We start from the raw sequence: 52,906 nt of genomic DNA on the forward strand, positions 1-52,906 counted from the left end.
TGCGTTATTAATAGTTCTGGTAGTATAAGCTTTAATAGGTCCAAAGATAATTCCAATGCCGATCGTTTTCTTGCAAAGATCGGACTCCTATTTCAATTCACACACAACTTTTGGGATTGATCCATATTCAGGGTAAAACCACTAAAAGGGCTCTCCCCTTAACTTTATGAACAAATTTTTAAAGTTAATGCCGGTATCTCAAGGATGTTTACATTGGTTGAATTTGACCGACTCTTTCGAACGGCCCAAACAATAATGTATGTAAATAAAATGATAAAAAGGTTATTTTATGTTAAGCTAATCAGCATTATGCTTCCCCTCGTGCCGGATAACCATTTTTAATAATATAATCGATTCCGGTTAATAACTCATCAAAACCAGGCCTCGCAAAGGGCATGCTTTGAATCGAGGCGCTATACATGGTACCATCCGGTTTAATTAAAAATAGCCCTGGTTCGATGAACTGTTCAGGTTCCGTGTCTTTGATTCCGTTGGAAATATACAGCCCCCATCCCTTAGCTTCTTCAATTGAAAATCCATACCCGATGCGTACATCGGCAACTTTCCATTCGCTATAGGTCGCTTTTGCCTTTTCCTCGGTATCCGAACTAATGGCAATGACGTTCACTCCCAATGCAATGAATTCCGGTAATTTATGTTGTAGTTCATGCAATTGCTTTCTACAAACAGGACAGTGCTTTCCCCTGTAGAATAAGACCATAGTAAAATTTTCGGGCTCTTGTTCACTTAACTTCCATTTAGTGTCGTTTACTAAATCGACAATTATATTGGGAACTTCTTTTCTGGGTTTTAACATTTTTTAATTGAATTTGAATTTGTTGCTTCTTTACATTGCTTTTAAGCCATCTTTTCTTCAGACAGGGCATCCATGGCTTCTGCGATTAATGTCTCCCCACTAATTATTTCAAATGTTTCATTCGCAGAAGCACTATCATGCAAGGCCCTAACCAAGGTTTGGGCTACATCGTCTCTACTGATTTCTCCTTTATTGTTGAGCTTGTGGCTCAATGCTATTTTTCCCGTGCCTGTTTCGTTGTTAAGTGTTCCGGGCCTTATGATGGCATAGTTCAGCTTACTTTTCTTTAAGTATTCATCGGCGTTATGTTTCGCTTTCAGGTATTCTTGAAGCTCGGATGCTATCTCAGGAGCATCGGCACCCATGGAACTTAGCATAACGAACTTTTTAATATTGGCGATTTTCGAAGCACTAATAAGGCGTTTGGCACCTTCTTGATCTACCTCAATAACTTTTTTCCCGCCAGATCCAGCTGCAAAAACCACCTTGTCAATATTCTTGACCGTATGATTGATATTTTTCTCTAAATCACCTAAAACAGTAGTAATTCCATTGTCCGAAAACTGTGCTACTTGTTCTTCCTTGCGCACCATCGCTATGGGATTAAAATCTTGTGACTCCCTTAAAAGTGCAACTATCTTTTTGCCCGTGTGCCCGCTGGCACCGGCTACTAATACATTTTCCATTTCTCTGTTTTATAATTCCGTATAAAGTTCCCACTAATTTAACGGTTGGTATGATGCAGACCCATTTAAAATTGATGCATAACCCAATGCATCCCTAGAATAATCCATTTTGAACCCATACCTAATGTGGACAATAATTCTGTTGTTCAAAACGTACCCCATTTTCTCTGTAACGCATATCCGTCAGAAATAATAAGATTACAGTCAACCTTAATAATTGAAATGTCCTTATTTTGTTACATCTTGAAATTAAAAGCCCAATTCGAATCTTAAACCCATAAAACCAAAAGGTTATACTGATTAAAGATAGAGTAGTAATATTAACGGGGCCCTCAACTGACATCGGCGAAGCCACAGCCATATAGTTGGCAGCGAATGAGGCCAAAGTGTTCCTTCCCGTTAGAAAGGATGATAATTTGAAAACGAGAATAGACCAAGCGCAAGTTTTGAACTGTTAAAACTAGAAGAACTGTTGTCTTGTAAATCGCATCATGAGATTACCATAATTCATAAAGTTGAATTTCGCCCTTTCCTTTTCATAACCCAGGTAGAGGATGCCAACGGTCTATTTTACCAATACCAACTACGAAAAAGAAACCTTACTGACCATTAGAAAACACCAAGTACAAAAGTTAAGTATAAGTCGGAGTTTAGGAAGGTACCAGCTTTTTATTGCCTAGGAATTTATGGAAAGTCAGTTGGGCAAAGGGGTGTTATCCAAATCACATGAATTTCTATTGAATTCCTGACCTCCCCTTAATTAAAGTTGATTGAAACGGAATATGTGGAATTCATTACTATAGTGTGCATTATCAAAAAAGAGTATTATGATCGATATCTCAAATAAATATAAAATGTTGCATAATTAATTTTCCAATAAACCCCCTTTACAATAAATACACTAAAACTAGAACCATGGCAAAAAAGGTAGCAGACCAAATAGTAGAGATGCTGGTCAATAACAACGTAAAAAGAATTTATGCCGTTACTGGCGATAGCTTAAATAATTTGAACGACGCCGTTCGAAGAAGTGGAAAAATTAAATGGATCCATGTGCGACATGAAGAAGTAGGAGCTTATGCCGCTGCTGCCGAAGCAGAACTTGATGGTTTAGCTTGTTGTGCTGGAAGTAGTGGCCCAGGACATGTACATTTGATCAATGCACTTTACGACGCCAATCGTTCGGGCGTTCCAGTTATAGCGATTGCATCTACCATCAATACACCAGAGTTTGGAATAGATTATTTTCAAAGTACCAACACCATTAAATTATTCGACGATTGTAGTGTATACAATGAAGTGGCTACCACCCCTAAACAAATACCTAGAATGTTGCAAGCGGCCATACAACACGCGATTCACAAAAAAGGTGTTGCGGTATTCGGGTTGCCAGGTGATGTCTCTTTCATGCCAGCTGAAGAAAGTGCAACTGCTATGCTTAACTACAATAGTGAAACAGTACTGCGACCAGCTAATTCGGAATTACAAAAAATGGCCGACCTACTGAACAAACATCCTAAAATATCAATTTTTTGTGGTATTGGAGCAAGGGAGGCCCATGATGATATCGTGACATTAGCTGGGTTGCTCAAAGCACCTATCGGTTATTCATTTAGAGGGAAAATGGGTATGCAACATAACAATCCTTATGAAGTAGGAATGACTGGATTGTTGGGAGTTCCATCAGCTTATCATGCGATGCACGAATCCGACGTTGTATTGTTATTGGGTACCGATTTCCCGTACGAACATTTTATGCCCGTCAAAAATAAGATCATTCAAGTGGATGAAAAGCCAGAACGGTTGGGAAGGCGTGCAAAATTAGAAATGGGCCTGACCGGAAAAATAAAGGATACAATGGAAGCTTTACTGCCATTGATCAAAGAAAAAAACGATGATAGCTTTCTAAAGGCACAGTTACATTTGTATGAAAAAGTAAAAGAAAATCTGAATATCTATGTTAAGGATACAGGCACGGAAAACCACATCAGTCCGGAATATGTTGCCAGCACTATCAACTCATTGGCAAAAGACGATTCTATTTTCACCGTAGATACCGGAATGTGTTGTGTGTGGGGAGCCAGATACATACGCGGAACCGGAAAGAGAATAATGCTCGGCTCTTTCAATCACGGCTCGATGGCGAATGCGATGCCTATGGCAATAGGGGCCCAATTGGCATATCCGACCAGAGAAGTTGTTGCATTCTGCGGAGACGGGGGATTATCAATGCTTTTGGGAGATTTGGCAACCATAAAACAATATGACCTTCCCATAAAGTTAGTGGTGTTTAACAACAGGGCCTTAGGAATGGTAGAATTGGAAATGCAAGTACAAGGCTTGCCCGATAATGAAACTGAAATGGTAAATCCAGATTTTACAATGATAGCCCAAGCCATGGGCTTTAAGGGGTTAACGATTAACCGTCCAGAAAATTTGAAACAATCTTTGAAGGAAGCTTTTGCCGAAAAAGGCCCGGTTTTAATCAATATAATGACAAATCCACAAGCACTGGCCATGCCACCAAAATTAGAATTTGAACAAATGAAAGGGTATGCTTTATCTATGAGTAAAATGATATTAGGCGGAAAAATGGATGAAGTATTGGAAATGATAAAAACAAATTACAAACATTTGAAGGAAGTGTAACGCTTTATTTAAAATAAGGGTTCTATCCTTGAATTTTTAAATTACGATGGGAAGAGTAAAAAATATGCTCTGTCCTCTGTCATTGGACAATATTTATATAAATACCCTAATTATTCCATTTTAAACATCAAATTGTAGCAAATATGTTTCAAAGGCTACTCTTTTCAGTATTCAATCCATATTTTTTAAATTTTTCAGTGCCTGTATTGGAGCAAATCATATACACCACTTGCAAAAGGTCTATCTATAAAGGAATAATTAATCTATTTTGAAAACCTCGGCATATCCTACTACCATATTTAGTTCCGTAAAAGGTAAATTAACGGAACTTTAGAGGTTAGTAATTAGTTACCAATTGTGTTTGATAAATTATATCTCTCTCAACCATTTTGATGAATAGGTTATTTCCTTACTCTGTAATGGCTTATTCTAAATCAAAATTCGTTGAGATACCTGTTCAAATTATAATCACTTACCGAGAAATAGGTTGTTCTTTACCATGATTTTACCGGATGTATCGTCATATGAAGTGCTTTAAAGTTCAACCCTCCCTCTCTATATTTGTGTATGTCATAAGCTACTGAAATGAGCTTGTACCCCGCCATTGAACCTTTTTGACCTTGGCTTCTCAGCTGATATGGCCAACAAGGTTGTATTCTTGGGGTCGGGACAGGAAAACATCTTTGTTATTTTGCAGGCAAAACTTGAATAAGTTTACGTTTGATACAGATCGCCTTTGTATCAAATCCTTTTTTTAACCAAGTCCGAAAGCTACTTACAATATTTCTACAAGCCATTATTCTAAAAAAAGCAAGGTCATGTTAAGGTTAAAGTTTAGCCCTTTCACGATAGTGATTATGAAAAAAAATATTTTGATCCAACTTTCAATTACCGATTGAAATATGATCTAATTTTAATCCACAATCTCTATAAAGTATATGGTTAAATTATTCCATTTAAGACGAATATCAATTTTATCTACATTTTGTTTTTTGGGTATTTTGTTCCTTACAAATTGTTCCAAAGAAGAACAGGAGTCAGATCCAAAACCACAAGAACCTATTTTGTCCGATGCCTATACTTACACCGCCCTAAGAAACGACGGAACAATATTTGAAATTGGTGATGAGACGGGGGAAATAAAAAAAGTTGGCGAAATACCTGAAATTACCTTTAACATTGCATTTAATACCGTAACGAGTTCTGAAAATACGACATACATGTACGAACAGATGCCTGAAATTTTTTCCGGTGATGGCACAACAACAGGATTTAGAGGACAATTATGCGAGCTTAATAATAAATCACTTAGCTCTAAATGTACCATTTTAGATTTTTCGAACAACGTTTTTCCAGAGTTTGCTGGTTTAATAGCTTTGGACTGGGATAATGAGAATAAGAGATTGGTAGGCGTCGTTGGTGATGTGGTAAACGTTTCAAAAGAAAACCCTAATTATCTGATTCATATTGACCCCCAAACCTTGTTAATCACCTATACGGGAATTCAATTTGTTCAAGGTTTTATTAACTCTACATGCCTCGTAGGAAATACCTATTACATTTCAAGTAGGTACGACAACTCCAATAATCAGCCTATATTTAGCTCTCTTGACCTCTCCATTGGCTCCCAAAACACCATAAGTACATCCAATTTGGATTCACCTCCCATTATATTGTCAAAAAACAAGGATGCCAAAAAGTTATTCGGCTTGGCCTGGGAGTTCAATACAGGATTTACCAATGCTGCTATTCCAGTTGCATTTGATATTGTTAGCCAAAAATTTGAAAAATTGCCCTTCCCAACTAGAATAAGTTTCAAACAAGATTTTGGCAAAAGCTATTTCAACGCTGATAGCGGTGAACAAATAGCCTTAGTCAATAGCGAAATGGGTGGTCTTTTGCGGTATAATTTCCAGACCAAAATCTTCAAGCTTGTGCATCTGTCACCATCCAATAATGAACTCTCGAGTCTTGTCGCTATTATAAACGTAAAATGAATTGACTAAATACGGCAATTTTTCGACTATCATAGACCACCGTTTCTAAACCAATCCTAAATAAAGGGGGTCATTTATTTGCCGTACAATAAGGGGTTCTAGCAATGGTTAAGTTCTAGTAGAAAGTCCAATTCTATCTAATTTACTACAATAAACGCTCTCTTAATTTAGGGCCGCACTTTAATCTCCAAGCTAGTTGTTAGAATTGAAGTAGCATTTCCTCTTACCGACCCTGAAACGGGCATAGTATTCAAATAGGTAGCGCTTGAGGATACCGGAAAATACATATTGGATGTTCTAATACCGTTACTGGGGTCATAACCTATCCACCCCGCACCTGGCAGGAACACTTCTGTCCAACCATGAAGCTCATATTTAGGATTATCTACCTCAACGTAAAAATACCCGCTTACAAAACGCGCGGCAATGCCTAGGTGACGCAATAGTTGAATTTGCATCCAAGCAAAATCCCTACATGACCCTTTTTTCAACTCAAATGTTTGATCTGGTTGGTGCGGTTCTCCTTCTTCACGTATTTCTAAATCAAAATCTTCATGGATGTGCATGGTCAACTCCCTTAAAAAAGCAAGTGTGTTGCCATTTACTCCCAATAATAGTGCGTCTCCGTACTCTTTTAAGGATGCCCCAATTGAAATTTTTTCTATAAAGGGATATAATAATTTCTTTAAAGCCTCGTCATACGCAAATGGCATTTGATTAATGCTAGATGGATACAAAAGAAAATTAAACGGATTATATGGGATAATGGTCAATATGGAGGTCGACTTGATGCTTAGTTTCGTGTGCATCCCTTCAAACCAACTAAAATGTATGGTATTGTTTTCGGCATCAGTCTGTTGAGAAATTCCGGCTACCTTAGGTGAAACTTGTAATTTGAATTTTTTTAGTTCTGCATATGATGTTTCTCTTGGTTTGAACCTAAAGTAATGCGGTTCCAAGTAGACTTCCGATTGATACTCATATTCAGTTTCGTGTATAATTTCAACTTCCATAAAACCTTATCGTTCAGGTATAGATTTGACATTGGGCATAACTTCTTTTTCGTACGCTATTTTTATTTGCTTTTTAGCCCGCGTATACTCATGGCCCGCGATAATTCCTGTGCCAGTAATACCACCAAAACCCAATTTTAACAAAGTACTAAAGTAGAGAATCATTGGTTTTCCATATTAAAACTTGTCTGTTCGTGTGAGTTTGCAAAAAAGGAGTCGTAAACCGCTGTTGACACCTCATTGAGTCTTTTCTGGAAGGCATCAATATACTCATGCAAACCACTGTCAAAAATGTCATTTACATCTGTAAACTCTAATTGTGATCTAAGTTTACCCAACTGTTTTTCAGCGCTATTGGTAAACCCACCTTCCTTACCGGTAATTGCTTTTAAGGACTTTTCGGCCTCAATTAAACAGAAGTTAATGGAGCGAGGGAAAACCTTATCTAAAATCAAAAATTCCGAAATATTCAAAGCGGTAAGTTTCCCATATTTTTTTCGGTACATATCATAAGCGGATACTGATTTAAGCAAAGCCGCCCATTGAGCTAGGTCGAAGGGAGTGCCTACAGCCTGTGGTGTTGTTAGTAAGATGTGATATTTTACATCTAAAACACGTGACGTTTTGTCGGCACGTTCTATCAATTGACCAATTTTTCCAAAATGCCAACCATCGTTTCGGGATATTGATATGGCCAAAATTCCATATAAGAGCTGACACCCTTCCTTCACTTTTTTAAAAAATAGACGTGGGTCGCTCTCTTTCCAACTCTTTTTTTCCAATCCTTCCTTTACGAAATAATACAAGTAGTTGATTTGTTCCCATACTTCCTTAGTCAATTCTGGCCTAATGGCCCTTGCGTTTTCCCTTGCGTGACAAATAGAGTTGTATACCGAATTCGGGTTTTGAGGGTCGAATCCCAAGAAATATATGACTTTTTCCTTTTCCACAGTCTCATAAAGGGACTCATATAGATCCCAATCCCCTGTAATGACCACCAAAGGTTTCCATTGCTGAATAGCATCAGGTGCCGATTCCAACGAAAGATTGAAATTTACATCCATGAATCTGGCATAATTTTCGGCCCGTTCAACGTACCTATTCATCCAATACATGGTATTTGCGATTCTACTTAGCATAGTTCTGTTTTATTTATTATCCAAGACCCAAGTATCCTTGCTGCCTCCTCCTTGTGAAGAATTTACGACTAACGACCCCTTTTTCAACGCTACCCTGGTCAACGCCCCTGGTATTACCTTGATATCCTTTCCATAGAGAATATAGGGTCTTAAATCTACATGTCGGCCCTCTATACTATTATCACAGAGTGTTGGCACTCGGGAAAGGTTGATCATTGGTTGTGCAATATAATTCCTAGGATTGTTTTTGATTTTCTTTACGAACTCCTCTTGTTCCGCTTTTGTAGCATGTGGACCTATCAACATTCCATATCCTCCAGAACCATCTGTCTGTTTAACCACCAATTCCGCAATGTTTTCTATAACATATTTGCAATCTTGTTCTTCAGCACATATATATGTTTTAATATTTGGTATTAGTGCCTCCTCGCCCAAATAATATTTTATCAACCTTGGAATATAGGCATAAACTGCCTTGTCATCAGCTACACCAGCTCCTGGGGCATTCACCAATACCACATTTCCCTTTAAATAGGCCCCGAACAGCCCGGGAGTTCCTAAAAGCGAATCTTTATTGAATACCAATGGGTCAATAAATTCATCATCCACCCTGCGGTAAATAACATCGACCTTTTGTAGACCATTTGTGGTCATCATATAAACAAAATCGCCTTTGACTACCAAATCTCCTCCTTCCACTAATTCAGCTCCCATTTGTTGTGCCAGATAAGCATGTTCAAAATAAGCTGAATTATAGATCCCAGGTGTTAATACCACAATAGTGGGTTTATTGACTTTCGTTAGGGACTCTAGCATATCCCTTAAATAGTGCGAATAATCGTGGACCGGCCTAACATGTAGTTGCTCAAACATTTCTGGAAAAGTACGTTTCAAGATCTCCCTATTTTCCAGCATATAGGATACTCCGGATGGGCACCTTAAATTATCTTCCAACACATAAAACTTTCCATCTGCTCCTCGGATGAGATCGGTACCGGAGATATGGCTCCAGACCTTTTCCGGTGGTGTAAGCCCAATACATTCTTTAAGATAACTAGCGCTCGAAAGCACCAACTCTTTGAGAATAATCTTATCCTTTAGGACCTTTTGGTCATTATAAATATCATTAATAAATAAATTTAGAGCTACTATTCTTTGTTGGAGTCCCTTTGATAAATAGTCCCAATCTGCACCGCTCACTATTCTTGGAATGATGTCTAAATGGAGAATACGCTCAACCCCTTGATTGTCACTATATACATTAAAAGTCATGCCCAGGGATAACTGTGCACGATCGGTTGAATGCTGAAGGAAATTAAGTTTGTTCCAACTTACTTTCTCTAGGCGTTTTTTAAATAGTTCATAACTTGGTCGCACTTCATGGGCATCGTTGAACATTTCGTCATAAAAACCTTTTATCGTATACTCGTCAAAATTAATTTTAGGCATATTGTTGAAGTGTAGTTGAATAGTGTGTCAGATTTTAAAGAGGAGCTCAATCTAACCTGTTGGAATAGCGTTCCTTTTAAAGATAGTGTAAAAAGTTTATTTAAACTAGAGCCACAGTAATAAAGTCAATAGAATCCAAGGACGATATTATATAAAACCTAATAATCATAACTATTAAAACTTGGCAATGGGTTTGAAGTAAAATATTTGTGGATTAGTGTAATAACCTTAACCACTAATTCAATGTTCCCTGAGGTCCATCACAATACCAATGCAGTTTAGAGAGCAATTATAATCTCAAAAATGAAACTCTTTTCTTGGGATAAAGTTTCATCCCAACTTAACTACACATTCAACTCACTTATTTTAGCCATAGCAAGTGAAGGCAATAGTATAAAGTTTAGGAACTATCGTTTCGGCAATAGCAATTGGTGAATAAACGTCATTTTATTTACTACCCCCGGAGTAATCACAAACGGATATACATCGGGGACACCCATCGCTCGATTGAGGCTATTGACCGCAAATGATAATGGTATACAAGTATTGATAATAGTTTCAAAGTTTTTTACGGAGTAAGGATCAGATGTTGCTTCAATCCGCATGTTTTTTGAAATATCTGTAGAATTAACCTTCAAACCAAAAAAATGTGCCGTCTCTACCATGTCCATAATGTGCAGATAATGAGCCCAGGTCTCGGCCCAATCTTCCCAAGGGTGTGATGTTGCATATTTGCTAATGAATGAGTCTCCCCAATTGGAAGGTGCACCATGTTTGTAGTAGGCTTGTAAAGAACTACTATAACTCACTTCCTCATTTCCAAAGATTGTCCTAAATGACGATAAAATATCCTTGTTTTTTGAAACTAATTGTTCCCAGAAGTAATGACCTACTTCATGTCTCAAGTGGCCGATTAGCGTCCGATAAGGCTCCTGCATCTCCTTTCTTGTTTGCTCCCGAAAAACGGAATCTGCCTCTCGGATCAAGATAGTTATTACACCATTTGCGTGACCGGTCATAATCTTTAAGTTGTTCCTTTTGGCTATAAAGTCAAAACACAACCCTTCATTATTAACCATCTTACTTGGCAAATCCAGACCGATTTTTTGAAGCTGATATATAAGTCGGTGTTTGGCAACTTCCAAGTTTCTCCATTTCGCAAAGTTCTCTATTTCCGACAGATTGGGGATTGTTCTATTGAGCTGGCATGCTGGGCAATAATCATGTTTTTCGTTCTTTTCGAGTAGCCAATTGCAAACTTTATGCTCCTTGTTTTTACAGTACTTGTACTCAATTTTTTCCCGGTCAGAAATCAAAGAAGTGCTCAAGGGGTCAAAGGTGAGCATTTTACGGTCTGCGGCCCGATAACCGCATGAATGTCCGCAATTATCACATTGGTTATTTTCAAAAAATAAGGGATAATTACAATGACCACACTCAAAAACTTTCATAGATATTAAATTAATGTTGAATCACGTGACTACAAATTATGAACATGATCTTCTCTAGGGATCAGGTCTTGGCTTTTCAGTATAAAAATAACAGTCCATAGTACTGAAACAAAGATGATCTATATTTCGCATATGTCTCATTTCAAGAAATAATAAATCGACTCAAAATTAATAGTTGAATGTGGAGTTTGAACATTTCATAAAATATTTATCGGATAAGTTGTCATATTTTTAAAACTCCTGTAACTAAGGTAGTAGAGACAAGTCATAAGAATGGGCAAAGAACTTGAAAACACTTTTCTAGAGGCATTGGAACAGAATCAACAAAAGTTGCTGAGAATTTATTCCGTTTACGCTAAAGATGCCGAAGATACCAAAGACCTCTTCCAAGAAGTATTGATCCATATTTGGCAATCAATGCCCAATTTTAAGTCCAACTCTTTATTGTCCACCTGGATATTTCGCATCACCTTGAATGTTTGTCTACGTTTATCTAAAGAAATCTTAACACTAGTGTACATTATAATTAAAGATAAAAAAAATTGCACGCAATTGATTATATTCATTTGATATCAAATGACACCAAAGTAAGTTTATGTTTCTGAATATAAGCCATATACATATCTATTTGTTATGTTTTGGAGCTACAATCGCAGTTCTGGCAGGCAAGAGGTCACCGGTTCGACTCCAGTATTCTCCACGATCAAGCGCAATTGGTTGTGAGATTTTGGATTTAGGCAGATATAAGTGATAGTCTAAACTGGAATAATTCTATATTCTAACCTCTCTGAACTGCGCCCTAAATGCTTTTATTTTTACGTTGAAGGATTCGGACGAAGCCTTAGTCCAAATCAGTAAAACTCTTCTGGAAATCAAAAAGGTATTGGCATTTATATCGTTACTCCACTCTTTTAATGTCTGTTTTCCTATGTTTACTACTTTTATCTTTTAGAGTAGGTGCCTAAGTCAAAATAATTAATTTATTCCCTTTCAATTTCCGTGTTATAATAAGAAATCGACTACGAATTATGCAATGGACGTTGAATAATAAAAAGCCAACAAGATTTGTATTATTTTAGGTCTTTTTCTATTTAATAGATTTCCGGTTTTCAACATAGAAAAAACTAGAAATAATAATCCTAATGTAAAATAAACAATTATGAGCAGCAATATTTTGAGGAAAATGTTAATTCTATCATTCATTTTTCAGACGTGTTTTCAATATTCGGCTTACTCACAATCCACAGTAACTTTAGATAACGGAGAACTTAAAGCAACTTTTGTAGATAATAGTTCCTATGGAGTGCACAAAGAAGGCTATAATGGTATATCAGAACTTTTTCATAAGGATCAAGATTCTACGCTATTTGTTCCCCATTTCGCTGGGGTTAACTTGGAACATATTTTTGGTGGGGATTCACTAATATCACTTTTTGAGCCTAGACGTGAACCAATGACTATAAAAAGTATTTCTGATAAAAAAGTTATGCTTCATCAGCCAAAAACAAGCATTTCAAAAGTAGAAAGTTGGACAACTTTTCAATTGGTAGACCCTCATTACATAGATGTAGAGTTTAATTTTGTAGTCCATGACAAAAGCATGTTTAAACATGGATACGTTGGATTATTTTGGGCTTCTTATATTAATTTTCCGGAAAAACTGGGAATTAATTTCAAAGGAAAAAAGAAGAATAGTAGTGTTTCAAGCCAATGGATATATGCCCTTTCTGCGAAACACAATGAGAATGGCACCCATATAGGCGACAATGATAATTATAACTTGTATACAGCACCCAATTTTAATGTAGGTCTTACTGTAGAAGTCTCGGAATACATTTTTACCGAGCCATATTATTATGGAAGATTTCACAATATGGTCTTTGCATATTTATTCGATAAGCCCGAGGAAGGAATTATAAGATTTTCCAAGTCTCCTAGTGGAGCTGGAAAAGGTAAGCCAGCGTGGGATTTCCAGTACATTCTGCCAGAATTTGAAGTAGGGAAAGAGTATTCAATCAAATGGAGGGTGGTATATAAAAAATGGAATGGTCAAAAAGATGTAGAAAGGGAGTATAAAAAATGGTCAAAAACGTTTAGAAAATAATTCTTGTAAAATAGGATTTGCTCTAATTAAAGTGTGGGAAGATAGAATTAAAGTATGTTTAATATACGGAGTAAATCTTAATGGAGTGCATTCAATTGTTATTGATGCATTAATGTTTTATAAGTAAATGGACTGACTATTTTAACTTTGAATATAATTGGGAGTGATACATTCGGCAGTCCTCCGCTAATACGGAGTGGATAAAATTTGAGATGTCGAAATTGATGCTAGAGGTACAGTCGAGCTTAGAACGATTCATACATCAATAAAGTATAGGGAGTTAATGGAAATAACCCCTAGATTGGGAAAAATTGACGAACTTATTAAAGTAATGGAGGAATAACAGATGCCAAACACACTAACCTAAAGAAGATGAAAAACATACTACTACTAATCACCTTTGTACTAAGCACAAATTTGTCCGCCCAAGATTTCGACCGGAAAAAAATGGACAGTCTTTTCACGCTTATCGAATCGAACCAAAAGGGAATGGGGAGTATTTACATTTCTGAAGAGGGAAAGGAAGCCTATCACCATGCATTCGGCTTTGCTAGCAAAGAAGACAACATAAAGGCCACCGATAAAACCAAATACCGTATCGGCTCTATTTCCAAGACCTTTACGGCTTCTATTATCTTGAGATTGATCGAGAACGGTAAATTAAGTTTGAGCACCAAACTCTCGGATTTTTATCCGGAAATCAAGAACTCCCAAGAAATAACTATAGCGCAATTATTAAAACATCGTAGCGGCATATTTAATTTTACAAGTGCCGAGGATTTTACCTCTTGGATGGAACAGCCCATATCAAAAGAAGACCTTGTCAAAAAAATCGCAGGAAACGGTAGTGTTTTTGAGCCCAATGCCAAATTTGAATATTCCAACTCCAATTATGTGTTGCTTTCCTTTATTGCGGAAAAAGTAGAAAATAAAGACTTGGCTCAGCTGATAAAGGAGATGGTTTGCAAGCCCTGCGCTTTGGAAAACACCTATTATGGTGCTAAAATAGCAACAAAAAATAATGAAGCCAAGTCCTACACAAAATCCAACGAATGGCAATTGGCCCCTGAATCTGATATGTCCATTCCTCAAGGCGCCGGTGCCATTGTTGCCACCCCCAAGGACCTGAACATATTCTTGAACTGCCTTTTTAACTATAAAATTGTTTCAGAGAAAACGGTGCAGGCAATGATGGAAATTGAGGATGGCTATGGCCTAGGTATGTTTCAAGTCCCATTTTACGATAAAAAAGCATTTGGGCACAATGGAGCAATAGACGGTTTCCAATCCAATGCCTACTATTTTCCAGTAGAAAACGTTTCTATAGCATTTACGGCAAATGGCTTGGCCATGCCCATAAACGATATCATGATCGGGGCATTGAGTATCTATTTTGGAAAAGATTATAGTCTCCCGGAATTTAAAGAAACGAAGGCCTTAAATCTAAAGTCGGAAGACTTGGATAAATATCTCGGTGTGTTTTCAAGTCCAAGTTTTCCTTTAAAAATAACCATAACCAAAAAAGATAATATACTGGTGGGCCAGGCAACCGGTCAACCTTCATTTTCCCTAGAGGCCTATGAAACTGACAAGTTCAAATTTGAGCAGGCTGGATTAAAATTGGAATTTATTCCATTAGGCAATAAAATGATATTGAAACAGGGAGGTGGGGAATATGAACTAACAAAAGAGTAGTTTCTGCCAGTATTAAAATTCTACATACACCGACTATTAAGTGAACTAATTTGTGGAAAAATCCATTATAAACCTGCTAACTACTTTTTTATATACAGATTAGGTCAAGATTAACTTCTAATAAGTTATAGGTGATGTTAAGACACTGCTAAAGGTAAGTCTATAATATTTGTTAATTTAAGGTCCTAAAATAAACGCAATTTATCCAGACCCGAAAATGACTAAATATCACACTAACTACATCGCCGTATTAGTATTAATAATGACTTGTGCAAACATGTTACAAGCTCAGGACCTACCTAATATTCTTTGGATTACGAGCGAGGACAATAGTGCCTTTCTAGGCTGCTATGGTGATGAATTTGCCAATACCCCCAATCTTGACAAATTGGCAAGTGAAGGTTTTTTGTACACTCATGCCTATGCCAATGCCCCCGTTTGTGCACCGGCGCGTAACACCATTATTTCGGGAATATATGCCAATTCTGGAGGCCACTCCAATATGCGAAGTAACTACCCTAGGGGTAAACAAGTAAAATTCCATGTAGAAGCTATGAGGGAATTGGGCTATTATACTACCAATTCTGTTAAAACCGACTACAACACCAATGTAGCTAAAGAAGTATGGGATGAAAGTAGTTCAGATGCCCACTATAAAAATGCACCACAGGGAAAGCCTTGGTTTGCCATTTTTAATACCACCATAACCCATGAAAGTAAAATTCATGAGCAGTTGCCTATAAGTGAGTTGGGTCACGATCCCAAAAAAGTCCCTATAGCTCCTTACCATCCCCGTACCCCAGATATGGAACGCGACTGGGCACAGTATTATGACCGGATTCAACAAATGGATGCTTTTGTAGGCGAACGATTAAAAGAATTGGAGGAATCGGGAATGGCCGATAATACAATCGTCATTTATTACGCAGACCACGGCGGTGTATTGGCTCGCAGCAAGCGATATGTATACGAAACAGGAACTCATGTCCCCTTTATTGTGCGCATCCCTGAAAAATATAAAAAATTCTGGCCTGCCAAGGAGCCCAATTCAAAAGTAGACCGCTTGATCAGCTTTGTTGATCTATATCCTACCTTACTAAGTTTGGTTGGAGCTCAAGTACCGGAACAGTTACAAGGAGAAGCATTCTTAGGTGAAAATATTAGCCCGGATCCAAAATATGCCTATATGTTCCGTGACCGCATGGACGAATGGTATGATATGAGCAGGGCCGTTAGAAGTAAAAAATACCGTTACATCCACAATTACATGCCCCACAGAATTTATGCGCTGCCAATAGAGTATTTGTTCAGGGCCAAGTCCTTGCAATCATGGCAAACAGCCTATGAAAATGGTGATTGCAACAAAATTCAAAGCGCCTATTGGAATACAAAGCCAGTAGAGGAATTGTACGATACAGAAAATGATCCTTGGGAAACAAACAACCTGGCCGATAATGCCGAATACGCAGCTATTTTAAAGGAAATGCGCACGGCCAACCGTAACTGGATAATAAAAATTAAAGATACCGGGTTTATGCCCGAGGATGAGCGCACCATAAGAGCAAAAGATCAGACTATCTTCGATTACTTTCAAAGCGGTGAAGTACCCATTCAGAAAATCATTGAGGCAGCAGAACTTGCCTCATTTGGTAAAGTTGAAAATAAACAAAAGATGTTAGAGTTCCTTAAATCCAATGAATCTGCAATTCGCTATTGGGGCGCAATGGGTCTACTACTTCTCGAGGATAAAGGACAACCTGAAATTTCTGCCTTAAAAAAGGCCATCTACGACCCTTCGGTGAGCGTGGCAGTGGTAGCTGCAGAATCACTTTACATCCTTGGGGAGAAACAAGAAGCTTACAAAGGCTTCTTAAGGGCGTTAAAAACCGACAGGGAATTTGCCCAAACACAGGCGATGAATTCTATTTATTTGATTGATGACAACAGCCAATTATTAAAAGAAGAGGTCTTAAATACACTAAAGCGAATGAAAATTTCAGATCGCAGTAAATACAATTACAGGGCTGCCATGAACTTGGTCAACAAATGGGGACTTAACATTAATTAAAGACAACCGAAAAATATTAGTGAAGCACAACACTATAGATAATGTACTCTTTTCCCATTCTGATTAAAAGGACCATTGGTGCCTTGGAAAAACTATTTTGCCTTGTCCGCCATCTTTTCAAGCACATTGATTATTTCCAATGGAGTCATCCTTTTGGTATAATTTGCCTCCACATGGCCAGCTTCAATTATTTGCTTTCTATTCACTATAAAGGTAGCTGGAACGGGTAGGGTCTTTAAACCTTCCCCATTCAATAAGGTTAAATCGCGACGCTGGTGATAATCCTCCCCTGGATCAAACTGGAGGCGGTATGCTTTTATCACTTCCTGATTTGCATCACTAAGCACTTCAAATTCAAGTTCGTTTTTTTGTGTAGCCGTTAGTGCATCATCTGGTTTTTGGGGACTAATGGCCAATAAGGTGGCCCCAAAGGATTTAATTTGGGGTAAGTATTTCTGTATCTCCCTAAGATCCAAGTTACAGATAGGGCACCATTCACCACGATAAAATTTAATGATTACAATTCCTGATTTCAATTCTTCTGACAGTGATACTTTTTTACCTAAGGCATTAAGTAACGTAAAATCAGGAGCTATATCCCCTTTAGAAAGCCCTTTTGCCTGAGAGGCATTGGCTATAACCAACTTTTGGAAATCTTGTAAATTACCCATAAACCATTATTTGTTCTACAAACTAACAAAAAGTAAGATCTACGAACAACTAGAAATAGTAATTTACCAATAATTTGGGAAGGCTACTGATAACCATAGATATCCTCTAGTTCCTGTTTTTCACCATTGTCATCCAAAATAGTTAGATTATATCGTATTTGGATTGGGGTATTTAGAGGGGCGTGGTAATAAATAATCCATGCATCGGCTTCCGTAACACCTATACAACCGTTGGAATAGGCCTTGCCCAAGCTCACTGGATTGGTGGTAGGATGTATCATTTGCCCATTTCGAATACCATTTATTTCCGTTTCTATCCATGGAATAACAGGCATTATGGTTGTTTTTTTGTCATCCCTTTTGGTGACATAAAATCGCTTGCCGGTCACGGGATTATAAAAACTAGGGTTCCTTTCCACCCTTACTATTTTACCTTTTCCGGTTTTGGTCCTTAAATCTGTAACGCGATCCCCCATGGCCAAATATCTTTTTCTATGCTGTCCTACCCGAATGGGGATGGTATACAGAAGCAAGGAATCTTGATAAATACGAAGTTTGTACTCTGGAATATTTACATCTATCCAAGTATTTTCAATATTCCTTATAAGATTCTGCCCTTCGTCCGCATCCGGTATCAACAAAGAATCATGAGCCTTGAGAACAATCATTTTCCGCTGATCATAAACAAAGGAATCCAATGCCATTTGCCTGTAATAATCCGTGTTGGCCAAAGTATCCATTATCCACGGATTGGCTCGCACCAAGATATGCTCGGATAAAGTATAGGGCACCAAGGAATCATTCTTGTTCGCCAAAGAATCCATAAACTTAAAATAATGGCCAACTGTAATATCTCTATTAATATAGGCTTGTATGGGTTTCGATTTCTTCAGGCTATTATTTTGCTCCTCCGCCTTTTGCGCTGTGGAATCGGACTTTACAATGGAAGTATTCTTTATTGAAATGGGCCGATTAACATTACATGAAACTACCAAAAGGGTTAAAAAAATGAGTATGATCGTATAATGCTTAATCATTAGGGAAGCGTTTGGTTCTAATTAAATCAAAACTAATATGCCTCAAGGGATTATAAAATGATAATGGTCACACCAGCACATGACATTCCTCATTTTAAGCACTTGTCTATCGATTTATGTTATTTATTTGAACCGATCCACCAAATAAGCTCCTATAAAATTCGAGTAGAAATCCAAATAAGTAAGGGAAATGGATGCTGGGCTAAAACGAAAGCATTAAATTAAAGTTTAGATTTACAGATGACGTATTTAATATAAAGCACATCATCCTTTTTGTGTTTATCAGACAGTAACCCGAATAATCTTAAAACTAGAAAAAAATGAAAAAGAGCTTCCTTTTAACCCTGTACATTTTTCTAGCCATGCAATTGTCATATTCCCAGGGCAATACGGGTAATTCGGAACAAAGGCAAGGGATTCATGCCTTGATAGAAGCCTATGCCCAAGCCAGGGAAAAGAAAGATACCCTATTGCTCAAAGAAATTCTAACGGCAGATGTAGATCAACTGGTTTCATCGGGGATTTGGAGAACGGGTAAAAAAGAATCCATGAAAGGGATGCTCCAAAGCTCGACTGGCAACCCAGGAACACGAACCTTCAAAATTGAAAAAATACGCTTTCTTAATGCGGAGAGTGCAATAGCAGATGCCAGATATCAAATACAGAATCCTGATGATACCCTTAGGAATATGTGGAGCACTTTTATTGTAGTTTTCGAGGAAAATAGGTGGAAAATTTCTGCTATAAGAAATATGTTGCCCGCAGGGCCACAATAAGCTTTCAATCTGGCCATTGTTTAAAAGTCAATAAAAATCGATTCTGATTTCTAATTGATCATCCTTCAGGACTAAATTCCAAAATATCGCCAGGCTGACAATCCAATACCTCGCAAATGGAGTTAAGCGTACTGAACCTAATGGCTTTTGCCTTCCCATTTTTAAGAATGGAAAGATTGGACATAGTAATGCCCACTTTCACCGACAGATCGGTAAGTGACATTTTACGCTTTGCAAGCATTACATCAAGGTTAATTATTATCGGCATTGCATATGTTTAAATAGTCAAATCATTCTCCTGTTTCATTTGCGAGCCAATACGAAACGCCTCGGCAATCACCCAAAGAAAAAGAAAAGAAAATACGGACTGTAAGGTCATAAACGAGAAAAAATTGATATTTGTAAACTCAAGACCCGGATACTCCAATTTATCATAAAGATAGGATGAAGCAAAGATAGTGGCCAATCTATCGAAAAAAATGCATCCAATTCCCAGAAGGGCTATCCATCGCAGACGAATCGCATTTTCTATAATTAGAAATTCTCCTTGTTTTGCCGCTTCCAGAATCTTAATAGTCCATCTTAAACTGTATAGTATGCAAACATTGGCAAGTACCGAAATACCGCTATAAGCAAGTAAAAAACCCTTAGGCAGCTTGTCCACCCCAATAATCCCCATGGCGTTCTCGATATTGAATGTAGTCTCTATCATATTATTTGGGATGTTCACAATCCCATCCTGACTAAGGGAAAACATAACCGTAAAACCCGCTGGGAAAATAGGGGATCCCGTAAAAAAAGCAACAATTGCCAAAAGAATGAATAATCCAAGGCCAAATCCCATAAGCAAAAAGCCTATCTGAAAGACAATAAGTAGGAAATTGATTAGATTTCCGCTGTTAAATTTGTTCTGAATTGCCATATAATATTATTTTATTATTGTAAAAGAACAAATATTTATTGATAAACAATAACAATTTAAATTAAATATTACCAATTAATGCATAATTCAATAAATTAAGACGGTGTAACCATGTACCTTATTCATACCTTATTTTAAAGACCAACTCTATATAATTGGGCGGTAGGTCTCTTTAATCTCATAAATCAATTAAAAATACATCAGTCACACCAGCACATGACATTCCTCATTTTAAGCCCTTAGCTTTCATGGTATCTTTGATTAAATAGGTCCTTACAAAAGGATTTGGGTATGGACAATACATCAACGTTATTTAAAGGGGTAAAAGAATTTTTTATAGAGATCGGTGATCTCTCTTATTTTACTGCCCGATTTTTTAAAGAGGTATTAAAACCTCCTTTCGAATTTAGGGAGTTACTGCGCCAATGCTATCAAATGGGGAACCGATCCCTGGTCTTGGTAACGATAACAGGGTTTATCATTGGCCTGGTGCTCACCCTGCAATCTAGACCCACTTTAATTCAATTTGGAGCCGTTTCCTGGATGCCCAATATGGTTGGTATCTCCATAGTAAGGGAAATAGGGCCTGTAATTACTGCCCTGATCTGCGCTGGCCGTATTGCATCAGGGATAGGAGCCGAATTAGGCTCTATGCGGGTAACCGAGCAAATTGATGCCATGGAGGTCTCGGGGACCAACCCCTTTAAATATTTGGTAATTACACGGATAATGGCCACCACTTTAATGCTGCCAATTTTAGTGATTTACGGGGATTTGGTAGCTCTTTATGGGTCGGCTTTAGTAGAAAATTTAAAGGGAGATGTTTCCTTTCAACTCTACTTTAATACGGTTTTCAATGCTTTATCCTTTGCCGACTTGGTACCAGCCACCATAAAATCGGTCTTTTTTGGATTTACCATAGGATTGGTAGGATGCTATAAGGGGTATTATTGTAAAAAAGGTACTGCAGGAGTTGGGGTAGCCGCAAATACAGCTGTGGTCATGGCATCCTTACTATTATTTGTGGTAGATTTTATAGCGGTATTTATTTCCGATATATTTTATGAACTTTAGGATTATGGATCAAAATCAAGTAGCACATACTATAGAATCAGTTAACCAAAAAAAAACGGTTATAGAGATCAATGATCTCTATAAAAGTTTCGGTGACAATCACGTATTGAACGGATTTAATATGACCCTACTAGAGGGCCAAAATCTTGTGGTAATGGGGAAATCGGGTTCTGGGAAATCGGTAATGATCAAATGCCTTGTGGGCTTGGAACAACCCGATAGTGGAACCGTTAAAATATTGGGTAAAGAAATAAATAAGCTGGACCAAAAAACTTTGGACGAATTGCGTTCCGATATCGGTTTTCTTTTTCAGGGAAGTGCATTGTACGATTCCATGACGGTCCGCGAAAATTTAGAATTTCCCATGCGCAGGCATAAAAAAAAATTGGGAGTGGTTATGGATACTGAATCTCTGGTGTTGGAAGCCTTGGAAAATGTTGGATTGGCACATACTATGAATTTAATGCCTGTAGAACTATCGGGAGGAATGAAAAGAAGGATCGCCTTGGCACGTACCCTAATTCTAAAACCAAAGGTAATCTTATATGATGAGCCTACAAGCGGATTGGACCCTATTACCTCCAAAGAGATAATAGAATTAATGAGGTCCATACAAAAGAAATACGGCACTTCCTCCCTAATTATTACCCATGATGTGGATTGTGCCAGAGTAATCTCGGAGCGAATGATCCTTTTGGTAGATGGAATTAATTACGCAGAAGGTACCTATTCGCAATTATCGCAATCTACCGACCCCAAAGTAGAAGCCTTTTTTAAAAAATAAGCATATGGCAAAGACAAAATTAGAAAACTTGAAACTCGGAATATTCGTCGTCTTCGGCACATTACTATTGGTTACGGCTGCCTATTTAATTGGAAACAGGCAGAATATGTTTGGCAAAACCATTCCTATAAGTGCTCTTTTTAAAGATGCCAACGGACTTCAAAATGGAAATAATGTGCGTTTTTCCGGGATTAATGTGGGTACGGTGAATAAAATAGAAATGATAAACGATACCACCATTCGTGTACATATGATTATCGAGGAAAAAATGCAAAATCATATTAAAAAAGATGCCGTAGCTACCATTGGTTCCGATGGCCTTGTAGGCAGTATGCTCATCAATATTGTACCTGGGAAAGGAAAGACAACCCATATTGGCCCCGGGGATGAACTGCAATCTTATAGCAGGGTTGCCACCCAAGATATGCTAAACACCCTAAACCAGACCAATGAAAATGCAGCTTTGTTGACACAGGATCTTCTAAAAGTCACTCGGTCATTGACGCAAGGCAAAGGTACCTTTGGGAGGTTGCTCAATGATTCCCTTATGGCCACTGAACTGCACCAAACCATTACCAATTTGAAACTTAGCAGTAGTGAAGCCAACAAAATGATAGGGGAAATGAACCAAATTGTAAAACAGTTCGATTTTGAGAATAGCGCTGCCGGGGTTCTCCTAAAAGACTCTATTTCCGGGGATAAAATGAGAAATGTAATTTCCCATCTAGAAAATTCCAGTATCGAAATCGAAAAAATGTCTTTGAATTTAAATTCGGTAATTGGAAATATAAAAAAAGGGAAGGGTGCCATTAACTATTTAGCATCCGATACTATACTAGTAGGGCAATTGGAGACGACCATGGAAAATGTTACGGAAGGGGTGAAAAACTTCAATGAAGTAACCGAAGCCTTGAAACATAATTTCTTGACTCGACGATATTTCAAAAAGAAAGAAAAAGAGCAAAAGAAGGAGCAGGAAAAAATAAATGAATAAGTTCCTATACCCTATTATTAATTAGTTCCACCACATGGAAATTAGTGTCAATACTACTCATTATCCAATTCTATGATTGTAATTTCGGGACGCATGCCCAAACGACCAGGGAAGCCCATCCACCCCAATCCTCGGGTTACATAAAGATACTGCTGCCCCAACTGGTATAATCCCGCCCAATGTTTGTATTTGTACTTTATGGGACTCCATTTTTTATTTCTGATATTGATCCCGGCCTGCATACCGTGTGTATGTCCAGATAGCGTGAGGGCTATATTGGTTTGATCCACCACTTCCCCACTCCAATGTGAGGGGTCGTGGGACAATAATATTTTAAATGCAATCCCGTTTACATCCAGCAGGGATTTTTTGAGGTCCCCATATTGTTTAAAGGGGGGATTGCCCCAATTCTCTACTCCCACAATAGCAATTTTATCCCCATTGTTTTCAATACATTCGGCTTCATTCAGTAAAAGCTTAAAACCAATTGCAGCATGAAAATCTTTGATATCCGTAAAGTTACTATTCCTTTCTTCCTCCGATTCCCATTTGCTGTAATCCCCGTAATCATGATTCCCCAGCACCGAATATTTACCCTCCTTAGCGGTAAGTTGCTTTAAAACTGTCTCCCAACCATTCAATTCCCATGCATAGTTATTCACCAAATCGCCCGTAAAAAAAATAAAATCCGGATTTAATTGATTAATAGTTTTAATGGCGCGGTCCAGAATATGGTAACGATAGTTAAAACTGCCCAAATGAAGATCGGATATTTGAACTATTCGCAATCCGTTAAAATTTTGCGGAAGTAATTTCGATACTACTTTAACATGATGCACCTTAAATCTGTATACCGCCCTAAATACGGCATATACGATAACAAAAAAAGGCAAAAACCCAAAAAAAACGCCAATCATAGGAATGATAAGCAAGGATTTTTCGTCTGAAATTAAAAAGTTGGAAAAATAGAGGATGGAGATAACCACTACAAATATTAGTTTGGGAATAAAGGAGGAAACCGTTAAACCATATAAGGTTGAAATAAGCAGTTGTTTTCTTTGCGGTGCTATACTCTCCAATCTAATTTTTAACACCAAAATGGAAATGATAAGCCCTATGGTAAAAAACCAAAAGGCGATATAAATACTGTTCTTTAGATTGGAAGATACAATGGGCTCCATGATAGAGCTAAGCCAATAGAAAGCCAAAGCATCTATCAGTAAAATACCAAAACATAAAAGGACTATTGCAAAAAAAGTATATGATCGCATTAATAAGGGCTTTGCTATTGGGTGTTTGTATTCTTTGGCCTTCTTTCATCACTAAGGGCCCAGAAATAACCTTTTACGTCTTCTACCCACTGATCATACATAAAGATAAGTGTAATTTCTTCAATAGTCTCCAAAACACCCAAAACAATCATGGTATAGAATAACCAATAAACCGGACCAAAAAATAACAACCATAAAATAAAAACTCCTTGAATAATGGCCGACATTTTAGCCAAATAAGTATGAAAGGCAGTTGCCCTTCCATATTTAACAAAGGCAATAGTCATTTGTAAAAGATAGGGAACAAATGCTAAAAGGATAAGAAGATAGTTTTCCTTGATAAAAGCATTTTCAAAAAAGAACAGACCGATCAACCCAATAACCAGGGTTATTTGATCTCCAATGGAATCGAGCTGTGAGCCTCTAGCACTTGTGATTTTAAGCTTTCTAGCCAAAAAGCCGTCTATTGCATCCGTACTATAACTTATGAGCAGCATCCAAGTAAACCATTCGCGTTCCCCAAACCAAATTAGACCAACCAACAAAGGAACGGCCATTATCCGGTAGAAAGAAAACCAATCGGCGATATTAAAATATTTAAAATTATACATTTCAATTAATTGGGATGATAGAATCCGATATTAAAAAGGTTATTACGACGACAGCAAATTTAGCAAGGGATTTAGTTCATTAATGATTTTCCCTACATACATAGGTGTTTCATCCATTATGGATTCTCCTGTAATTGCATCTATTCCCTCCATTCTGTAGGTACCCTGTCCTGAAGTGGTTAGGACAACCATTTTGTCCCTCTCCTCAACGGTTCTGTCCATAAACGATTTAATGGATGCTGGGGGATTCCAGTTTTCCCAAGTATGTATCACTAGCAAGGCATCGTAATTCATAAGATCCACATCCACCAATGAAGAGACATCTATTACCTTAATATAAACAGATTCCGATTTATAATAATCTACAATGGCAGTGGTAATCGTATTCTTAAATTCGCTTCCCTGAGTTGCAATTAGCAATTTGGAATTTCCTACAGGAGAATTTACCTCGTAATTTTGGACAACGTCCATAGCGTATTCTTGTTGATACCAAAGTAAAAAAGCCAAGAACAACACAGCAATGGATAATAATATGAGCAATATCTTTTTGAACTTTTTCATAATATACCTTCGATTAATTTCAAAAATGCTAGCAATAGCTTTTGAAGTGATGCTTATCGCCAATCATAAGCTGCCACATATTGAATTGGAATGGCTATGATTTTTCCTTCAACTTTGAATTATAAAGCTATTCCTTAACCGCACACCGCCCTATGACCTTTGTCAGTTATGATTGCCATTGAAGTAATAGTAGTTGGATAAGTGGCAAATGTTGTTTAGGAAAAAACACTCAATAGGAAATGTAATGATGGTATATACCTAGTCAATTGCCTCAGGGAAGGCCCATGAGCCAACGAAAGGAAACTACTTATAATATTTCGACGCCCGCCTGAACGGAACGGGCAGGCAAGTGCCAGAGCATTCAAATCTCACTTAGTGAGTAAAATCATTTAAAAAAAACATACCAATTGTCATGGCCCACCTATCTATAAATCGAAAAACAGCCATAAACGATATGATTTATATCATTTCATATTTTTCGAATAGTGCCTTTCTTTACTGAAATAGGAATCGTTCAATAAACCTTCAAATATGAAAACACTATATCTTTACGGCTTAGTACTTACCCTTTTTACATCTTGTGTTAGTCAAAAAAAATATACGTCCATGCAAGATCGGGCCGTAAATTGTGAAAATGAACTAAGCACCAGTAAGAATCAAAATAATTTATTGGAAGCCGGATTGGCCAATGAAAAAAACAGATCTAAATCCTTGGAGCAACAGATGGAATACTTCAAAAGCACCAATACAGACCTCTTGGCCCGACTATCTGATCTCTCTGTTGTGAGCAAATCTGGAGCTGAAAGCATTAAAAAATCTCTGGAAGCCTTAAACGAACAGAACAAGTATATAAAAGATCTTACCAGTACCATGCAGCGAAAGGACTCTATTAATTTGGTATTGGTCATGAACTTAAAAAGATCCTTGAACAATTTTGAGGATGAAGATATTAATATTGAAGTAAAGAAGGGAGTGGTCTATGTCTCTATTTCAGACAAGATGCTCTTCCGTTCTGGAAGTTACAACGTAAGTAATAGGGCAGAAGAAGTTATTGGTAAAATTGCCAAGATAATCAATGACCATAAGGAACTCGATATTTTAGTGGAAGGGCATACAGACAATGTCCCCATTTCTACTGATTGTATGACCGACAACTGGGATTTAAGTGTAAAAAGGGCAACGTCTATTGTACGATTAATGCAAACTAAGTTTGCAGTTGAGCCCCTTAGGATGACTGCTGGCGGGCGTTCTGAATACCTTCCAAAAACGACCAATACAACCACGGAAGGTAGAGCTATAAACCGTAGGACAGAGATAATTATTTTACCTAAACTAGATCAATTCTTTGAATTACTAGAACCGCCAACTACAAATGTCGAGGGACAAGGAAAAGGATAAAAGCGACCACGCCGGACAAGATCAATGCAGCCTATAATTAAACGGATCGGTATTGCAAAAAATGAAAAGGCTTCAAAGGCAGCTGGAAACTAAGTATTCCCGTTTCCTTTTTTAAAAGAAGAAAAAATACCGCCAACTGATTTATATCATTTTAAGCCTAATAGAAATATTCTAACTTGATGCTATTATAAAAGCAATCGTTCTTTGATAGATATAAAAATAAAGTTTCTAAGCAGTAATGCCTTAGGGACCATAATCCGGGCCCATGTATTTCTTGAGCCTAATCCGCCCCATCACCCTTTACGGATGTTGTAATTGCAACGCTCCATCTAAGACTTGGGTTAGTGGAAAAGAGCTATGTGCCCCGGACATTAAGGATTGGGATAATTAGATATCCCAATCCTTTTTATTGTTTATAGTCCTTATTAATGAAAAGCGCTACTTTACCCTATTTACGGTATGGACCACTTTAAATGGATTAAAAAAATAGAACATTAATTGCTAAATTAGAAACTGGAGACTTTTGCTTCCTGTCCTTGTTTTTTAAAAACGCAATAAAAAAATTATTATGCAATATTATTTTAATAAATCAATTGGAAATATATCTTTCGACCAAGCTGTGGAAAAAACTAGATTGGCGCTACAAGAGGAAGGCTTTGGGGTACTTACTGAAATAGATATGAAAGCTACCTTAAAGAAGAAATTGGATGTAGATTTTTATAATTATATAGTTCTGGGTGCCTGTAACGCTCCCTTTGCACATAAAGCCCTGCAGGCTGAAGATAAAATAGGCACTATGCTGCCCTGTAATGTAATTGTTATGGAAAAGGAACCTGGAATAGTGGAAATCGCAGCTGTAAACCCCATGGCATCCATGCAGGCAGTAATTAACTTGGATCTAATGAATATTGCAGATGAAGTGGGCGAGAAATTAAAAAAGGTTATAGAAAAAATCCATTAAATCCTAAGACCCATATTTCTTTATAATGGCCATTTGGCCCGAATGATAGGTGGTGTGGGAAACAATTCTTCCAAATGCCTCCGCCTTTGTCTTTGTTCCAAATTCTTTAGTAGTAATAGTCGTTTCCCAATCAATATCTTCCTGTTTTTCTACTATCGACTTTAATACTAAAAATGAATTCTGAACATATTCCAATAATTCCGTCAAATCGGTCCATTCCCCGGTATCCTTTTGGGCAATAACCGTTTTTGCAATGACCTTAACTTCCTGCCCTCCAAATACGTTTTTGGCAAAAAGAAATTCAACATCTCCTATATGTCTTATTAGAAAGCCAATACTATTGGGCGCAGGCAATAATCTTTTGCTTAAATCCTCCTCCGTCAAATTGACCAATTGGTTGGTAAACCGGGTTCTTGCCTCCTCCCACAGTGCTGTAAACAATTGCGTTTTTGATTTCATATTATTTCAAATTAATGCATTAGAATATTACTATTAAAAGAAGGGTATCCATATTTTTCAAACTCCTGAGGAATAACCTAGGCCATGGCACCCTCACTATGCAAATTAGAATTAAATGTGGAATGGAATTTAAAATGCCGTATGGGATAACCTATTCTCCATAGTTCTTGCTTCACCTGTTCCAAGGCTATTGGGCTATAATAAAGAAAAATGAGTCTTCCGGTGTCTACTTCAAGATCTATTATCCTAATATCCATAATTCGATTAAGATTACGGAGAATTATAATTTTGTCCATATCAGAAATTAAATTTCCAATTTTTGCGATTGCTTTCATGAGGTCTTGATATATAGTTATTCCAATTGTTACTAAAGTACACCACCAAATAGGATTTTGAAATGACAAAAGTCAGTTAGGGTGAAATTTAAAGAGGTATGGTTCAGCAGAAATGTATAAAAACCAGATACTCTAAAGAAGCACCTTACCCTAACATTATAAAGGGAGCCAAATTACCTTTATACACAACAGGAGGATGGCTATGACCAATATCATATTTATTATCGACAATAGTTTATAGCTTTAATTTTTCAATAAAGCTATTATGAGAACAATATTCTACGCTACCGATCGTACTGAACATTCTGTACCCGCATTAAAATACGCTTATGATTTAAGCACCAAATTAAATGCAAGCCTATTGGTGATTTATGTTCATGACATGGACCATTTACGTATCTCCGTTTCACGGCCCGTAGCCCAAATGGAATACCATGTAATCAAGGAACAGTCAGAAATTCTAACATCGTATTGCACCAAGCATTTAGGTGTTGCTGTGGATAATAAGAAATTACAAATTGAAGTGATCCAAAACGATTCGGTATCCAATGCCATTCTAGAGAAAACCAAGGATGTTGTACCTGATATGATCATCATAGGTAGAAAGGATAAACATACGGACCGTGGCCTCATTGTAGGCAATATTGGAACGGGTCTTCAGGAAAAAGTCCCCTGTCCCTTACTTATTATACCCAATACCATTAAAGAAAACCCGATTAAGACGATATTGTATGCTACGGATTTTGAAGAGGCAGATATTCTTGCTCTTAAAAAATTAGTTCCATGGGCCAAGACTCTAGGAGCTAAAATACATATAGTACATATATCAACCGAAAAGGAGTATTCCGGAAAAGAGCAGATGGAGTGGTTTAAAGAAATGCTTCAGAAAGAGGTTGATGATACTTCCATAAACTTTGCATTGATTTTTTCAGACAAGATCCAAGATAAACTTAAAGTCCACGCCAATATCATTGGGGCCGATTTATTGGTTCTTTTGGAAAGGGAAGAAAAGGGCTTTTTTCAAAAAATATTCCATAAAAGCCTGGTTGCTAAAATGGAAGAACACATCGCAATCCCTTTACTAAGTTACAATGAGCTTAACTTATAAAGTTTCCGAAAAGCAGCTTATAACATAGTAGAAAATAACCTAAGGTGTTAAACAGCTCCAGCGGCACAAGTGCCTCCCTTTATCTTAAAATTTATGTTTAAATTGATTTCATTATGATTCGAGTTTAAGAAAATAATAACGCTCAGTTTTTTATTATCCGCTCTTATAATTATAATTTCACTTAAAACTAAACAACATGAATGATTTAAAAGATAAAGTGGTCTATATAACAGGAGGTTCCAAGGGAATAGGATATGGTGTAGCAGCCAAATTATTGGCAGCCGGAATGAAGGTAGCAATTAGTAGCAGGCTAATGGAAAATGCTGAAAAAGCAGCAAAAAGCCTTGGTAAGACAGACAATGTACTGGCCATAGCCTCGGATGTTTCAACACTTGAGGATGAAAAGTCCGCAATTAAGAAGATTTTGGATAAATGGGGAAAATTGGATGTGGTGGTGGCCAATGCCGGTGTTGGACATTTTGCTCCAGTAGATCAAATTTCCGACGACCTTTGGCATGAGATGGTGAACACCAACCTAAACGGAGTTTATCACTCTCTAAAAGCCTCCGTGGAAGCCCTAAAGAAATCTAAAGGGTATTATATAACTTTGGCCAGTTTGGCAGGTACCAATTTTTTTGCCAATGGTGCAGGATATAATGCCACCAAATTTGGGGTAGTAGGCTTTACCCAAGCTGCCATGTTAGATTTAAGACCTTATGATATTAAGGTTTCTACAATAATGCCTGGTTCCGTAGCCACTAATTTTAATGGCCATGAACCGTCCAAAGAGGATGCTTGGAAGATTCAGCCAGAAGATATTGGTGAGCTCGTTCTAGATCTTTTGAACATGAATCCAAGGACATTGCCGAGCAAAATAGAGGTAAGACCTACACGACCTGATAAAAAATAACCTATACTTCCTTCTCTGTAAACGGTACAAGAGGGTTTCCAATTTCGGAAATTAAAGATTTAATAGATTCCATAAAAGAGGCAATAGTTTCCTGGGTAATGTTATTATCCTTGTTTCTACTGCCTTTTTTTTCTTTTACCGCAAATTTGAGGAGACCAGAACTTAAATTTTTGAAGGAAATTATCCCTGCTTCTATAGTCTCTATAGGTTTCATATTGTTGTACATAATGGCATAGCATAACAATTGAAAGGCTTTGCTGTAGTTATAGTCTTGTATGGCATCTTCCCAGGCCACAATTTCCACTTGGGAGCTGGTCACTGTTCCTGTTTTATAGTCGATAATTCTTATAAGTCCGTCTTTTTCATCAATCCGATCTAATTTTCCTTTTAGGACTACGGGGAAATCCAGTCCAGGAACAGTAATGTTCATTCGGAGTTTCTCCTCTACTCCCAATATCTTTATTTTATGCTGTTTCACTTCTGCCAACTCCATTTTTAGAAAATTTTCTATATATCTCACCACCACATTAAAAGCAATCAGATTTTTCCCCCTAGTAATATCACCTTCCGCAAAACTCTTGGCAAAATGGCCAATTACAGTGGTCTTTATTTTCTTTTTCATTTCTTGGAGAAAGGACTCTTCCAGATAGGTATTTAAATAAGGTTTGTAAAGATCCTCCAAAGTATCGTGTACAATAGTTCCAAAGGTATTGTTGGCTACGGTTTCTTCTACTTCCAAAATGTCATCTATCCCCAACAGATTTCTTTTATAAAAATCTATGGGATTCCTTATATAATTACTCAGGGAAGTGGGGGAAAATCCTTTGGAGGCATGCCCCTTGATCAAATCCATTAGACCCTCATCCTTAGCAATGGTCTCTAATCCCCTTACGGTTGGATTGATTTCGGGTGCTGCAATTATTTCAGTGATATCCGATAACTTATTTTCATCCGTAAGAAGTTGGGTAAGCAACCTGCTTTTCTCTCCACCTTCTAAAACATCAGGCTCCGTATTGTATACCAAATAGATATTCTTTGCCCGTTGCAATAAACGATAAAAGTGATAGGTATACACAGCATCCTTCTCTTTATAGGTAGGAAGTTTATAATATTTTTTTAGGTCGAAGGGGATAAAGGAATTATTGGACTTGCCGGAAGGTAGTATTCCTTCGTTGACCGAAGTTAGAATAACGGTTTCAAAATCCAACACCCTACTTTCCAACATTCCCATGATTTGCAAGCCTTCCAAAGGTTCACCTTGAAAATCGAGGGTTTCGTTCCTTACAATTTCCAAATAAAGGCTTTCCAAAGATTGTAGGTCGTCAGCAAAAGCATATTGCGACATCATATCCTGAAGTTGATTGAACAGGGAGTAAAACTTATACAAATACTCCAAGCCAAGGGAATCTTCGGATAGTAAAAACTTTTCCCTAAGTATTTGAATAATTTGATGGCATTTATTTAGAAAAATTGTTCCGGAAACCTTCTCCTTAAAAAAAAGTATGCTTAGCAATTGATCATTATCCCCTAGTATGGAGCTCAAATTATCTTTACTTATAAATGCCCAATTCTTCATCCTAATAGCTTCGCTCAAATCAGCTGCGATATTGCGCTCCTTTTCGGTACATAGAATTTGTATATAAGGATGTGACAAAAAATCCAGCAGCTGTTGAAAATACCACCCCTGTGCATCCTTTTTTAAGTGTAAAGAAAGATATTGCGAAAACAGACTGGCCAACGGGGTGCTTTTTAAAGGATAACCCATCGTAATGTTTACGGTGTCCAATTCAGAGGGTATAGCGTTCAAAAGTGGATTCAACAAGGTTTCATCACCCAAGACTATTGCCGTGTTCTTAAGTATGTCCCCATCCTCTTCTTTAAGTTTCAATAAAAGGTTCCCAACATACTTGGCCTGGGAAACATTCTTGGGCACACCTATTATATTAATATTCTTTTTGGATAAATAATTGTTTTCAACTCCTTTTAAGGCTTTCCCCTTAAGCCAAGGCCAAGTATTTTGGTGTTGTCTTATAAAATAACCGGCATCATGTATTGGGTCTTCCACAAAATAAGCATCGCCATCCCAAAAAATATCCGCCTTACTATTGGCCAATACTTCCTGAATTATAAATGATTCAGCCTTATTAAGGGCATTAAAGCCAGCGAAAATATGTGTCTTGCCTTTGTTATTCCCCAAATATTCTTTCAACTGTTCACAGGCCGTGCGATAAATTAGCCCCTGATGGCCTAAATTTTTAGCTTTCAACAAATCATTAAAAGCAGTATAAAGCGGATCAAGATTGTTCCAGAATTTAATGTAATTCGTGATTATTTCCGATTTTTCCTTCTGTAATGACCAGTGATTAATTTCCTGAATGTCTGCCAAATAGGAAAATAAATCTTTGGAATCTATTAAGTATCTATCGATCTCATTAAAATCCTGCAATAAGGTCTGCCCCCATTTGGCAAAGGTGGAAAAGTTATCCTTTTCGCCATATTCAATTGCTGAATAAGCCTTATATAGTGTAAAAAGTTGCTCCATACTTGAAGCTGGCTGCAGATCGGATATATGTTCTACAAAGCCCTCTATACTGTAAATTTTAGGGGAAAATATAGTTTTACTGGCTGTATTGGCCAAGGTTGTCCTTAAAATAGTCCCTGCCCTTTTACTGGGCAATATTAAGATTATGTTGTCGAAGGTATCATAGGTATTTAATAAATCATCAACTACCTGTTGGAGAAAACTTTTCATCGGTTAAATCATCATAATTTTTACAGTCTGAACTTACCTGCAATTATGCAAGTTTATTTTGCAGATCCATTTTTGGTCCCATTAATCATCCTGAGATTTTGTCAGAACATCCACTCGTATATTTAAAAAAGATCTTCAAGACACTGTCTTTAGCTTCGACCTTAAAATTCGTTTTAGAAATATGGGGTAATTTAATTATAAAAAACAGAAAGAAGGCAACCACTCTGTTCTATCATGGAAATTATAATAATTTATGGTTAGGGAATATATTCTGGTAATTTATCCTTGTTCATTTAAAAACAAAAAAAGCCCCGCTATATAGCGGGGCTTTCCTTTATAGTTATAAAACTACTTGGAAATTACTTTACCAAGTTAATTTCAACTCTTCTGTTTTGCTTTCTACCAGCATTAGTATTGTTGGTAGCGATAGGCTTATCCTCACCATATCCTATGGCAGATAATCTAAACTCTTCAATACCTTTCTCTACTAAGAAAGTTTTTACTGAAAGCGCTCTTGACTCAGATAATTTCTGGTTCAAAGAATTACTACCTACACTATCAGTATGACCTTCTACTGTAAATTTAGCAGTAGGGTACTCTTTAAGGATAGTGATAATATCAACCATTACAGAAGTAGATTCTGCTTTGATTGAAGATTTACCAGTATCAAATAAGATTGTTCTAGCATATTCGTTCAATTGCTTCTGAACTTCTTCAGTAACTTCAGGACAACCTTGGTTAGCTACAGTTCCGGCAACATCTGGACATTTATCATCTTTATCCAATACACCGTCACCATCTTTATCTTGGTAAGGACATCCTTTGTTAGCTGCAGGACCAGCTTCGTTAGGACAAGCATCATCTTTATCAGCAACACCGTCACCGTCTGCATCTGGACAACCAGCTAAAGCAGCAATACCAGCTTCGTTAGGACAAGCATCATCTTTATCAGCAATACCATCACCGTCTGCATCTGGACAACCGTTCATTTCTTTTGAACCAGCTTCGTTAGGACAAGCATCTTTGCTATCCTCGATACCATCACCGTCTGCATCTGGACATCCGTTGAAAATCTCTAAACCAGCAACCTCTGGACAAGCATCATCTTTGTCGTAGATTCCGTCACCATCTGTGTCAGTACCACCAAATTTGATGGCTATACCGGCCATATGTTGGAAATGCTTAGCTAAATAATCTTCAAAAGCATGCTTGTAAGACGTCTGTAAGGTTAAACCGATGTTCTCTGTGAACCAAAGGTTAAGTCCAATACCACCATTTACGGTACCAGCACCAACTTCGTCTATCCAAGTATAACCACCACCAATTTCAATGAATGGATCGATTACTGTACTTTTTAAGAAATTATATTTTATTGTACCATCAAGACCATAGTGAGACAAATCGTCTACACTAACATCTCCCAATTTGTCAATACGGTTCAAAGAACCTCTTGCTCCAATTGAGAACCCACTACCTACATACTTAGATACTCCTACATAAGAAATAGATGGAAGGATGTTCCAATGGTCTGTTGCATTAAAGAATTCATTCCCAAAAGTGCTCACATCTCCGGTAGGGTAAACGTCAATTGCGTTAGCTCCGAAACTTACTTGCCAAGGGTTATTCTCGTCTTGCGCTTGTACGTTGTTAAAACCTACAATAAGTAGGGCAACAACCAATAATTTGCTAAGATGTTTCATGTTCAAATTTTTAAGTTTAAGTGTTTATTAGCTGCAAATGTAAGTTGTTAAAAATTATTAACAAAATCATTTTCTTAATTTTTTTAACGTATTTCATGCGAAAAAAGACGCATTTAAACGATATTCAATGTTGTGCCTACCTCAGTAAATGCTGTTATTGCCCAATCCCAGTGCTCAATATCATGGAATTTGGGCGGTTGTACGCAAATTCCTGCTTTTCCTTGAGGTACGACTGAGCATAGAATACTATGACATAAACACCCTTTTGCAGCTAGATATTACCCATTTTACACACCAACTTTACACCATCGCGAATTCTGGAAGAAATAGCGGAAAATCCTTCTATAATAATATAAGACCCTCTAGATAAAGTCCAAAGTAATTTCCTCATTAATGTAAACAAGAATTTTATTTTCAATTTCATATCCCATCGCTACCAGAGCATCTGCATAAGAATAAATTTGTTCGTGGTAGGAAGGATTCCGTTTACCCGTCTTATAATCTATTATGGTAGCGCTGTTATCCTTTATTACTATTCTGTCCGGACGAAGTACTTTTCCACTCTTGGTTAGAATGTCCTGTTCGTTCTTTATAAGGTTTCCTTTATCAAAGTAGCTATTTAGCTTTGGATGGTTGGCAATGGTCTTTATCCTTTGTCTCATCCCAGCGCTATCCTCCTGAGAAAGGTCCCCATTCCTAATAAGCCCATCAACAGCATTATCTATGTCCTCAACAGTCTCTATTAGCCCCATAACAAAATGTAATAAATTCCCCTTACTAAGGGCATTTCCCCTTTCCGTATCCCATAGGGCACCAGACCTGGTCAGGATCCTAAACTCCGGCCGCTCCTTAAAAGTGTAGAGATGGGATATTTTTTCCTGATGTTCACCGTGATTGCCAGGTTCATCCTGAATTTCAAGATTTCCAAACTGATAACAAGTCTTGGTCTCCTCCCAAATAGCTTTTACCTTTAAATAGTGAATAAACAATCCGGAGTAATAATTAGGTTTGTGCTCTCCCTTTTGGGTAAGGTCTTTCTTTGAAATTACATAAAGCCCCTTTTCAGCCCTAGTCATTGCTACATACAATAGATTAAAGGCATCCAGCTCCAATTTATGCTGTTCCTCATAGTAAAGGGCTTCCGCTTCTGTACCGTAAGTAATAACTTCCTGTTTTTTATTTATCAGAATCTCCTCAAACCCATTAAAGGAATCAGGGTTTACAGGCAGCCATAATTTTGCATCCCTTTCTTCATATATGTTAGTATTGGCAAAAGGAAAGATTACAATTGGAAATTCCAAACCCTTGGATTTATGCACGGTCATAATTTGAACGGCATCTACATTTTCCGGTGCTGTTATGCTTAAACTTTCCTTTTTCTTCTCCCAATGTGCCAAAAAGACTTGGGTATTGGTACCTTCTTTTTGTTCCACTTCCAAAACAACATCCAAAAAATAGGTTATATAGGCATCCGAAGTGTCTGCCAATCCAAATTTTTTAATAGCATATTCCAAACCGTCATAAACTGAGGATTGTCCAAGAATTTTCACATTAAACCCATATGACTTAATCAACAACTCGGCTACCTTATCAATATTGCTATATATAAAATGATGCCTGTTTTCCATGTCCTCGGATAAAAAGCTCAAGATTTCATAACATCTCTCCATTTCGTTGGACTGTAGACTAAAATGCAATAAATTAACCAAGAACCTTACCTTGGGGTTACTGTTTAACAAAAGCGTTTCCGATGAAATAATGGGGATTTTATGCTGCATTAAGAAATCTGCCAACAAAATACCATGTTTTTTCTTACGGGTAAGGATGCATATATCCCTTAGGGAATAGTTCTTTTCCAAAACCTCCTTCAAGATATTCATTACTGATTTACAGTATTCCTCGTCCTCGTCCTGGGATTCCTCCACGTCTATAAATGAAAGCTGTACCAAACCACCTTTTTTGCTATTGTAGTGTTGACTATTGCCCTCCACAAATAATTGGTTATAAACACTGTTCTCCAGAAAGGGGCTGGTGACTGTGAAAAAATCGTTATTAAATTTTATCACTTCCTCATGACTTCGATAATTGGCAGGAAGATTTGCCGTTTTTGGTGGAATTACAAACGGATTTTCCTTTAGGTTGATAAGGTTTAAAAACTGTTCCGCCTTTCCGCCTCTCCACCGGTATATAGCCTGTTTGGCATCACCCACCAAAAGTAAAGAACCTATTTTACCTTGATCATCCACACTTTCCAATGCATTACCAATTAACGGTATTAAGTTATTCCATTGCATTTCGGAGGTATCCTGAAACTCATCCACAAAATAATGACGGTATTTTTCTCCAATTCGTTCATAAATAAAAGGGGCAGGCTGATCCTTAATCTCTTTCGATATTATACTATTGAACGAGGAAATAGGCAAAAGGTCACGGTCCTTTTCAAGATTCTTTATTTCATTTTGTATAGCGCTCAAAACCGTTAGAGGAACTATGTTGTTATATCCATTTTTGAGTAGTGATAAAACAATGGTGTTCACTTTTATTTCATTAAACAGACCAATAAACCTTGGATGGAGTCCGTCCAATATATTTTTGATGTCTTCATGGCAGGCCTTGGTGTACAAGGGATCTGTTTCAAAATTTTGTTTCCAAGCCGCGGTGAAATCTACATTTAAATCGCCAGCGGCAATTTTTGCAATAAATTTTGGAAAGTAGCCCGATTTAAAATTATTGACTTCCAGATTATTCTCTTCAATAATCCTTAGGATTTCCGTCGCCCAGTTTACAATTTTTGCTTCACTAGCCTGAATTTGCAAAACCAAATCCTTTTTCAGATCCAGAAAATCATCAATTCCCTTGTCTTCCAGTTTTTTTAAATGTGTAGCTTGATTTTCATTAAATAATAAAGTTCCTATTTTTTGCAAGTCAAAGGCAATATCCCAACTTTTATCACCGTCTATTTTTTCCAATGCAAAATCGATCAACACCTTGGTTAATTGAGTATCGGTGCCAGCCTTATTGATCAGTTTGGCAATGGCCTCATCCAACAGTAATTTGGTATCCAGGACTACCTCAAAATTCTGGGGTAGTTTTAAATCTTTTGCGAAAGTCCTTATCAACCTGTGGGTGAACTTATCGATAGTGGAAACATCAAAAAAGGCATAATTATGTAGTATCTCCTTTAGTACCTTCTTGGATCTATGTTTTAAGGTACTTAAATCGATCCCTAATTCCTGGGATATATCCACTAACATAGGAGGAGATTCATCACTAATGGACAGTTTGCCAAAAGCAAAGAGACTCCCTAAAATTCGCTGTTTCATTTCATTTACCGCCTTGTTGGTAAACGTAATGGCCAGAATACTACGATAATTCTTATTAAAATCTGTAGAAAGGATTATTTTTAAATACTCTTTAGCAAGGGTGTAGGTTTTGCCGGAGCCAGCAGAGGCGTTATATATTTTGTAAGGAGCGTCCTGCACGTTATTTTAGTCGCAAAATAAGCAATATTAAACAGTTCTTAACAATTTATTAGCTGAATTTATATCATAAAACCGTAATTTTGGGAAACAACATTTTTTAACATAAAAACAATAACATTATGGCTTTCGAATTACCTAAATTACCATATGCGTACGACGCTTTGGAACCACATATTGATGCCAGGACTATGGAAATACACCATACCAAGCACCACAACGGGTATACTACCAATTTAAACAACGCTATTGAAGGAACAGATCTGGCAAAAAAATCCATCTTGGATATATTGGCCAACTTGGACATGTCCAATGCAGCTGTAAGAAACAATGGAGGAGGATTCTTTAACCATTCCTTGTTTTGGGAAGTTATGTCGCCAAATGGTGGCGGACAACCTTCTGGAGAACTTGCCGATGCTATAAAATCTGCATATGGTTCTTTCGAATCTTTTAAGGATGCTTTTGCTAAAGCAGCAGCAACAAGATTTGGTTCTGGTTGGGCTTGGTTATGTGTTCATAAAGGAGGAAAAGTGGAAATATGCTCTACTCCAAACCAAGACAATCCAATTATGCCGGGAACAGGCTGCGGAGGATCTCCAATTTTGGGCTTGGATGTATGGGAACATGCCTATTACCTAAATTATCAGAATAGAAGACCAGACTACATCAATGCATTTTTTAATGTAGTTGATTGGGATAAGGTAGCTGCTTCTTATAAGGCGAATAAATAGGGGTTACGTTAATAAGGAAAACCTTATTAGAATATCCTTTGTATTGCCAAGTATTAATTTTAGGTTACTTAATTAAGGCAATCCACATAATAATTAAAAGTCCGCTCATTAAAACTTTTTTAATGAGCGGACTTTTTTTGTTTCCAGAAAATAGAAAAGGGTGGAGAAGCCTCCACCCTTTTCGTCCCAAATCTTACCATAAACTTAACCTACTTATGCTATGGCGATACTAAAATACTGGTATTGTGAGAAATAACAAAAATATTTATGGCTTTTTATCTGCGAATTTTTTTGATGATGATCATTATCAAAGGTGAAAAGTTATCCCTACATGGTTAAAATACTGATATTCAGCAATAAAAAAGGCGAAGCTTAGCTCCGCCTTTTTTCCCCAAATCTTACCATGAACTTAACCTACTTATGCTATGGTCCACCAAAAGTAATCTAAAGATAACGGCGTAAAAAAGGTTTTAGACCAACGTCCCAATTATAGGTTAAAATACTTTTGGAGCAGGATATTGCACAGCTTGCTAGAATAATTTGAAATAAAAATCAGAGGCAAATCAGCCATTATGAATTATATGGGCGACTCTTTCCTGCAATGCAGGTACCACCTCATGTAAAAACCATGGATTTTTAGTCTGCCAAAACCTATTTCTAGGAGATGGATGGGGTAGTGGAATGTATTTAGGTAAAAATTCCCGATAGCCTTTCACCGTTTCGGTCAAATTTATTTTCGTGCTCTCTCCTAGATAATAATTCTGCGCATAGGCACCAATGAGTATAATCAATTCCAAATTGGGCATTTTGCTCAGCAGTGCATTATGCCACAGAGGGGCACATTCGGGTCTAGGGGGAAGGTCTCCCCCATTCCCCTTCCCGGGATAGCAAAAACCCATTGGCATTAATGCTATTTTGCTTTCATCATAAAATAAGGCATCCGAAATATTAAGCCATTGCCTAAGCTGCCTGCCACTGGGGTCGTCCCATGGTATTCCCGTTAGATGGACCTTGTTTCCTGGAGCTTGGCCAATAATGATAATCTTCGCGTTGGTATGTGCTGCTACTATTGGCCTAGGGCCTAAAGGCAAGTAGGCCTTGCATACTTGACAACTTCTTATTTCCGATAATAATTGTTCCATTATTTCTTGCCAGCCACCACAATAACAATCTCTCCTTTGGGTGGGTTATCTGTATAATGCTGTAAGACCTCCTTTACTGTTCCCCGTATGGTTTCTTCATACATTTTTGACAACTCTCGCGAAACCGAAATTAACCTGTCCGGTCCAAAATAAGTCTCAAAATGGGACAATGTCTTAACCAATTTATGTGGGGATTCATAAATAATCATGGTCCTAGGTTCCTCTGCCAATAAAGTGAACCTGGTTTGTCTTCCTTTTTTAACCGGCAAAAAGCCTTCGAAAACAAATTTATCATTGGGTAGACCACTATTTACCAAAGCAGGGACAAATGCAGTTGCACCGGGCAGACAGTCTACCTCAATATTATTTTCAACACAGGCACGGGTTAACAAAAAACCGGGGTCGGATATGGCCGGAGTCCCGGCATCCGAAATCAACGCAATAATCTCCCCTGTCTGCAAGCGCCTTACAATACCTTCTACCGTTTTATGCTCATTGTGCATATGGTGACTTTGCATTGGGGTTTCAATATTGTAATGGTGCAATAATTTACCACTAGTGCGGGTATCTTCTGCCAAAATAAGGTCAACCTCTTTGAGCACCCTAATAGCACGTAATGTAATATCCTCTAAATTACCTATAGGAGTAGGTACTATATATAATTTCCCCATTAATTCTATTAAACACCTACTTTAAACTAAATAGCAGGTAAGAGGTGGCAAAAATAATGAATCTGATACCTCATAAATTCCATTAGCGGCGATTAAATTCCACTTTACGCAAATTTACGGGCAATTACAGTCATAAATCGTTGTTCGTAATCTTCTTTTCCCTCCCAATTGTTATAGTCAGGTTTTACCATGTTGGTAATAAATGAAACAGAACGTTCTTCACTGTCTATGGTACTTAACTGGGACAACACCCTATTGTAGTCTTCCATATTATTGTTGAACAGATGTTTTACAAATGCCAAGCGATCATTCAAATCTACTTTCAGCACTTTTTTAGGACTGTGTTCCACAGATTGTGCGGTACCACCCACTTTCACAGTTTTCACTTCCTTGGGCATAAATAAGTCCTTATCGTTCTTTATCAAATCCGGTTTATTGGTAAACTGGGATAAAACCTCGTCTATGGTTGTAGCACCGGGCATTTCCGATATCATACCCTTAATGGTATCGATACCTGGAGTAATGATATCCTCTTCATGCGGATTACTTTCTGGAACCGAGGAATTTGCATTTAAAACCGAATTGGCCATCTTTTCAAATTTGGCCGCTATGGCATTCTTGGAGACATCGATCTCTACCTCATTTAATTTTTCTTCAATATATTTGAGAACGGCCAACTTTTCATATAGTTCCTTGGCAGTTTCATACAAAGCCGAGAAATCGTTTAAGTTTCTCGAGGTAATTATTTCTGTTGACAATTTTCTCAATTCTTCTTTAAGTCTCTTTTTCATCTGAACATATTTTGATAATTAATTGGAGCTCCACTTGAATTCCAATAAAGCAATTCCTAACAAGTAATTATTGGTGGTTAAAAAACTAAGTAAACAAGATTACCAACTTTTACCAACATTAATACCAGAAGGATGATTTTTTTAATAATTTTATGCCTCCTAATTAACAAACGGAAAACATATTACTTTCGTCTAAAATTACAAAATGTTTCTTGAAAATACTGTTAACCCTAAAGAACAATTCGGTTGGATCGAAGTAATCTGCGGTTCTATGTTCTCTGGCAAGACAGAGGAACTGATCCGCCGGTTAAAAAGAGCCAAATTTGCCAAGCAAAAAGTGGAAATATTTAAGCCCATGGTAGATAAAAGATACCATGAGGAGATGGTGGTGTCCCACGATGCGAACGAAATTAGATCCACCCCGGTACCAGCCGCAGCAAATATTCGACTCTTGGCAGACGACTGCGACGTGGTGGGAATAGATGAGGCCCAATTCTTCGATGATGAAATCATCACTGTTTGCAACGATCTGGCCAACAAAGGTATACGGGTCGTCGTAGCCGGATTGGATATGGATTTCAAAGGCAATCCTTTTGGACCTATGCCGGCACTTATGGCTACTGCGGAGTACGTTACCAAAGTACATGCCGTTTGTACACGTACAGGCAACTTGGCCAACTATAGTTTTAGAAAGACCAACAACGACAAATTGGTATTTCTTGGAGAAACTGAAGAATATGAACCCCTAAGTAGAGCTGCATACTACAAAGCCATGTTAAAGGAAAAATTAAGCGACATTGAAGTTTCTTCCGTGGAAGTACTACCTCCTCAAAAAAAAACGAATGACTAAGGTTGGAGAAACTGTTCTGGAAATTGACCTTAGGGCACTGGAGCATAATTATCATCATTTAAGATCCAAAATTAATCCCAGTACTAGATTTCTAGGAGTGGTGAAGGCATTCGCCTATGGCAGTGATTCCATTGCCGTTGCCAAAAAATTGGAATCCCTGGGTGCAGATTACCTGGCAGTAGCTTATACCAGTGAAGGAGTTGCCTTGAGGAACGCAGGAATAAAATTGCCCATTTTAGTACTTCATCCCCAACAGGTGAGTTTTACTACCATGATAGAAAAATGTCTGGAACCCAGTCTTTATTCCCTGTCTATTTTAAGCTCCTTCTTGAAATTAGCAAAAGATCTGGGCCAAAAAGATTATCCAGTACATTTAAAATTCAACACCGGTTTAAACAGATTGGGATTTGGAGAAAATGACATAAATTTTATTCTTAGATCTCTTGAGGGGGCAGATCAAATTAGAATCAGTTCGCTATTTTCACATTTAGCCGCCTCTGAAGACTTAAATGAAACCGATTTTACCTTAGGACAGATTCAACTTTTCGAAAAAATTAGTTCGCAACTTATTGCTAAATTAAACTACAGGCCCTCAAGACATATGTTGAACACTTCAGGGATAATCAATTATCCAGAAGCACAGTATGATATGGTTAGAAGTGGAATTGGCATCTACGGTTTTGGTAATGAAGCCTCAGAGGATGAAAAATTAATCCCCGTTGCTACCCTAAAAACAATCATATCACAGATTCACAAAATTGAACCAAATGAAAGCGTAGGTTACAATAGGGCCTTTGTTTCCAATACTCCTAAAGTAACGGCAACACTTCCTTTAGGGCACGCAGATGGGATTGGCCGACAGTACGGCAATCGTGTTGGACAAGTTTCCGTACATGGAAAGTTGGCCCCTATCATCGGGAACGTATGTATGGATATGATTATGGTGGATGTCACAGGAATTGATTGCAAGGAAGGTGACGAGGTCATTGTTTTTGGCAAGAAACCCAGTGCAGAATTTTTAGCCTCCTCTGCCAAAACGATAACTTACGAGCTTCTTACTGGAATTTCGCAGCGAGTTAAAAGAATTTATATTGATTAGTATTTCCTGTACCCAACTTGCCTTGTATCCTCAATGAATACTACCAATTAAAAAATATGTCTTTAGGATAAAAAGTTATTTTAACGTTTTGTTAAGACCACTTTTTAAACTAAATTGCAAGTACTATTAATCACATAAAACACTAATTATGTTCAAGGAATTTAAGGATTTTATTATGACCGGCAATGTCATTGATTTAGCCGTTGCTGTGCTGTTAGCAGGAGCTGCAGGTTTGGTTGTCAGTGGATTTGTCAACGATATCATGATGCCTATTGTAGGATTTTTTACGGGAGGCGTAGATTTCTCCGATATGCAATATGTTCTTTCAGAGGCGGTCATGGCTGCAGACGGAACGGTTGAAAAACCAGAAAGTGCCATCCGTTATGGAGCTTGGGTAAATTCTATAATCAACTTAATTATTGTTGGTTTTGTTTTGTTCATGATTGTAAAAGCATACAATAAAACAAAAACTCCACCTGCACCTCCTGCTCCAGAAGCTCCCAAAGGGCCAAGTCAAGAGGAACTTTTGACTCAAATCAGGGATTTATTAAAAAAATAATATCACTTTGAAACATATTGGACTTTGAAGTCTATTCAAAGTCCGACCGCTACACTACCAACTAACCAATAAAAACCGTCAACTAAGATTCGCTATCCAAGTTGACGGTTCTTTTTTACTTAATAGTTTTATTTGTAACAATTTGTTATATTTTTAATAAATTATAATTTATGTATTGTTTAATATGCTATAATCAGTACATTTGCCAACTTAAATTTTAATTTAATCGTAATGAAAGTAGCTGTAGTTGGTGCAACAGGAATGGTAGGGGAAGTGATGCTAAAAGTATTGGCAGAACGTAATTTTCCAGTAACTGAATTATTGGTCGTCGCCTCTGAAAGATCAGTGGGGAAAAAATTAACCTTCCAAGGTAAAGAACATACTCTTATTGGCCTAGAAACTGCCGTAGCCGCCAAACCGGATATTGCCATTTTTTCAGCCGGTGGAGATACTTCTTTGGAGTGGGCCCCAAAATTTGCTGCCGTTGGTACCACGGTTATAGATAATTCCTCAGCATGGCGTATGGATCCCACCAAAAAATTGGTGGTCCCCGAAATAAACGCTTCTGAGTTAAGTAAGGATGATAAAATTATCGCAAACCCAAACTGTTCTACTATTCAGATGGTATTGGCGTTATCATCCCTACACACTAAATACAAAATGAAAAGAGTAGTCGTTTCTACCTATCAGTCAGTTTCCGGAACAGGGGTAAAGGCTGTTCAGCAATTGGAGAATGAAATTGCCGGAATACAAGGAGAAATGGCATATCCATATCCTATTGGAAAAAATGCCCTGCCCCATTGCGACGTGTTTTTGGACAATGGCTATACGAAAGAAGAGATGAAGCTGGCACAGGAGCCACAAAAAATATTCAATGATAGAACATTCTCCGTAACTGCAACTGCTGTTCGCATCCCCACCGCCGGAGGTCATTCAGAGTCAGTAAACGTAGAATTTGAAAACGATTTTGAACTATCCGAAGTAAGAAGATTATTAAGTGAAACCCCAGGAATTGTTGTTCAGGACAACACGGATACCAATACCTACCCTATGCCCATTTATGCACATGGTAAGGATGATGTTTTTGTTGGCCGGATTAGACGGGATGAAACACAGCCCAATACTTTGAACATGTGGATTGTTGCGGACAACCTACGAAAGGGAGCAGCAACCAACGCGGTACAAATTGCAGAATATTTGGTTCAGCACCAATTAGTATAGTAGATCTAATCCTTCCCTTAGGCAATCAAAAGTCGAGGAAAAGAATGTTAAAACCTTTGTAACAACCATTTACAAAGGTTTTTTTTATGCTAATTTTGGCGCAAGAGTATCCCTTTCATGAAGAAATCTATACTAATCCCGCTTGCAGCAATACAAATTTTCGCCTGTGAGCCTACTCAAAAAAAAGAAACAATCGTTTTGAATTATCCTACTACTAAAAAAGTTGATTCCGTAGACACCTATTTTGGCACAAAGGTCCATGATCCGTTCCGTTGGTTGGAAGATGACAGAAGCCCTGAAACAGAAAATTGGGTTAAGTCACAAAACAAGACTACCCATAACTATCTGGACAAAATTCCATTTCGCAAAGATTTAAAAAAACGTTTGGAACACTTATGGAACTACGAGAAACTGGGATCTCCTTTCAAGGAAGGCAATTATACCTATTTCTTTAAGAACGATGGCCTACAAAATCAAAATGTATTGTACCGTAAAAAAGGAGATAATGGGGAAGCAGCGGTATTCTTGGATCCCAATTCGTTTTCAGACGATGCCACAACCTCTCTAGCAGGAATTAATTTTTCCAAGGACGGCTCCATAGCAGCCTATTCCGTATCGGAAGGCGGAAGCGATTGGCGAAAAGTAATCGTAATAAATGCAGAGAACAAGTCCATTGTAGAGGATACTTTGGTAGATATAAAATTTAGTGGCATTTCTTGGAAAGGAAACGAGGGTTTTTATTACTCCAGTTATGACAAACCCAAAGGCAGTGAACTATCGGCCAAAACAGATCAACACAAACTTTATTATCACAAACTCGGCACTTCCCAGAACAGCGATGCAGTAGTATTTGGTGGTATTCCATCAGAAAAACACAGATATGTAGGTGGTTATGTTACGGAGGATGAGCATTACCTTATAATTAGCGCAGCGGTTTCTACCTCGGGCAATAAGTTGTTTATAAAAGACCTGAGACAATCTGAAAGCAATTTGATCACCATATTGGATACACCTGACACAGACAGCCAAGTTATAGACAATAAGGACTCAAAACTCTTTATATTGACCAATAGAAATGCACCCAATAAAAAGGTCATAACAGTCGATGCAAAAAATCCCACTCCCGAATATTGGACGGATTTAATTCCGGAAACGGAAAATGTACTTTCCGTGGGTACTGGCGGGGGTTATATTTTTACGGAATATATGGTAGATGCCATTTCCAAAGTATATCAATATGATGTTGATGGCACTATGATACGCGAAGTGATACTTCCAGGATTGGGAAGTGCTGGTGGTTTTAGCGGAAAAAAGATGGAAACCGAACTCTACTTTTCGTTTACCAACTATAATACCCCAGGATCTACCTATAAATACAATATTACGACTGGTGAATATAAGCTATACTGGAAACCGGAAATAGATTTCAATCCGGAGGAATATGTGTCCAAACAAGTCTTTTATTCCTCAAAGGATAGTACTAAGGTACCAATGATCATTACCCACAAAAAGGGATTGGAATTGAACGGCAGAAATCCGACCATGCTTTATGGTTATGGTGGATTCAATATTAACCTAACACCAGCTTTTAGTGTTACCAATGCGGTTTGGATGGAACAGGGTGGAATATTAGCGGTCCCCAACCTAAGGGGAGGTGGAGAATATGGTAAAAAATGGCACGATGCAGGTATCAAAACCAAAAAGCAAAATGTATTTGACGATTTTATAGCTGCCGCTGAGTATTTGATCGACCAAAAATATACTTCAAGTGACTATTTGGCAATAAAAGGAGGTTCCAACGGCGGACTCTTGGTTGGCGCTACTATGACCCAAAGACCAGATTTAATGAAGGTAGCCTTGCCCGCAGTAGGCGTTCTGGACATGCTTAGATACCATACCTTCACCGCTGGTGCTGGATGGGCCTATGACTATGGAACCCCTGAAGATAACGAGGAAATGTTTAATTATCTTAAGGGCTATTCCCCCGTACATAACGTTCAGGAAGGAGTACAATATCCTGCAACCCTTATTACTACGGGCGATCATGACGATAGGGTAGTACCTGCACATAGCTTTAAGTTTGCTGCAGAATTGCAGGAAAAGCAAACAGGTAATAACCCTACCTTAATACGTATTGAAGTGAATGCAGGCCACGGAGCAGGAACTCCCGTGAGCAAAACTATTGAGCAAAATGTGGATATTTTTGGATTCACCTTGTTCAATATGGGCTTTAAGGAACTCCCCAACAAGGGAGTTTTAAAAGATTTTAAGGATTAGTATAAAAAAAATCAATAATTTTGTTCTAAAGTCCGTTTCTTTTAGAAATGGACTTTTTTTATCCCCTAAGGTTACATTTATAATTTTAGCCCATGTTACAAGTTAATTCTCTTTCGTTCACTTATGATAAAATACCGGTATTGGCCGATATTAGTTTAAAGGTGGCCAAAGGGGAGCACATCTCCATTGTAGGTGAAAGTGGTTGTGGAAAAAGCACACTGCTCAAAATTATTTACGGCCTTCTCCAACCACAAAAAGGCGATATATTTTGGGGCGAGAAACAGGTGTTGGGCCCTGATTATAATCTTGTTCCCGGCGAATCCTATATGAAATACCTTTCCCAGGATTTTGATCTAATGCCTTTCACAACTGTGGCGGAAAATGTAAGTCAATTTTTATCTGTTTTCTACCCTGAGGAATTGAAGGCAAGAACAACAGAGCTGTTGGAAATGATAGACATGGTTCCCTTTGCCAACACAAAGGTTAAAAACCTAAGTGGGGGCCAACAACAAAGAGTAGCTTTGGCCCGGGTCCTAGCTCAAAAACCAGAAGTATTGTTATTGGATGAGCCTTTTGGTCATATAGATAATTTTAGAAAAAATCAACTGAGAAGAAATCTCTTTGGCTACTTACAAAAAGAGGAGATTAGTTGTATTACGGCTACCCATGACCACCAAGATGTTCTTCCATATGCCAATAGGGTCATTGTCCTTAAAGATCAGGAAATTATGGTTAATGCCAGAACTAAAGATCTATATAACAACCCAAAAAATATTTACACCGCCACCTTGTTCGGAGAAGCCAACCTTATTCCAATAAACATCATAAAATCTTATGGAGATTTGGAACGAAATATTCTTGTTTACGCTCATGAATTTAGGGTCTCACAAAAATCGGGAATTCCAACAACTGTAGAAAAATGCTATTTTATGGGAAGTCACTTTTTGATAGAGGGGCAGTCCGGAGAGCACAGAATAAGGTTTAATTCTGATGAAGCCCTGACCCAAGGCAAGCAGGTTTTCCTTAACATTGCCCTTGAAACCATTAACCAACGTCTAAAACCATTATAGGCCATTGAACAGGGAAGGCATCATTCAGGAATTAAAATTTAAAGCCGTTCGGAGCAGTGGTGCCGGGGGGCAAAATGTGAATAAGGTTTCCTCCAAGGTGGAACTGACCTTCGATCTGAAAAACTCCAACGCCCTGAATGAATTTGAAAAAAATAGGCTTCTCAAGAAACTCTCCTCAAAACTGAGTAAAGAAAACCTACTTTTAATGCAATGCGAGGAAACCCGGAGTCAACACAAAAATAAGGAACTTGTTATTCAAAAATTTCTTGATACGATCCAAGCAAATTTGGTTGTCCCCAAAAGAAGAAAAAAAACCAAACCCACTAGGTCGGCTATTGAAAAGCGACTGAAGAGCAAAAAACGGGCAGCCCTCAAAAAAGTGAACCGATCTAGGCCCAAATTAGACTAATCCGTTCGACCTTCTTTTACTCAAAAACTGCCACTGCCCTAACGGGCGACCCAGTACCTCCCCGTATTTTTAAAGGCAATCCAATAAATCTAAATCGACCGCGACCAATTAACAGATGTAAATTGATCATATTTTCATAATGCGTAAATCCAAGCGCTCCGCAAATTTGATGTACTTCCTTATTAGAAATACTTGGAATTCCGGGCGACATCATTTCCACACCAAATGCGGAAATGCCCTGTTCTCCCAACCATTTGGTCGCATTGGCACTTAATCCCGGTCCACTGACCCAATCAGCACCTCCATAAGTCCTTCTGTAATGGTCCGTGTACAATAAGACTGTGTCCCCTTCTTTAATCGTCGTGTTGGAAGTAGAACAGGCCGACATCAAATCCGAAGGTTCAATTAATTCCTTTAAGCCTTTATGAGACAAATCCAAACAGATTCCCTCCGTATAGAACATAGTGAGCGGCATAGTGTCAATAGATTGCCCTTTAAATTCACTTGCCATATGGTTCAAGGCATCCACATGAGTCCCTGTATGTTCACTCATTTCCAATTTATATACACTTGGGGACACTACAGTGCTATCGGTTATTCCGTCCCATTGTTCATGGGAGGCGTACATTTCCATCTTTACCCCAGGAAGGCTCTTATAAACGGGCATTCCGGAGAAAATTTCTTGACTGAGGTCTATGATTTCTGACATAATGTTAAATAATAATATATCTCAATATCTTGGTCACCAGCTTCAAAAAAAGATTACTCAATTTTCTGTATTTTGAATTCCTTTGAATTAAAAACAGCAATATCGCCCACTACTTCCCCCATTAACAGTTTTCCAACTGGCGTATTGGGCGCTATGGCATAAAAAGAAACTCCGTCCACTTTTGTTTCTCCAGCACTAATTGCCATATAATAATTTTGTTGATCGGTATATATAACACTCCCCAGTCCAACATGGGACATATTGGAGTTTAAGGGTGTCTTCTTAAACAACTCTTGAAGTAAATGAACTTCGGAAAGCTGCTTGCCCAATTTTTCTCGTTCTAACTGAATCATAGCTCTACCCGTTTCATGCTTGTCCCCTGCACTACTTTTGGTCTCAGAGCTCAAAGCTTCCTGTAGCGAATCAATATTATTTTGAATCCGCGCTAACCGATTCTCTATATATGATTTACAAAAGCCGTATAATTGTTGTTTTAACGGATGGTCCATTTAGAATACATGATTTAACTTAATATGATTTTTACCCTCAGCCTATTTTGCCAAAGTGGCCAATTCCTTTCCGATTAAACTACCGATGGCAATGCCCATTCCTCCCATTCTTACCCCGCAATAAACATGCTTGCTCAACTGCTTAACAATAGGTTTCTTTTGATCACCAATACCCATAATACCGCTCCATCTTTGGTCTACCTCAAAGGGCGTATTTGGTAAAATAATTGTTCGCAATATCTCCTCGAGTCTATCCTGAATTAAAGTGGTCTCCCCAAAAGTACTTGTTTCCTCTCCCGTAAAATCCAAATTTCTTCCTCCCCCCAGAAGAATTCGTTCTTCAATGTTCCTAAAATAATAGTATCCTTCATCCAAATGAAAAGTCCCCTTGATGTGTAGGTTATCTATAGGTTTCGTAATCAGTACTTGTGCTCGGGCAGGTTTTACTATTTCTTGAATTAATTGGGATGCAAAACCATTGGTTGCAATAAAAAGTTTGTTGGTCCTAAATTCGAATTGATCGGTTTTAATAACAACATCATGCATATTCTCCCCATAGCTCTCAACACTAATGGCATTTAGGACCGTTATACCCCCATTTTGCACCTTATCAAGTAAGGTTTTCATCATTTTACCGGTATTGATCTGCCCTTCGAACGTACTGGATATATAGTTCTCCTGTATACCTTTAAAACCAAAACTATTGTTGTGAACCTCAAAAGTATCGGCCTTAAATACAGGATTTAAAAGGGAATTCACCATATCCAAATTATCCAGACAATCCTCATAAAGACCCTTCTGATCCTTTAAAAAAACCTCATGACCACCGTGATTTTGATAATCCATTTGATCATCACCTAGATTCTCGCGTAATAATTGAACGCCCTCCCAACGCTTTTGTACCAACTGTACCACTTCTCCCTCAGAATGCATTTTTAAATCGGCCAAAATCTCCGAAATACTTCCGAAGCAGGCAAATCCAGCATTTTTTGTACTCGCCCCCTGTGGCAGCAGTCCTCTTTCCAATACTAAAATCTTAGCCTTTGGGAATTGTTTCTTTAAATAAAAAGCACAATTAAGTCCTACAATCCCACTGCCTACAATAGTGAAATCTATATTGGACAACCACGTTTTATATTCCCAGTAACTTAGGTTCATATGGGGTCTATGCTTTTATAAGCAAAATTATAATTTTGGAATAAAGGTATTATTTCTTTGGAGATATCTAGGGGTCATCACTACTTGTTGTGATTATGCAAGAATTGAGGTTAATATGAAATGTCGTATTTTTTTTGATTGTTAGTTTTGTTTTTTGGAAAAAATAGAGTAACACATATGTTGAAAATATTCTTCCTTTCTTCTCAAGTGGTTTTTATTGTTTATAATCGGTTTTCGTTAATCTGCGTTTTCTGTGCCGTTCTATGAAACAGACTAAAGAGCATCATCAATAACATCCTCTTTCATTTTCTTTGCTTGTCCAAAGAAAACGAAACAAAAGAAAAGACCCTTCTTCACTAGGTGGTCCTTAAAATCTTTGGATTTTATGGACCGATGCCATGGCCTAAATTATTTCCAAGGCTTCAATAATTCTTTACGGCCATGACATCTCCACTACGGAAGAAGATAGACCCAACAACAAACTTTGGAGGCAATGTACAAGGGTATTTAAAAATGGTCAATGATTTATCTGAACTAAGTAGGTTGAAGGAACAAAGGAACGGCCTATTTTCAATTTCGTCTTAAATCAAGTGCTTTTCACATTGGGCGAGAGAAGCCGTCCAAAGAGCATTTCACCTAAGTGAAAGCGGCCTGGGCGGTGCGGCCGTGGAAAGTACGTGGATTTAAAGAAATTTAAAATCAGCCTACTCCCGGTATTCTTATGGATTGACCAAGGGTAAATTATAGTTTTTTTCATATTTTCTGTTTTCTTTGATCAAAGTAAAGATCCTGTTGATTATTTTGGCCCGTACCGCATTGATTACCGTCATTTTATTTTT

46 protein-coding genes are annotated in these 52,906 nt (G+C 37.7%); 22 read left to right on the top strand and 24 right to left on the bottom strand.

Features of this window, described 5'->3' with window-relative positions; translation table 11 throughout:
* Positions 1-307 precede the first annotated feature (307 nt).
* Both CWD90_RS20590 and CWD90_RS20595 read right to left on the bottom strand, forming a co-directional pair.
* Positions 308-817, bottom strand: coding sequence for a peroxiredoxin-like family protein (locus CWD90_RS20590; RefSeq protein WP_103477944.1), 510 nt, complete (start codon positions 815-817; stop codon positions 308-310).
* Between the two features lie 41 nt (positions 818-858).
* Entirely contained in the window at positions 859-1,503 is a 645-nt protein-coding gene (locus CWD90_RS20595) for an SDR family oxidoreductase (protein ID WP_103477945.1), read from the bottom strand.
* A 915-nt stretch (positions 1,504-2,418) separates the two neighbouring features.
* Between CWD90_RS20595 and CWD90_RS20600 the strand changes: the two genes are divergently transcribed.
* Both CWD90_RS20600 and CWD90_RS20605 read left to right on the top strand, forming a co-directional pair.
* A complete protein-coding gene (locus tag CWD90_RS20600) occupies positions 2,419-4,152 on the top strand; it encodes a thiamine pyrophosphate-dependent enzyme (RefSeq protein WP_103477946.1) in 1,734 nt (577 codons plus the stop codon).
* Between the two features lie 938 nt (positions 4,153-5,090).
* Positions 5,091-6,149, top strand: a complete 1,059-nt coding sequence (locus CWD90_RS20605) for a hypothetical protein (RefSeq protein WP_103477947.1) — start codon at positions 5,091-5,093, stop codon at positions 6,147-6,149.
* A 167-nt stretch (positions 6,150-6,316) separates the two neighbouring features.
* Here the strand turns inward: CWD90_RS20605 and CWD90_RS20610 are convergent, their stop codons facing one another.
* From CWD90_RS20610 to CWD90_RS20625, 4 genes are all read right to left on the bottom strand, one after another.
* Entirely contained in the window at positions 6,317-7,162 is an 846-nt protein-coding gene (locus CWD90_RS20610) for a transglutaminase family protein (protein WP_103477948.1), read from the bottom strand.
* Between the two features lie 161 nt (positions 7,163-7,323).
* A complete protein-coding gene (locus CWD90_RS20615) occupies positions 7,324-8,301 on the bottom strand; it encodes an alpha-E domain-containing protein (RefSeq protein ID WP_103477949.1) in 978 nt (325 codons plus the stop codon).
* Positions 8,302-8,310: 9 nt separating this feature from the next.
* Entirely contained in the window at positions 8,311-9,750 is a 1,440-nt protein-coding gene (locus tag CWD90_RS20620) for a circularly permuted type 2 ATP-grasp protein (RefSeq protein WP_103477950.1), read from the bottom strand.
* Between the two features lie 407 nt (positions 9,751-10,157).
* A complete protein-coding gene (locus CWD90_RS20625) occupies positions 10,158-11,201 on the bottom strand; it encodes a zinc-binding metallopeptidase family protein (protein ID WP_103477951.1) in 1,044 nt (347 codons plus the stop codon).
* Between the two features lie 273 nt (positions 11,202-11,474).
* On the opposite strand from CWD90_RS20625, the gene CWD90_RS20630 reads away from it, so the two are divergent.
* The 4 genes from CWD90_RS20630 to CWD90_RS20645 all read left to right on the top strand — a co-directional run bounded on the left by CWD90_RS20630 (position 11,475) and on the right by CWD90_RS20645 (position 17,068).
* Positions 11,475-11,771, top strand: a complete 297-nt coding sequence (locus CWD90_RS20630; protein WP_103477952.1) for an RNA polymerase sigma factor — start codon at positions 11,475-11,477, stop codon at positions 11,769-11,771.
* A gap of 589 nt (positions 11,772-12,360) precedes the next feature.
* Positions 12,361-13,305 (top strand): hypothetical protein, encoded by a 945-nt coding sequence (locus CWD90_RS20635; protein ID WP_157941287.1) that lies wholly within the window; start codon positions 12,361-12,363, stop codon positions 13,303-13,305.
* A 372-nt stretch (positions 13,306-13,677) separates the two neighbouring features.
* Complete coding sequence (locus CWD90_RS20640) at positions 13,678-15,000, top strand: serine hydrolase domain-containing protein (protein ID WP_103477954.1); 1,323 nt, start codon at positions 13,678-13,680, stop codon at positions 14,998-15,000.
* Between the two features lie 277 nt (positions 15,001-15,277).
* A complete protein-coding gene (locus CWD90_RS20645) occupies positions 15,278-17,068 on the top strand; it encodes a sulfatase-like hydrolase/transferase (RefSeq protein WP_192878052.1) in 1,791 nt (596 codons plus the stop codon).
* 92 nt (positions 17,069-17,160) lie between these two features.
* Here the strand turns inward: CWD90_RS20645 and CWD90_RS20650 are convergent, their stop codons facing one another.
* Entirely contained in the window at positions 17,161-17,739 is a 579-nt protein-coding gene (locus tag CWD90_RS20650; protein WP_103477956.1) for a peroxiredoxin-like family protein, read from the bottom strand.
* An 83-nt stretch (positions 17,740-17,822) separates the two neighbouring features.
* The gene (locus CWD90_RS20655) at positions 17,823-18,776 is read right to left on the bottom strand and encodes a L,D-transpeptidase (protein WP_103477957.1); all 954 of its coding nucleotides are present in this window, start codon (positions 18,774-18,776) and stop codon (positions 17,823-17,825) included.
* A gap of 320 nt (positions 18,777-19,096) precedes the next feature.
* Between CWD90_RS20655 and CWD90_RS20660 the strand changes: the two genes are divergently transcribed.
* Positions 19,097-19,552, top strand: coding sequence for a YybH family protein (locus tag CWD90_RS20660; protein ID WP_103477958.1), 456 nt, complete (start codon positions 19,097-19,099; stop codon positions 19,550-19,552).
* 58 nt (positions 19,553-19,610) lie between these two features.
* Here CWD90_RS20660 and CWD90_RS20665 read toward each other — a convergent pair whose 3' ends face one another.
* Both CWD90_RS20665 and CWD90_RS20670 read right to left on the bottom strand, forming a co-directional pair.
* Positions 19,611-19,820 (bottom strand): helix-turn-helix domain-containing protein, encoded by a 210-nt coding sequence (locus CWD90_RS20665; RefSeq protein WP_103477959.1) that lies wholly within the window; start codon positions 19,818-19,820, stop codon positions 19,611-19,613.
* A 9-nt stretch (positions 19,821-19,829) separates the two neighbouring features.
* Entirely contained in the window at positions 19,830-20,474 is a 645-nt protein-coding gene (locus CWD90_RS20670) for a DUF2975 domain-containing protein (protein ID WP_103477960.1), read from the bottom strand.
* A 291-nt stretch (positions 20,475-20,765) separates the two neighbouring features.
* Here CWD90_RS20670 and CWD90_RS20675 point away from each other — a divergent pair, with 291 nt between their 5' ends.
* The 3 genes from CWD90_RS20675 to CWD90_RS20685 are packed head-to-tail and all read left to right on the top strand — an operon-like array spanning position 20,766 to position 23,326.
* Positions 20,766-21,548: an MlaE family ABC transporter permease gene (locus tag CWD90_RS20675; RefSeq protein ID WP_103477961.1), complete on the top strand. Its 783-nt coding sequence runs from the start codon at positions 20,766-20,768 to the stop codon at positions 21,546-21,548.
* Positions 21,549-21,552: 4 nt separating this feature from the next.
* Positions 21,553-22,332 (top strand): ABC transporter ATP-binding protein, encoded by a 780-nt coding sequence (locus CWD90_RS20680; protein ID WP_103477990.1) that lies wholly within the window; start codon positions 21,553-21,555, stop codon positions 22,330-22,332.
* Positions 22,333-22,336: 4 nt separating this feature from the next.
* Complete coding sequence (locus CWD90_RS20685) at positions 22,337-23,326, top strand: MlaD family protein (protein WP_103477962.1); 990 nt, start codon at positions 22,337-22,339, stop codon at positions 23,324-23,326.
* Positions 23,327-23,379: 53 nt separating this feature from the next.
* Here CWD90_RS20685 and CWD90_RS20690 read toward each other — a convergent pair whose 3' ends face one another.
* From CWD90_RS20690 to CWD90_RS20700, 3 genes are read right to left on the bottom strand one after another with little or no spacing between them, the layout of a single operon-like run.
* A complete protein-coding gene (locus CWD90_RS20690; protein WP_103477963.1) occupies positions 23,380-24,597 on the bottom strand; it encodes a metallophosphoesterase in 1,218 nt (405 codons plus the stop codon).
* A gap of 14 nt (positions 24,598-24,611) precedes the next feature.
* On the bottom strand, positions 24,612-25,208 hold the full coding sequence (locus CWD90_RS20695; RefSeq protein WP_103477964.1) for a CDP-alcohol phosphatidyltransferase family protein: 597 nt from the start codon (positions 25,206-25,208) through the stop codon (positions 24,612-24,614).
* Positions 25,209-25,250: 42 nt separating this feature from the next.
* Complete coding sequence (locus CWD90_RS20700) at positions 25,251-25,769, bottom strand: hypothetical protein (protein ID WP_103477965.1); 519 nt, start codon at positions 25,767-25,769, stop codon at positions 25,251-25,253.
* A gap of 531 nt (positions 25,770-26,300) precedes the next feature.
* On the opposite strand from CWD90_RS20700, the gene CWD90_RS20705 reads away from it, so the two are divergent.
* Together CWD90_RS20705 and CWD90_RS20710 are read left to right on the top strand one after the other, a co-directional pair.
* Positions 26,301-27,167, top strand: a complete 867-nt coding sequence (locus CWD90_RS20705) for an OmpA family protein (protein ID WP_103477966.1) — start codon at positions 26,301-26,303, stop codon at positions 27,165-27,167.
* A gap of 568 nt (positions 27,168-27,735) precedes the next feature.
* On the top strand, positions 27,736-28,128 hold the full coding sequence (locus tag CWD90_RS20710; protein ID WP_103477967.1) for a DUF302 domain-containing protein: 393 nt from the start codon (positions 27,736-27,738) through the stop codon (positions 28,126-28,128).
* Positions 28,129-28,131: 3 nt separating this feature from the next.
* On the opposite strand, the gene CWD90_RS20715 is transcribed toward CWD90_RS20710, so the two are convergent.
* Both CWD90_RS20715 and CWD90_RS20720 read right to left on the bottom strand, forming a co-directional pair.
* Positions 28,132-28,587 carry a DinB family protein gene (locus CWD90_RS20715; RefSeq protein WP_103477968.1) on the bottom strand — a complete coding sequence of 152 codons (456 nt, stop codon included), beginning with the start codon at positions 28,585-28,587 and terminating at the stop codon, positions 28,132-28,134.
* Positions 28,588-28,664: 77 nt separating this feature from the next.
* On the bottom strand, positions 28,665-28,922 hold the full coding sequence (locus CWD90_RS20720; protein ID WP_103477969.1) for a hypothetical protein: 258 nt from the start codon (positions 28,920-28,922) through the stop codon (positions 28,665-28,667).
* A gap of 265 nt (positions 28,923-29,187) precedes the next feature.
* Between CWD90_RS20720 and CWD90_RS20725 the strand changes: the two genes are divergently transcribed.
* Both CWD90_RS20725 and CWD90_RS20730 read left to right on the top strand, forming a co-directional pair.
* Positions 29,188-30,030: a universal stress protein gene (locus CWD90_RS20725; RefSeq protein WP_103477970.1), complete on the top strand. Its 843-nt coding sequence runs from the start codon at positions 29,188-29,190 to the stop codon at positions 30,028-30,030.
* A 196-nt stretch (positions 30,031-30,226) separates the two neighbouring features.
* Complete coding sequence (locus tag CWD90_RS20730) at positions 30,227-30,940, top strand: SDR family oxidoreductase (RefSeq protein WP_103477971.1); 714 nt, start codon at positions 30,227-30,229, stop codon at positions 30,938-30,940.
* A gap of 1 nt (position 30,941) precedes the next feature.
* Here the strand turns inward: CWD90_RS20730 and CWD90_RS20735 are convergent, their stop codons facing one another.
* The 3 genes from CWD90_RS20735 to CWD90_RS20750 all read right to left on the bottom strand — a co-directional run bounded on the left by CWD90_RS20735 (position 30,942) and on the right by CWD90_RS20750 (position 38,874).
* Complete coding sequence (locus tag CWD90_RS20735; protein ID WP_103477972.1) at positions 30,942-33,692, bottom strand: PD-(D/E)XK nuclease family protein; 2,751 nt, start codon at positions 33,690-33,692, stop codon at positions 30,942-30,944.
* Between the two features lie 359 nt (positions 33,693-34,051).
* Entirely contained in the window at positions 34,052-35,392 is a 1,341-nt protein-coding gene (locus CWD90_RS20740; protein WP_103477973.1) for an OmpA family protein, read from the bottom strand.
* Between the two features lie 362 nt (positions 35,393-35,754).
* Positions 35,755-38,874 (bottom strand): UvrD-helicase domain-containing protein, encoded by a 3,120-nt coding sequence (locus CWD90_RS20750; RefSeq protein ID WP_103477975.1) that lies wholly within the window; start codon positions 38,872-38,874, stop codon positions 35,755-35,757.
* A 119-nt stretch (positions 38,875-38,993) separates the two neighbouring features.
* Between CWD90_RS20750 and CWD90_RS20755 the strand changes: the two genes are divergently transcribed.
* Positions 38,994-39,602 (top strand): superoxide dismutase, encoded by a 609-nt coding sequence (locus CWD90_RS20755; RefSeq protein ID WP_103477976.1) that lies wholly within the window; start codon positions 38,994-38,996, stop codon positions 39,600-39,602.
* A gap of 563 nt (positions 39,603-40,165) precedes the next feature.
* On the opposite strand, the gene CWD90_RS20760 is transcribed toward CWD90_RS20755, so the two are convergent.
* The 3 genes from CWD90_RS20760 to CWD90_RS20770 form a co-directional block, all read right to left on the bottom strand.
* On the bottom strand, positions 40,166-40,744 hold the full coding sequence (locus CWD90_RS20760) for a uracil-DNA glycosylase family protein (RefSeq protein ID WP_103477977.1): 579 nt from the start codon (positions 40,742-40,744) through the stop codon (positions 40,166-40,168).
* Entirely contained in the window at positions 40,744-41,415 is a 672-nt protein-coding gene (rsmI, locus tag CWD90_RS20765; protein ID WP_103477978.1) for a 16S rRNA (cytidine(1402)-2'-O)-methyltransferase, read from the bottom strand. The genes CWD90_RS20760 and rsmI overlap by 1 nt, the downstream gene beginning before the upstream one ends.
* 104 nt (positions 41,416-41,519) lie before the next feature.
* Entirely contained in the window at positions 41,520-42,206 is a 687-nt protein-coding gene (locus CWD90_RS20770; protein WP_103477979.1) for a hypothetical protein, read from the bottom strand.
* A 205-nt stretch (positions 42,207-42,411) separates the two neighbouring features.
* Between CWD90_RS20770 and CWD90_RS20775 the strand changes: the two genes are divergently transcribed.
* The 7 genes from CWD90_RS20775 to arfB all read left to right on the top strand — a co-directional run bounded on the left by CWD90_RS20775 (position 42,412) and on the right by arfB (position 49,691).
* A complete protein-coding gene (locus CWD90_RS20775) occupies positions 42,412-43,056 on the top strand; it encodes a thymidine kinase (RefSeq protein WP_103477980.1) in 645 nt (214 codons plus the stop codon).
* Complete coding sequence (alr, locus tag CWD90_RS20780; RefSeq protein WP_103477981.1) at positions 43,049-44,155, top strand: alanine racemase; 1,107 nt, start codon at positions 43,049-43,051, stop codon at positions 44,153-44,155. The genes CWD90_RS20775 and alr overlap by 8 nt, the downstream gene beginning before the upstream one ends.
* Before the next feature lie 148 nt (positions 44,156-44,303).
* Complete coding sequence (gene mscL, locus CWD90_RS20785) at positions 44,304-44,714, top strand: large conductance mechanosensitive channel protein MscL (RefSeq protein ID WP_103477982.1); 411 nt, start codon at positions 44,304-44,306, stop codon at positions 44,712-44,714.
* Between the two features lie 231 nt (positions 44,715-44,945).
* The gene (locus tag CWD90_RS20790; protein ID WP_103477983.1) at positions 44,946-45,935 is read left to right on the top strand and encodes an aspartate-semialdehyde dehydrogenase; all 990 of its coding nucleotides are present in this window, start codon (positions 44,946-44,948) and stop codon (positions 45,933-45,935) included.
* A 117-nt stretch (positions 45,936-46,052) separates the two neighbouring features.
* On the top strand, positions 46,053-48,212 hold the full coding sequence (locus tag CWD90_RS20795; protein WP_103477984.1) for a prolyl oligopeptidase family serine peptidase: 2,160 nt from the start codon (positions 46,053-46,055) through the stop codon (positions 48,210-48,212).
* Positions 48,213-48,304: 92 nt separating this feature from the next.
* Positions 48,305-49,282, top strand: a complete 978-nt coding sequence (locus CWD90_RS20800; protein WP_103477985.1) for a sulfate/molybdate ABC transporter ATP-binding protein — start codon at positions 48,305-48,307, stop codon at positions 49,280-49,282.
* A gap of 4 nt (positions 49,283-49,286) precedes the next feature.
* Positions 49,287-49,691: an alternative ribosome rescue aminoacyl-tRNA hydrolase ArfB gene (gene arfB, locus CWD90_RS20805; protein ID WP_103477986.1), complete on the top strand. Its 405-nt coding sequence runs from the start codon at positions 49,287-49,289 to the stop codon at positions 49,689-49,691.
* Positions 49,692-49,707: 16 nt separating this feature from the next.
* Here the strand turns inward: arfB and CWD90_RS20810 are convergent, their stop codons facing one another.
* From CWD90_RS20810 to CWD90_RS20820, 3 genes are read right to left on the bottom strand one after another with little or no spacing between them, the layout of a single operon-like run.
* On the bottom strand, positions 49,708-50,400 hold the full coding sequence (locus CWD90_RS20810; protein WP_103477987.1) for a cyclase family protein: 693 nt from the start codon (positions 50,398-50,400) through the stop codon (positions 49,708-49,710).
* 53 nt (positions 50,401-50,453) lie between these two features.
* The gene (locus tag CWD90_RS20815; RefSeq protein WP_103477988.1) at positions 50,454-50,909 is read right to left on the bottom strand and encodes a 3-oxoacyl-ACP synthase; all 456 of its coding nucleotides are present in this window, start codon (positions 50,907-50,909) and stop codon (positions 50,454-50,456) included.
* 42 nt (positions 50,910-50,951) lie between these two features.
* The gene (locus CWD90_RS20820; protein ID WP_103477989.1) at positions 50,952-52,067 is read right to left on the bottom strand and encodes an NAD(P)/FAD-dependent oxidoreductase; all 1,116 of its coding nucleotides are present in this window, start codon (positions 52,065-52,067) and stop codon (positions 50,952-50,954) included.
* Positions 52,068-52,906: the final 839 nt, after the last annotated feature.

Origin of the sequence: Arenibacter catalasegens, assembly GCF_002909235.1 — a bacterium.
In the GTDB taxonomy this organism is placed as follows: Bacteria; Bacteroidota; Bacteroidia; order Flavobacteriales; family Flavobacteriaceae; genus Arenibacter; species Arenibacter catalasegens.

Excerpts from the sequence above, each read along its gene's own strand:
- CWD90_RS20740 (WP_103477973.1), bottom strand. The coding sequence starts at position 35,392 with ATGAAACATCTTAGCAAATTATTGGTTGTTGCCCTACTTATTGTAGGT.
- CWD90_RS20810 (WP_103477987.1), bottom strand. The coding sequence starts at position 50,400 with ATGTCAGAAATCATAGACCTCAGTCAAGAAATTTTCTCCGGAATGCCC.
- CWD90_RS20705 (WP_103477966.1), top strand. The coding sequence starts at position 26,301 with ATGAAAACACTATATCTTTACGGCTTAGTACTTACCCTTTTTACATCT.
- CWD90_RS20735 (WP_103477972.1), bottom strand. The coding sequence starts at position 33,692 with ATGAAAAGTTTTCTCCAACAGGTAGTTGATGATTTATTAAATACCTAT.
- CWD90_RS20680 (WP_103477990.1), top strand. The coding sequence starts at position 21,553 with ATGGATCAAAATCAAGTAGCACATACTATAGAATCAGTTAACCAAAAA.
- CWD90_RS20615 (WP_103477949.1), bottom strand. The coding sequence starts at position 8,301 with ATGCTAAGTAGAATCGCAAATACCATGTATTGGATGAATAGGTACGTT.
- CWD90_RS20625 (WP_103477951.1), bottom strand. The coding sequence starts at position 11,201 with ATGAAAGTTTTTGAGTGTGGTCATTGTAATTATCCCTTATTTTTTGAA.
- alr (WP_103477981.1), top strand. The coding sequence starts at position 43,049 with ATGACTAAGGTTGGAGAAACTGTTCTGGAAATTGACCTTAGGGCACTG.
- CWD90_RS20675 (WP_103477961.1), top strand. The coding sequence starts at position 20,766 with ATGGACAATACATCAACGTTATTTAAAGGGGTAAAAGAATTTTTTATA.
- CWD90_RS20650 (WP_103477956.1), bottom strand. The coding sequence starts at position 17,739 with ATGGGTAATTTACAAGATTTCCAAAAGTTGGTTATAGCCAATGCCTCT.
- CWD90_RS20720 (WP_103477969.1), bottom strand. The coding sequence starts at position 28,922 with ATGAAAGCAATCGCAAAAATTGGAAATTTAATTTCTGATATGGACAAA.
- CWD90_RS20770 (WP_103477979.1), bottom strand. The coding sequence starts at position 42,206 with ATGAAAAAGAGACTTAAAGAAGAATTGAGAAAATTGTCAACAGAAATA.
- CWD90_RS20630 (WP_103477952.1), top strand. The coding sequence starts at position 11,475 with ATGGGCAAAGAACTTGAAAACACTTTTCTAGAGGCATTGGAACAGAAT.
- CWD90_RS20645 (WP_192878052.1), top strand. The coding sequence starts at position 15,278 with ATGTTACAAGCTCAGGACCTACCTAATATTCTTTGGATTACGAGCGAG.
- CWD90_RS20595 (WP_103477945.1), bottom strand. The coding sequence starts at position 1,503 with ATGGAAAATGTATTAGTAGCCGGTGCCAGCGGGCACACGGGCAAAAAG.
- CWD90_RS20795 (WP_103477984.1), top strand. The coding sequence starts at position 46,053 with ATGAAGAAATCTATACTAATCCCGCTTGCAGCAATACAAATTTTCGCC.
- CWD90_RS20700 (WP_103477965.1), bottom strand. The coding sequence starts at position 25,769 with ATGAAAAAGTTCAAAAAGATATTGCTCATATTATTATCCATTGCTGTG.
- CWD90_RS20685 (WP_103477962.1), top strand. The coding sequence starts at position 22,337 with ATGGCAAAGACAAAATTAGAAAACTTGAAACTCGGAATATTCGTCGTC.
- CWD90_RS20790 (WP_103477983.1), top strand. The coding sequence starts at position 44,946 with ATGAAAGTAGCTGTAGTTGGTGCAACAGGAATGGTAGGGGAAGTGATG.
- CWD90_RS20690 (WP_103477963.1), bottom strand. The coding sequence starts at position 24,597 with ATGCGATCATATACTTTTTTTGCAATAGTCCTTTTATGTTTTGGTATT.
- CWD90_RS20640 (WP_103477954.1), top strand. The coding sequence starts at position 13,678 with ATGAAAAACATACTACTACTAATCACCTTTGTACTAAGCACAAATTTG.
- CWD90_RS20635 (WP_157941287.1), top strand. The coding sequence starts at position 12,361 with ATGAGCAGCAATATTTTGAGGAAAATGTTAATTCTATCATTCATTTTT.
- CWD90_RS20655 (WP_103477957.1), bottom strand. The coding sequence starts at position 18,776 with ATGATTAAGCATTATACGATCATACTCATTTTTTTAACCCTTTTGGTA.
- CWD90_RS20665 (WP_103477959.1), bottom strand. The coding sequence starts at position 19,820 with ATGCCGATAATAATTAACCTTGATGTAATGCTTGCAAAGCGTAAAATG.
- CWD90_RS20610 (WP_103477948.1), bottom strand. The coding sequence starts at position 7,162 with ATGGAAGTTGAAATTATACACGAAACTGAATATGAGTATCAATCGGAA.
- CWD90_RS20725 (WP_103477970.1), top strand. The coding sequence starts at position 29,188 with ATGAGAACAATATTCTACGCTACCGATCGTACTGAACATTCTGTACCC.
- CWD90_RS20620 (WP_103477950.1), bottom strand. The coding sequence starts at position 9,750 with ATGCCTAAAATTAATTTTGACGAGTATACGATAAAAGGTTTTTATGAC.
- CWD90_RS20695 (WP_103477964.1), bottom strand. The coding sequence starts at position 25,208 with ATGTATAATTTTAAATATTTTAATATCGCCGATTGGTTTTCTTTCTAC.
- CWD90_RS20710 (WP_103477967.1), top strand. The coding sequence starts at position 27,736 with ATGCAATATTATTTTAATAAATCAATTGGAAATATATCTTTCGACCAA.
- CWD90_RS20775 (WP_103477980.1), top strand. The coding sequence starts at position 42,412 with ATGTTTCTTGAAAATACTGTTAACCCTAAAGAACAATTCGGTTGGATC.
- CWD90_RS20605 (WP_103477947.1), top strand. The coding sequence starts at position 5,091 with ATGGTTAAATTATTCCATTTAAGACGAATATCAATTTTATCTACATTT.
- CWD90_RS20755 (WP_103477976.1), top strand. The coding sequence starts at position 38,994 with ATGGCTTTCGAATTACCTAAATTACCATATGCGTACGACGCTTTGGAA.
- CWD90_RS20815 (WP_103477988.1), bottom strand. The coding sequence starts at position 50,909 with ATGGACCATCCGTTAAAACAACAATTATACGGCTTTTGTAAATCATAT.
- CWD90_RS20670 (WP_103477960.1), bottom strand. The coding sequence starts at position 20,474 with ATGGCAATTCAGAACAAATTTAACAGCGGAAATCTAATCAATTTCCTA.
- mscL (WP_103477982.1), top strand. The coding sequence starts at position 44,304 with ATGTTCAAGGAATTTAAGGATTTTATTATGACCGGCAATGTCATTGAT.
- CWD90_RS20760 (WP_103477977.1), bottom strand. The coding sequence starts at position 40,744 with ATGGAACAATTATTATCGGAAATAAGAAGTTGTCAAGTATGCAAGGCC.
- CWD90_RS20800 (WP_103477985.1), top strand. The coding sequence starts at position 48,305 with ATGTTACAAGTTAATTCTCTTTCGTTCACTTATGATAAAATACCGGTA.
- CWD90_RS20820 (WP_103477989.1), bottom strand. The coding sequence starts at position 52,067 with ATGAACCTAAGTTACTGGGAATATAAAACGTGGTTGTCCAATATAGAT.
- CWD90_RS20590 (WP_103477944.1), bottom strand. The coding sequence starts at position 817 with ATGTTAAAACCCAGAAAAGAAGTTCCCAATATAATTGTCGATTTAGTA.
- CWD90_RS20715 (WP_103477968.1), bottom strand. The coding sequence starts at position 28,587 with ATGAAATCAAAAACGCAATTGTTTACAGCACTGTGGGAGGAGGCAAGA.
- CWD90_RS20660 (WP_103477958.1), top strand. The coding sequence starts at position 19,097 with ATGAAAAAGAGCTTCCTTTTAACCCTGTACATTTTTCTAGCCATGCAA.
- CWD90_RS20730 (WP_103477971.1), top strand. The coding sequence starts at position 30,227 with ATGAATGATTTAAAAGATAAAGTGGTCTATATAACAGGAGGTTCCAAG.
- CWD90_RS20600 (WP_103477946.1), top strand. The coding sequence starts at position 2,419 with ATGGCAAAAAAGGTAGCAGACCAAATAGTAGAGATGCTGGTCAATAAC.
- rsmI (WP_103477978.1), bottom strand. The coding sequence starts at position 41,415 with ATGGGGAAATTATATATAGTACCTACTCCTATAGGTAATTTAGAGGAT.